Annotated in this window: 30 protein-coding genes and 1 pseudogene (1 of these 31 running past the window's edge); 5 read left to right on the top strand and 26 right to left on the bottom strand. The window is 27.5% G+C overall.

The annotated features are described in order from the left end of the window. From MBCUT_RS10360 to MBCUT_RS10330, 7 genes are all read right to left on the bottom strand, one after another. Nucleotides 1-1,061 carry the start of a helix-hairpin-helix domain-containing protein gene (locus tag MBCUT_RS10360; protein ID WP_067260809.1) on the bottom strand. It extends 1,093 nt beyond the left edge of the window, so only the first 1,061 of its 2,154 coding nucleotides appear in the window; the start codon lies at nt 1,059-1,061; its stop codon lies beyond the left edge, outside the window. A 543-nt stretch (nt 1,062-1,604) separates the two neighbouring features. Continuing rightward, on the bottom strand, nt 1,605-2,375 hold the full coding sequence (locus tag MBCUT_RS10355) for a molybdenum cofactor guanylyltransferase (protein WP_067260806.1): 771 nt from the start codon (nt 2,373-2,375) through the stop codon (nt 1,605-1,607). Between the two features lie 257 nt (nt 2,376-2,632). After that, complete coding sequence (guaB, locus tag MBCUT_RS10350) at nt 2,633-4,114, bottom strand: IMP dehydrogenase (RefSeq protein WP_067260802.1); 1,482 nt, start codon at nt 4,112-4,114, stop codon at nt 2,633-2,635. A 283-nt stretch (nt 4,115-4,397) separates the two neighbouring features. Then, nucleotides 4,398-5,111 carry a (5-formylfuran-3-yl)methyl phosphate synthase gene (locus tag MBCUT_RS10345; RefSeq protein WP_067260800.1) on the bottom strand — a complete coding sequence of 238 codons (714 nt, stop codon included), beginning with the start codon at nt 5,109-5,111 and terminating at the stop codon, nt 4,398-4,400. A gap of 400 nt (nt 5,112-5,511) precedes the next feature. Next, nucleotides 5,512-6,339, bottom strand: coding sequence for a methanogenesis marker 8 protein (locus tag MBCUT_RS10340; protein WP_067260797.1), 828 nt, complete (start codon nt 6,337-6,339; stop codon nt 5,512-5,514). A 147-nt stretch (nt 6,340-6,486) separates the two neighbouring features. Then, nucleotides 6,487-6,729: a hypothetical protein gene (locus tag MBCUT_RS10335; protein WP_067260795.1), complete on the bottom strand. Its 243-nt coding sequence runs from the start codon at nt 6,727-6,729 to the stop codon at nt 6,487-6,489. Nucleotides 6,730-7,134: 405 nt separating this feature from the next. Further along, nucleotides 7,135-10,239, bottom strand: a complete 3,105-nt coding sequence (locus MBCUT_RS10330) for a beta strand repeat-containing protein (RefSeq protein WP_084270826.1) — start codon at nt 10,237-10,239, stop codon at nt 7,135-7,137. Nucleotides 10,240-10,945: 706 nt separating this feature from the next. On the opposite strand from MBCUT_RS10330, the gene MBCUT_RS10325 reads away from it, so the two are divergent. Beyond that, entirely contained in the window at nt 10,946-12,673 is a 1,728-nt protein-coding gene (locus tag MBCUT_RS10325) for a DUF11 domain-containing protein (RefSeq protein WP_067260789.1), read from the top strand. Between the two features lie 555 nt (nt 12,674-13,228). On the opposite strand, the gene MBCUT_RS10320 is transcribed toward MBCUT_RS10325, so the two are convergent. The 9 genes from MBCUT_RS10320 to MBCUT_RS10280 form a co-directional block, all read right to left on the bottom strand. Beyond that, nucleotides 13,229-14,440 (bottom strand): LUD domain-containing protein, encoded by a 1,212-nt coding sequence (locus tag MBCUT_RS10320; protein ID WP_067260787.1) that lies wholly within the window; start codon nt 14,438-14,440, stop codon nt 13,229-13,231. A 2-nt stretch (nt 14,441-14,442) separates the two neighbouring features. Beyond that, nucleotides 14,443-15,231, bottom strand: coding sequence for a (Fe-S)-binding protein (locus MBCUT_RS10315; RefSeq protein WP_084270825.1), 789 nt, complete (start codon nt 15,229-15,231; stop codon nt 14,443-14,445). Between the two features lie 282 nt (nt 15,232-15,513). Beyond that, complete coding sequence (locus MBCUT_RS10310) at nt 15,514-16,656, bottom strand: glycosyltransferase family 4 protein (RefSeq protein ID WP_067260781.1); 1,143 nt, start codon at nt 16,654-16,656, stop codon at nt 15,514-15,516. Between the two features lie 530 nt (nt 16,657-17,186). Next, nucleotides 17,187-17,546, bottom strand: a complete 360-nt coding sequence (locus tag MBCUT_RS10305; RefSeq protein ID WP_084270824.1) for a DUF2304 domain-containing protein — start codon at nt 17,544-17,546, stop codon at nt 17,187-17,189. 128 nt (nt 17,547-17,674) lie between these two features. After that, on the bottom strand, nt 17,675-18,406 hold the full coding sequence (locus tag MBCUT_RS10300) for a glycosyltransferase family 2 protein (RefSeq protein ID WP_067260778.1): 732 nt from the start codon (nt 18,404-18,406) through the stop codon (nt 17,675-17,677). A gap of 243 nt (nt 18,407-18,649) precedes the next feature. Continuing rightward, nucleotides 18,650-19,111 (bottom strand): riboflavin synthase, encoded by a 462-nt coding sequence (gene ribC, locus MBCUT_RS10295; protein ID WP_067260775.1) that lies wholly within the window; start codon nt 19,109-19,111, stop codon nt 18,650-18,652. Between the two features lie 1,447 nt (nt 19,112-20,558). Beyond that, nucleotides 20,559-25,472, bottom strand: a complete 4,914-nt coding sequence (locus tag MBCUT_RS10290; protein WP_067260772.1) for a hypothetical protein — start codon at nt 25,470-25,472, stop codon at nt 20,559-20,561. Between the two features lie 87 nt (nt 25,473-25,559). Beyond that, nucleotides 25,560-31,013, bottom strand: coding sequence for a right-handed parallel beta-helix repeat-containing protein (locus MBCUT_RS10285; RefSeq protein ID WP_067260769.1), 5,454 nt, complete (start codon nt 31,011-31,013; stop codon nt 25,560-25,562). A gap of 812 nt (nt 31,014-31,825) precedes the next feature. Continuing rightward, entirely contained in the window at nt 31,826-36,940 is a 5,115-nt protein-coding gene (locus tag MBCUT_RS10280; protein WP_067260767.1) for a beta strand repeat-containing protein, read from the bottom strand. 1,111 nt (nt 36,941-38,051) lie between these two features. Here MBCUT_RS10280 and MBCUT_RS10275 point away from each other — a divergent pair. Beyond that, nucleotides 38,052-40,427, top strand: coding sequence for a beta strand repeat-containing protein (locus MBCUT_RS10275; RefSeq protein ID WP_067260764.1), 2,376 nt, complete (start codon nt 38,052-38,054; stop codon nt 40,425-40,427). Between the two features lie 51 nt (nt 40,428-40,478). Here the strand turns inward: MBCUT_RS10275 and MBCUT_RS11430 are convergent, their stop codons facing one another. The 10 genes from MBCUT_RS11430 to cbiM form a co-directional block, all read right to left on the bottom strand. Continuing rightward, nucleotides 40,479-40,664 carry a hypothetical protein gene (locus MBCUT_RS11430; RefSeq protein ID WP_169805445.1) on the bottom strand — a complete coding sequence of 62 codons (186 nt, stop codon included), beginning with the start codon at nt 40,662-40,664 and terminating at the stop codon, nt 40,479-40,481. 283 nt (nt 40,665-40,947) lie between these two features. Then, a complete protein-coding gene (locus MBCUT_RS11630; protein ID WP_245634995.1) occupies nt 40,948-41,199 on the bottom strand; it encodes a transposase in 252 nt (83 codons plus the stop codon). A 42-nt stretch (nt 41,200-41,241) separates the two neighbouring features. Continuing rightward, on the bottom strand, nt 41,242-41,364 hold the full coding sequence (locus MBCUT_RS11800; RefSeq protein ID WP_281177989.1) for a hypothetical protein: 123 nt from the start codon (nt 41,362-41,364) through the stop codon (nt 41,242-41,244). A 293-nt stretch (nt 41,365-41,657) separates the two neighbouring features. After that, a complete protein-coding gene (locus tag MBCUT_RS10260) occupies nt 41,658-44,525 on the bottom strand; it encodes a beta strand repeat-containing protein (protein ID WP_084270823.1) in 2,868 nt (955 codons plus the stop codon). Nucleotides 44,526-45,380: 855 nt separating this feature from the next. Beyond that, nucleotides 45,381-46,712 carry a transposase gene (locus MBCUT_RS10255; protein WP_067260755.1) on the bottom strand — a complete coding sequence of 444 codons (1,332 nt, stop codon included), beginning with the start codon at nt 46,710-46,712 and terminating at the stop codon, nt 45,381-45,383. A 249-nt stretch (nt 46,713-46,961) separates the two neighbouring features. Beyond that, entirely contained in the window at nt 46,962-47,795 is an 834-nt protein-coding gene (locus tag MBCUT_RS10250; RefSeq protein WP_211263810.1) for an ATP-binding cassette domain-containing protein, read from the bottom strand. A gap of 402 nt (nt 47,796-48,197) precedes the next feature. After that, nucleotides 48,198-49,724, bottom strand: coding sequence for a DMT family transporter (locus MBCUT_RS10245; RefSeq protein ID WP_157082594.1), 1,527 nt, complete (start codon nt 49,722-49,724; stop codon nt 48,198-48,200). 12 nt (nt 49,725-49,736) lie between these two features. Further along, nucleotides 49,737-50,417, bottom strand: coding sequence for a cobalt ECF transporter T component CbiQ (gene cbiQ / locus MBCUT_RS10240; RefSeq protein ID WP_067260746.1), 681 nt, complete (start codon nt 50,415-50,417; stop codon nt 49,737-49,739). 107 nt (nt 50,418-50,524) lie between these two features. After that, the gene (locus MBCUT_RS10235) at nt 50,525-50,824 is read right to left on the bottom strand and encodes an energy-coupling factor ABC transporter substrate-binding protein (protein ID WP_067260743.1); all 300 of its coding nucleotides are present in this window, start codon (nt 50,822-50,824) and stop codon (nt 50,525-50,527) included. 35 nt (nt 50,825-50,859) lie between these two features. Then, entirely contained in the window at nt 50,860-51,561 is a 702-nt protein-coding gene (cbiM, locus tag MBCUT_RS10230) for a cobalt ECF transporter S component CbiM (protein ID WP_067260741.1), read from the bottom strand. Nucleotides 51,562-52,008: 447 nt separating this feature from the next. Here cbiM and pyrF point away from each other — a divergent pair, with 447 nt between their 5' ends. The 3 genes and pseudogenes from pyrF (at nt 52,009) to MBCUT_RS10215 (ending at nt 57,129) form a co-directional block, all read left to right on the top strand. Then, entirely contained in the window at nt 52,009-52,656 is a 648-nt protein-coding gene (gene pyrF, locus MBCUT_RS10225; protein WP_067260738.1) for an orotidine-5'-phosphate decarboxylase, read from the top strand. A gap of 94 nt (nt 52,657-52,750) precedes the next feature. Beyond that, nucleotides 52,751-53,230 (top strand): annotated as a pseudogene (gene argS / locus MBCUT_RS10220) (arginine--tRNA ligase domain-containing protein); the annotation flags it as partial. A gap of 458 nt (nt 53,231-53,688) precedes the next feature. Beyond that, nucleotides 53,689-57,129, top strand: coding sequence for a right-handed parallel beta-helix repeat-containing protein (locus MBCUT_RS10215; RefSeq protein WP_157082592.1), 3,441 nt, complete (start codon nt 53,689-53,691; stop codon nt 57,127-57,129). The last annotated feature ends 542 nt before the right edge of the window (nt 57,130-57,671 follow it).

The raw sequence follows: 57,671 nt of genomic DNA, 5'->3' as shown, positions 1-57,671 counted from the left end.
ATTGTGAAAACATTGTCAGTAGCTAATACTTCCCCAGTTCCATCAACAATAGCTAATTTAGAAGTAGAATAAGGAGAAGGATTCCACCCTAAAACTATTTTATCCCTAATAGGGCCTTGCATTAATAGACTCTCTAAATTTTTTGAAAAAACCTTTATAGCTCCATTTATTGCTTTTTTGCTTAGATGATCTCTAATGTCTTTTTCAATTGAAGGAGCTATTAAATCTCTATATGCTCTTAAAACAGTTTCTTCTAATAATTCTTTTGTAAATTTATTATAATTTTCACTATGATCCTTAGAATTATCGATTAAAATATGTCTATTTAAATAGCTTGTTATTTCACTTTCAGGAACTTGGATTTTAACTTTTAAAAAGCCCTCCTCTTCTCCCCTATTAATAGCCAATATCCTATGGTTAGCCATACTAACAAGTTTCTCCTTATGCTCATAGTACATTTCATAAGAAGATTCTTCATTTTTATTAGATACCTTAACTATAATTTCCCCATCTTCATAGGAAATTTTCCTAATTAGTGGCCTAAATTGAGGATTATCTGAAATAATTTCAGCTATTATATCTTTAGATCCTGAGATAGCTTCTTCTACAGTATTCACCCCATTTTCATCAGACAAATATTCTTTAGCCACATCAGAAATAGGACTATTTATTTTTTGTTCTAAAATAATCTTTGCTAAGCCTTCAAGACCTTTTTCTTTGGCTATGACCCCCATTGTTCTATTTTTAGGAGAAAATGGTCTGTAAATGTCTTCTACTGTTTCTAGATTTTTAGCATTATTAATTATTTTATTCAATTCATCAGAAAATTTATCCTGTTCTTTTAAACTTTTAATAACCTCTTTTTTTCTTTTTTCAAGAGTTTTAAGATTTTTAAAGTCTCCAATAACTTTCCTCACTGTTTCATCATTTAAGGATCCAGTTTCTTTCTTTTTATATCTAACAATATAAGGTATAGAATATCCTTGGCTAATGAGACTTATAACTTCCTTAACTTGCCAATCAAAAAGATTTAACTTTTCAGACAAGGCATTTACAATCATAACAGAGCCTCCTATTTTCAGTTCAATAAATATTACACCTTCTTAATACTTCCAATCTTCTTAATAGTTCCAATCTTATTAATGCTTCCAATCTTCTTAATACTTCCAATAGTAAGAGTAATAAGTTAATATCTTCTAGCTATTAATCAAATTATTGTAGTAATCAGTAGCCTAATAATCATAGTTTCATTTATTATATGGCATTACAACATATAATTATTTAATAATTATATAGTAATTTAGTAATTATATACTTTAGTATATTGTCATTAGTATTAAAATTATTATAATTAGTTAATAATTATATAGTGGTTTAGTAATTATATACTTTAGTATATTGTTATTAGTATTAAAATTATTATAATTATTTTAAATTTAAATTATAGATTTTCTAAATATTATTTTTAAGAAATAAAAAAATATAGGTATTTATATAATATTTAAAGATTTTAAATGAGGAATATTTTTATTAAATTTTTTAAAAATCTTAATTATGAGACACTCTCAAAATAGTATTTTAAAAAGATATTTAAAAGAAATTAATCAATTATCTAAATCTTCTTTTGAATTTATATTTTTAAAATTATTTTCAATATTATTAATTCCGTGGGTGCTGTAGTTATTCTTTTTATTATCTTCATTACTAATATTGTCATAAATTGGAATAAAATAGCTATTTATATTCTTAATTAAAGATTTAACATCATTTTTATTGGAATGTAAAAGTTCTTCAATGTCTGGGTAAATACTACTTTTATAAATACTATGTAATGGCTCAGAATTATTTATTAAAGAGTTTTTAAAACCTATGTCTTCAGGAAGTTCTTTTTCTTTAGTTAATTTCTCAAGTAAATCCATATTTTTATTATGGTATGGAACAATTCCTTCAATAAAGATTTCCTCTTCTAAATTTTCATTTAAAATATTAAACATGTTTTTAATAAAATTAGAAGTAATAAAAGGAGAATCACAAGGTAAAACAAGTCCATATTTTCCTTTAATAGTTTTAAGTCCTGTCATTATTCCAGATAATGGTCCTTGATTTTTGATTTCATCTTCTAGAAAAATCATTTCATAATCAAAGTCAGTTTTAAGTTTATTTTTAATATGATTTTGAATTAATGATTTGTATTTAGCTATTCTTTTTTCATCATTTAAAACGATGATTACCTCATCGATTTGATAGTTTAATTTTTCAAGTATATGAATTATCATGGGCTTTTCATTAATTAACATAGTTCCTTTATCTTGACCCATTCTTCTACTCATTCCCCCACATAATAGGATACATGATCTGATATTTTCATGCTTCATATAAACCCCAACTAAAAATTATTTTCACATTATATATAACCAACTAAAAATTATTTTATAGATATCTTTAAAAAGAAAAAAATTAATAAAATTTTAATTAAATGAATAAAAACCTAATTAAATTAATAAAACTTCACTCAAAAGAATAAAAACCTAATTAAATTAATAAAACTTCACTCAAAAGAATAAAAACCTAATTAAATTAATAAAACTTCACTCAAAAGAATAAAAACCTAATTAAATTAATAAAAATTTACTTAATCCAATGTAGGATAATTAGGACTTTCATTTGTAATTAAAAGATCATGTGGATGGCTTTCTTTAATACCACTAGATGTAATTCTAACAAATTTAGCTACTTTCTTCATAGTTTCAATATCTTTTGCACCACAGTAGCCCATAGATGCTTTTAAACCACCAATCAATTGGAAAACAACATCATTAAGCATTCCTTTATAAGGTACAGCACCTTCTACCCCTTCTGGAACAAGTTTTGAGTGTTTCATATGACCTTTGATTTCTTGGAAGTATCTATCTGCACCGCCACCAAAACCACCAGTCATAGCTCCCATCGAACCCATTCCTCTGTATTGCTTATATTGTCTCCCATTCATAACTACAACATCACCAGGAGATTCGTAAGTTCCAGCAAGTAAATTACCAAGCATTACAAGATCAGCTCCAGCTGCAATAGCTTTAGCTATATCTCCAGAATATCTAAGTCCCCCATCTGCAATAACTGGAATTCCATGTTTTGAAGCTACATCTGCCACATCAGAAATAGCTGTAAGCTGAGGAACGCCAACACCAGCGATGATTCTTGTAGTACACATTGATCCTGGACCTATTCCAACTTTCAACCCATCGATACCCTGAGATATAAGAGCTTCAGCAGCTTCACCAGTAGCTATATTTCCAACAATTAAATCAGCGTCGATATTATCTTTTAGAGTAGAAGCAAAATTAACTACATTCATATTATGAGCATGTGCACAATCAACAGCTAAAATATCAGCACCAGCTTCATCTAATGCTATAGCTCTTTCTAAGTCAAAGGGACCTGTAGCTGCAGCCACCAGTAATTTACCTTCTTTATCTCTTGAAGCTTGAGGATATTTTTTATGATTCAAAATGTCTCTAATTGTAATGATTCCAACGAGTTTACCATCTCTAACAACAGGAAGTCTTTCTACCTTGTTTTCATAAGCAATGTCTAAAGCATCAAGTGGAGAAATTGAATCTTCAACAGTTACAACATCAGAAGTCATAATGTCTTTTACTTTTTTATCTGAAACAGAAGCTAAAATTGGTTTAATATCTCTTTTACTTATAATTCCAATTAAATTTTCATCTTCAATAACTGGAAGACCACTGACAGCTTCTTGTTCCATCAAATCTCGAACTGTATCTAGAGACGATTCAGGATTCGTTGTGACAACATCCCTAATAGTGAGATCTCCTGAACTTTTTACATTTTTAACTTGTTCGACTTCTTGTTCCAGCGTCATGTTCCTATGAATAACTCCTATTCCACCAACTTGTGCTAAAGCAATAGCTAATTCAGTTTCAGTCACAGTATCCATAGCTGAACTAATTATTGGAATGTTCAGTTCAAAATTTTTAGAGACTTTAGCTGTTGTATTTACGTCTTTAGCTTCAATCCATGACTCATTTGGAGATAATAAAAAATCATCATATGTATATCCAAGCTCAGCTTCCTTTATTTTTTTTGAAAACATATTCTCACCTAATTTTAAACTAAAAGTTAATTTTGTATACAACTAATAATTGATAACAATAAGCATATTTTAATAACAATTATAATCAAAATATTATATTAAATAATTATAATCAAATATAATAATAAATCTTGTAATAACAATTAATAATTAATATATTATATTACTTGTAATTAAAATCTTGTAGTAAATAATTATAATTAAATTAATAATAAATTTTAATAATAAATTTTGTAATTGACCATTATAATTAAAATCTTATATTAAGGAATTGTGATTGATATTAAAAGGAATTAATTAAATCTTTTAATTGAGATACTGCAGATCTATCTATTTTGCCAGTGTTTCTATCGCCACCAATACATGCTGCGCCTCTTACACCAACAACATCACATCCAATATCGTGAAGAGGTTTTAACTGCTCTTTTTTAATAGAACCTGCCAATGCAGATTTTAATCCATAACCATGAATTTCATCTACGAACTTTTTAAGATCATCTATGTCAAGATAGTCAAAAAGAGTCTTGCCATCTTTAACAGCTGTATCCAACATAGCTAAATCACTTCCAGAGTCTTTAGCTATTTTTGGGATTTCCCAAGGACTAACTGCTCCAACTCTATGAGCATCAGCATAACCAGAAGCTACTACGATTGCATCAGGATTTTGATCTTTTACAGTTTTTACAACATTTTTCATAACTTCTAATGACTCTTCATAGTTTTTTGTCCCATATAAACCAACTTTAATATAGTCAGCTCCAGATACTAACGCCCCCATAGCTGCAAGTGACACAGTACCTGGTTTATAAGGTATATCTCCAAGAGTAGCACTAACCAACATGGCATCAGGAGTTATCTCCCGAATATCTTTAATTACCCATGGAAAATTAGCACCTAAAGATCCTTCCTTAGGATTTTTAACATCAATAATGTCTGCATTGCCTTTAATAGCTTCAAGAGCTTCTTCACTGTTTATTGGACTAATTAATAGAAGCAACAGATTTCCTCCATATAAAGTTTACTAGATATGTTAATTTACTTTAATTATGTAATTATCATATAAGAATGTTGTTGTTATCATGAGTTATTAATTCTAATTTTATTCTTTTATTTAAAATAATATTTTTGATAAGTTAGTAATTCTAATTTTATTCTTTTATTTAAAATAATATTTTTGATAAGTTAGTAATTCTAATTTTATTCTTTTATTTAAAATAATATTTTTGATAAAATTATTAAATGTAATAAATCATTTAAAATAATATTTTTGATAAAATTATTAAATGTAATAAATCCATTTTTAGAATAAATTTTTCTATAATACTAACTATATATTCTATCTTTATAATCCTTTTAAAAAATGAAGTATTTAAAAGAGAGTTTAAAAATTAAAAGTATTATAACAATGGTTTAGGAGGATTAGGATCTTTTTTAGGTCTTTCCCCTATTTTTTCTATTCTTCTTTCAAGAAACTCTTTTCCAGCTTGACTACAAGCAAAAATTGGAATAGATTCTCCTATTTTTAGAACACTTTCTTTCTCACCAATATTTCGCATGGCTTTTGAAGCACAGCCTGTTGAAACATCACAATGTTTAGATAGCTGTTTTGCTTCATCATCACTTATTCCAGAAGAATGTACTGAAAAAATATAGATATTGACATCATCATATTCTTTTTCAAGTTCTCTTAGCTTTTTGGCATCAGTACCTTTAGTTATTGTAGTAACTATGTTTTTAAATCCCTTTTTTATAGCTAATTTCGTTCCAGCTATTTGGTCAATAATTGCAGTTTCTGGATCTAAAACATTATCCTCTCCAACTTTTTCAATGATTTCCTTAATAGGGCTTGTTTTAATATAACCTGAAACGCGACCACCTATCCCTTGGGCATTTTTACCATTTTTTACAAGTACTGTTCCACAACCATCACAAACCATTACTGCACAGTCTAATATTTTATCATCCAAAAGAGTTGAAACAGTTTCAGAAACACCAAATGATAATAAATCTTTCATTTCAATTTCTCTATTTGGAGTGCACATTCCAAAATCTCTTATACGAAACTCCATATTTTCTTTTATAGTATCTTTATCTATCTTTTCTATGCCCCTATGTTTATGAAATAATGGACAATAATCTATTTTAGGATCTCCAACTTCTACAACTTTTCCATCCATTATTACAACTCTGGCTTTTCCCATAGCCTCTATTATGTGTTCATCCATTTTTTCCCTCTTTTAACCATGACTTTTTATTTAACCATGACTTTTTAAATCATCTCTACTAATATATACAAAAAATAATCTTAATAAATTGAAAATCTTAATAATTTGAAAAATATATTATTTTTCTTTATTTCATACCTTGACAACTTATTTGTCTGATTTTTCTATGTTAAAAGATAAAAACTGGATATCACTTAAAGAATACCATATGAAAGCATCCTCATCACCTTTAATTTCAATAAATCCTGTTTTTGTATTAATATTAATATAATTTATAGCTAAATCTTCATTTAAAAAATCAAATTCTTTAGATGAAAGAGTTTCCCCTACTTTAAAATTTAAAGAATCTTCTAAATTCTTTTGTTGAATCATCAATCTATCTACTTTCATTTTAAATCTCCATTTCTTAGGAATGATACTAATTATAATTAATATAATTATTATTTCTTATATTATTTAATATTATAGATATTTAAAATTTATTATATTATTATCATTTATTAATCAATTCTGTCAAGTTTGTTATAATTCTATTAATCAATTCTGTCAAGTTAAGAAATTTCTTCTACTTTTTATTTATTTTGATTATTTCTTTATTAAATTCTTTTTTTTTAATATTTGAGGCCATATTCTCATTTTCATAAATTATAAAAGTTTTAATCAAAAAATAGCTCATTTTTAAAAATTAGGCAAACTTAAAATTAGTATTATATAATGTATAAAAACTTAAAAAAATAAAATTAAGGAGAAAAATAATTATTTCTCCTAAAAAAATAAAAATTTTAAATGATTTAATCATGTTTTTCTTCTTAAAATGATTCCAAACATACTTATCAATACTAATATAATAGCTATTATCGGCATTCCTGTATTTTTCATAGTAGCACTAGCCACTGGATTGTTATTTGTTTTATTGGTATTATTAGTATCATTGTTGTCATTATCCTTGTTTTGGGTTTCAAATTCAACTGAAACTGGGTCACTATAATAGTTCAAATTATCAGATAAAACTGTAATCACATGTTTACCGTCACTGAGTTCATTACTTGGGATATGGATTCCTCCAACACCAAGAAAATTAGTAACAATATTTCCAATGTTTTTACCATCCAAATCGACAGTAACTTTATAGTCACATATTGGATCGCCGTCTTCATCGGTTACTGTGACAATCACATCAACAGATCCATCAGAATTTTTAACTACATCCATATCAACAATAGCTTCACCTTTTATAACGTTAAAAGTTGTAGTATTGGTATAGATAAAGTATTTATCGTTTCCTGCATAATCCACCATAATATTAACATTTCCTGTGTGTGTTGGTTTATAAGTAAGACTCCATCGACCATTAGAATCAGTAGTCAAAGAATAAACTTTACCATCAACAGTAACATTAATTGGAGCATTAGCTATTGGATTACCATTTTCATCAACAAGCACTCCATCAATTGTTATGGTTTTACCTGTTTTAACAGTTCTAGGAATATTTACAGTTGAATTAGCACCTAATTTAGTAACATTAAAGTTAGTAGTATTAGTAAAGCTTGTGTAATTTTCATTACCAGCAAAGCTAACGATAACCTCTAAATCAGTTCCAGTACGATTAGTAGTGTAATTTAACTCCCAATAACCAGAAACATCAACAGTTACATTAGCAAAGAGTGTACCATCAACAGTAACATTAACAAAACCAATACCAGTATGATTAGCTAAAACACCACTAACAGTGACATTTTCACCAATCTGAGCAGGATTAGGATTAACAACAATAGTTGAATTAGTAGAAGCTTTTGTAGCAATGAAACTTGTAATATTATATGCAGCATCTAAACTAGCATTTAAAGTATTATTACCTACTTTTGGAACTGCAAACTTGTAAATAAAACCATCATCGCGACTAACAACATAATCCACATTATTTAAAGTACCATTAATAACAAAATCAGGTAAATTTTCAACACCAGAGTTATTAAGAGTAGTATTCAAGACCAACAGATAAAATCTAACAATATCACCAAAATGAACATCATCCAAACTACTAGAGTTAGTAATATTCAAAATATAATGATTATTAGTATCAATACCAAAAATCTTATTAGATATATCGTTAACTCCCCACCAATTATGATCAAAACTACTGTTATCATTATAACCAGTGATATTAACACCAACCAGTGATATAATACGATTATACTCAACAGTCACATTAACACGAGAACCAGCAAATAATCTAGTGAAATTCAAACCAGCACCATTCACAGCATAAATAGTATTACCACGAATAACAGAATCACTAATATTAGTAGGTGCAGAACCAATAGTATAGAAATAGAATCCATTACCACTTGTAGCATTAACAGTATTATTTAAAAAACTAACACCACTAACATTACCATTAAGAGGAACATACACACCATAATCAACACCAGTAATACTGTTCCCATTAAAGGTTATATTAGTGTTGTTGCTACTGGATGCATACAGAGAAACACCATCGTCTTTTCCTGTGATATTATTGTTAGTGAAGGTAAACTGTGAGTTATTACTACTTAATGCATACAGATAAACACCCTCGTATGTTCCTGTGACGTTGTTGTTGGTGAAGGTTATGTTGACGTTGTTGACAAGGTTTACAAACAGAGAAACACCATAAACGAATGATCCTGTTACTGCGATATTATTGTTAGTGAAGGTAAACTGTGAGTTATTACTACTGGGTGCAGACAGAGAAACACCAGTACCGTATGATCCTGTTACTGCGATACTATTGTTAGTGAAGGCAAATTGTAAGTTGTTACTACTGGATGCAGACAGAGAAACACCATAAATGGATGTTCCAGTGATATTATTGTTAGTGAAGGTAAACTGTGAGTTATTACTACTGGATGCAGACAGATAAACACTATAAGTGGATGATCCTGTTCCTGTGATATTATTGTTAGTGAAGGTAAATTGTAAGTTGTTACTCCTGTCTGCAACCAGATAAACAACATAGGTGGATGTTGCTGTGATGTTGGTGAAGGTTATATTGGTGTTGTTGGTATCGGATGCACCCAGATAAACACCATAGCCGTATGCATCTGTTCCTGTGATGTTGTTGTTGGTGAAGGTTATATTGGTGTTGTTGCTACTGCGTGCACGCAGATAAACACCATATGTTGCTCCTGTGATGTTGTTGTTGTTGAAGGTAAATTGTGAGTTGTTACTGCTGTCCGTAATCAGATAAACACTAGAGTATGTTCCTGTGATGTTGTTATTTTCAAAAATCAAATCAAAAGAACAACCAATAGTATAAAAACGAACACCATTAGAATTACTCGTACCATTACTAGTTATATTATTATTAATGAAAGAAACATCAATAACAGCTCCACTATAATCTGGAGCATGAACAAAAACAGCACCATGATCAGAATTAGCTATTGAAGAAACAATAATATTGTCCTTAATACTTATACCAGTTAAATCCTCACCAGAACTAGTTAAATTAATACTAATACCAGAAGTTGTAATATTATTACCCATAATAGTTAAATCGCTAGAATTTGAACTTATAGCTGTATCATAACCAATGATAGTTAGATTAATAATTCTAACGTTCGGTGTAGTGATATTAAACAGAATACCAGACCCAGGACCTGTTATTACTGGATTATTCTTACCTTGAATAGTAGCATTACGAGTTATATTAATCTGACCTAAATTAGTGTATGAACCACTAGTAAGATTAATTTCTAACTCATCATCAATATCATTATCAATAAGATTCTGAAAATCCTGAGTATTACTAGAATTAGTAAAATCATAAGAACCAGCACTAACACTAGATAGAGTAAAACAAACCAAAATAGCTAAAACTATTAAACTAAATGACATAAACCGTTTATTTTTAAACATTATTTTTCACCTCCTGTTCTAATCAATTATATACAAATATAAAATCTATAAAATTATTTAATAATATTTATAATATTTATAGAAAGTTAGAAAATATAGAGAGTAATCACTATCATCTAACAAGGATAATTATATCCCATACCATATATAAATTTTACTGAAAAATAATTGATATATATATATATATATATATATATATCATAAACAAGTAAATAAAAAATAATGATAATGAATTTTTTGAATTATTGAAAAAATATAATAATTCCTTTTAAAATGTTATAAAATGAATATAAATTGTTAAAAACTTTTATATAATACACTATAATTAAAAATACATGACCTAAATAAGTTTTATAAAATGATAAAGCCATATATGAGCAGAATATTTTCATTTATAATTTTAAAGTTATATAGTGTTTCATTATAAAAGTATCTTTTTTAGCATATTTTTCATGGTTTCTTAGTATAACTGTTTTTTTTTCATTTACTTTTCTGTGTTTTAGGAAATTATTTTTATAACATACTAATTTACATAGTTGTAATTAAGATAATTATAAATAATAGTTATTACCATAATTATTAGTTAGCATACAAACTATGTAGAAAATATTTATTTTGTATGTTAATATTAAAATAAACATAAAACAAGTTCACTAGAGGTGAAAAAATTAAATACGATATAAAAAACAATAAGAGATCAAAACAATTGATTTTTATTGTAGCAGTGCTATTTCTATTCTCTACTAGCCTATCTGCTGTTAATGCAATAGATATAACACTTGATCCAAATGATGCTAGTGGTATTAATGGAGCAATAGCTAATATTACTGCAAACGGTACAGCTTCAAATACTATAACACTCAACCAAGGTATTTACAATAAAACTACTGACAGAGGCAACACCATGAGCTTCAACGATACAAATCTAACAATAATAGGAAACGGACCATCAGGATCAGTAGTAATCGATGCACAAAATCTGGGGAGAATGTTTTATATCCCTATTGGAAAAAATAGTAACATAACATTCATAAATATAACATTCATGAATGGAAATGCCATTATTGGTGGAGCAATCCTTAATCAAGGATCTGGAACATTGGGTTTACTAAACTGCACATTCACAAATAACACAGCAAGTTCTAGTGGTGGAGCCATCACCAGTAGTTATAATTCTAATAGTACTATTGATAATTGCCAATTCATAAATAACGCAGCAAATGATTCTTATGGCGGAGCTATTGTCAATATTGTGGGTAATATGAACATTAACAACTCTTTATTCCTTAATAATACTGCCAATTATATTGGTGGAGCTATCTACAATGAAGATACTAACATGAACATTACTAACTCTAATTTCATAAACAACACAGCCTATGCTTCTGGTGGAGCTATTTTTAATAATATAGGCAATATGAATGTTACCATCTCTAATTTCACAAATAACATAGCAACTAATGACGGTGGAGCTATTTTTAATAATATGGGCAATATGAATGTTACTATCTCTAATTTCAGAAATAACATAGCAACTAATGAGGGTGGAGCTATATTTAATGATGGTAGTATGTTGCTTTCTGGTAATCTTATGTCTGGAAATGTTGCTGCTTTAGGTCAGATGATTTACAACAATGCTGAGATAGGTGTTCTTAATCTAACTTATCTCAATAATGAAACTGTTATCATAGGGAATAATACCCAAACCATTTTGTTTGCGACATTGACTGATGATATGGGCAACACTGTTACAGGTCAAAACATATCATTCTATGTTAACGGAACATTCATAGGCAACGAAACATCTATTGAAGGACGAGCAGAAATACCATATTTAGTCAATCATGGTATAGGAGCTGTCACTGTTAATGGTAATTATACAGGTCATAACGGCTTTGGAATTGTTATCAATGATGGTCAACTTTTAATCGTGACTGATACCAATGTAATTGGAACTATTACTTTAGACAAGGATGAATACGATGTTAATGAAACAGTTAATGGAAATATTAATGTTGTCAATGAAGGTTCTAATACAGCCTATGATGTTGTAGTGGATGTCAATTTCCCATCTGAATTTGTCTTAAATCCAGCTAGTGTTGTTGTATCTCAAGGATATTATGATCCAATAGCTAATGTATGGTATATTGGCGATTTAACTCCAGGTCAAGAAGTAACAATGAGCTTTACAGGAAAATTCACAAAGGCAGGTACCTACACAATAAGCATAACCGCAAGTGGTTCAAACTTTAACACCACAACAGACTCTGCAACTGCTTTAGTCACAGAAGAACCAATTCCTCCAACACCTACACCTAATAATAACACTAACAGTTCAGCAAAAGCAACAATGAAAACAACAGGGATCCCAATAAATCTAATACTTTTAGTATTATTATCTGTAGTTGGTTTTGGTTATTACCGTAAAGAATAAAATTTACTTCTTTTTCTTTTTTCTTTTTTACTAATTTCTTTTTTATAATTAAATTTACTTTTCATCAGCTCTTTCTAAGATTTATTATTTTAAAAAATAAATATTCAAATTATCCAATAATCAGACATAGCCTTCTCTTAATGTCTCTTGATTTTTAAATATTAATAATAGCTTTACAACATGAATCCCTCTTAATATATTCCATGAAAAAATAGCTATTACAATTATGTTAAGGGTAAATTAAGTAATATAGTCCTAGACATTTGATTTAAAAATAATATTAAATTTTTAATCGTTAAAATTCTTTTATTTATAAAAATAATGATTAATGTGAATATTTAAAAATATTATAATTTTGAGAAGTTTTATCCAATACTAACTAAAAATAATAATTATAATGAAAAACAACTATAATTATAAAAATAATCCATAAAAAGAAAAACAACCATAATTACAAAAATAATCCATAAAAAGAAAAATAACCACAATTATAAAAATAATTCATAAAAAGAAAAATTTAAAAACAAGATAATATTAGAAAAATTCGTAAAATGGTTAATAAGGAGAATTTCTATTTTTAATGTTGTCCCTGAATTTTCCATGTTTTTTTGGATAAAATCCTTCCTTTTGAGAAGATGAACGAATTTTTTCAATTATTTCATTAGTAGGAATAGCTACTGGACAATTGATTGTACAAAGCCCACATAATGTACACATATAGAGACCAGAATTGTAGCTAGTTTCATTATCTTCAATGAATTTACTCATAGCTACTCCTCTTCCACCAAGATAATTATTAAAACCAAATTCATTACCTATAACATTATAAACTGGACAGGTCACAATACAGCTACCACAACCTATACACAATAAGCAGTCATCAATATCAGCAATAGCTTCACTTCTTCCATTATCAAGGATTATTACAATGACTTTTTCTGCACCATACATGTTTTTAATTAGTTTCTTTTCGATATCTGCTGTTTTCGAAGGTCCTGAAACAATATTTATATAGGAAGTTACCTTACTTCCAGTTGCATAGATGGTTTCTAATTTAACTAAAGAAATTGCATCTTCAATTGTTCTAAGTAATTTATCAATCCCAACCACGACAATATGGGTTTTCATCAATGAAATTAAAGATATATTCCCTTCATTATGAATAAAAACAAGAGATCCATCCTCACTTGCAATGGCATTTGCACCACTTATTCCAAGAGTTGATGTGTTTATTCTATTTAGAACATCTTCCCTAACTACTTTCATGATGGCTTTTGGATCAGCTTCAACATTGACATCCATACTATCATTTACAATGGAAGCTATTTGAGCCACATTTAAATGAGAAGCAGGGCCAGTTGGATGAGTTGGTTTATTATCAGTTCCTTTTAATTGTAAAATACGATCTCCAAGATCAGTTTCAACCACATCAATATTTTTTGATTTTAAATATTTAGAAATAGCTATTTCTCCAAGTGTATTAGATTTAGATTTGGCTACTGTATCCACATCTTCACTCTTTATGATATCATAAATAACGTCTCTAGCTTCGATGTCGTCTTTTGCAAAAATACAATCGATATCATTAGCTTTAAATGAATCTTTAGCTATTTCAAGAAGTTCTCTATAATGTTCAATAGCTTCTTTTTTAATAGCTAAAACGTTTTCTTGAAGCTTTTTAGTTTGAGGACTATTTAATATCTGTTTTCTTTTCTCATACACAGTTTTGAAAGACTTTCTCATTGATTCCAGTTCATTTTCTTTCATTTTTAGCCCTCCTCTTTTTTTAAGTTTTTACTTTTTTTATTTTCTAACTGGTCAATATCTTCTTTTTCTAATTTTTCAAGCTTTTTCTTTTCTAAGTGGTTAGTCTCTTCTTTTTTTAAGTGTTTTAATACAAATTCAGATAAATCCATAATCTTCAAAGATGAATTTTCCTCTAAATTTAATTCACAGAAAGGGCAAGAAGTAACCAATATTTCTGCTCCAGTAGCTTCAGCTTCTTTTCCACGATTAATAGCTATTGAATTAGCTAAATCTGGAAATGCAGATTTAACTCCTCCTCCAGAACCGCAACATTTAGCATCTTCTTTAACATTTTCCATTTCTATAAGGTCACTAAAGTTAGTAATTACTTCCCTTGGAGCGTCAAATTCATCACTATGACGTCCTAAATGACAAGGATCATGATATGTAACCTTTAAACTGCCTTTATTAGGACTTATTTTTCCCTCATTGATCAATTGTTTTAAAAGTTGAGAAATATGAATAACATCTAATTCAACACCCAATATGTTTTTATAATCTTTTTTAAGTGTTTTATAACAACCTGCACAAGAAACAACTATTTTTTCATTTTCTAAATTAAGATTAGTAATATTTTTCTCCATTTGCTTCTTAGCTTCTTCTGGAAATCCTGTTCTAAGAAGAACTGAACCACAGCATCCTTCATCCCCTACCATATTATAATTGATATTAGCCAGATCCAATAGCTTTCCAGTAGCATTAGCTACATTAGTTAACCTTTCACGTGCAGTACATCCTCTAAAATACAACATTAAATTCTCACCATAGTCTACTACATAATTTAATCCATCATAATCCATAATATGAATTAAAAATTAATATTTAAAAATAGAATTATAAATAAAATTATATTTTTAGTAATTTAATAAATAATGTTATGTTAATACATAATGTTATGTTTTTATAACTAATAATGATTTTCATTACTAAGATAAAAACACCCTTCTTTAAAATTTTTATTTTTAATATAAAAAATCACTATTATTTAAAAATTGTTCTTAATAATACATACGAATAATATTTAAAACTAGAATTTATTTATTTATATTATATCTATCAATAGTCTTTTTATACAGATTTTCAAGTTTTTTAGCTATATATTTTCCATGATATTTATTATATTGTTCTTTTCCTTCATTTTTAAGCTTTTCATATAAATCTTTATTATCTAGAATCAACTTTATTTTTTTAGCTAAGTCATTAGAATCCCTTACCTGAAAAAACAATCCTCCTTTTTCTCCACTTGCTTCCATCACAGGAGGTATATTAGAAGCTACAAAAGGAACTTCACAACCTAATGCCTCAACAATAACTATTCCAAATCCTTCAACTTCACTTGGTAAACAGAAGATAGATGAAGAATTGATAACTTTTAAAACATCAATATGTTTTTCAACAAAGCCACATAATTCAATGTTATCATTTAATGACCTATCATGAATCATTAACCTAATTTTTTCTTCCATAGGGCCAGTACCAATGATTTTACATTTAAGATCTGGATATTCTTTCACTAATATATCCATAGCTAAAATTAAATCTTCAATTCTTTTATATTCAACCAATCTTGAAACACAAGAAATTGTAGTATCATTATATTTTTCACTTGTAACATTATTAAATTCTACAATATTGTGAACAGTAGCTATTTTTTCTTTAGGAAAATAGTTTTCCAGATTTTTAGCTGTAAAATTAGAAACTGCTACAATAAGAGCTAAATTTCGAGACAGAAGATATCTTTCAATTATCTCTCCAAATATACCAAATATACCCACATTTTTAATCCAGCTATTAATCCAAACATCATGATATCTAGCTACACAAGGAATATTCAATTTTTTAGAAATTTTCCATGCACTCACATATGTAATGAAGTTATAGCCAACGATAATATCTAAGTTAAGCTTTTTTCCAACATCATAAGCAGATTTCATGAAAGAAAGTCTATTTTTAAATGATCCTTTTTGAGTGTAAGATCTTTTTTTCCCACATGCCAATACTTTAATGTTACCTATTTGAGAATCTCTTTCCATTCCTTCTTCATAAGAAGTTAAAACAGTTATTTCATTATCAGTAGATAAGTAAAATGCTTCATTAAAAGCAGCTACTTCAGCACCCCCTTTTATATCCATTTCCTTACTTTTTGGAAAATATTCTGTAACAAAACCTATTTTCATATCAATGACCTTAAAACTATAATATTAATTGTAATTTTTTAAAATTCTATTTATTTAAATAGCTTTTTACTTCTTATATTTATTATAGTAATCGCAATGAAGAAATTATAATTTTTATGTTTATTATAATTAATTTGAATGCTGACATTATAATTCTCATATTCCTACATATCCTCAATAAAAAAAAATTATAATTCTCATATTCCTACATATCCTTAATAAAAAAAATTATAATTCTCATATTCTTATGGCTTTGTAGAAACCCTCATTTTCACACTTTAAATTTTTACTTTGTGAAACTAACTTGTGAATTTAGTTCTTTAATTTCAAAATAAAGCATTTTTAATGATATTTTTTATAAATATATTTCCTATCAAAATGGTTTCTACAAGCCAATCCTTATAATCGAGTCTTGGCCAAAAATAATTTTTCAAGAAACATTTTCTTCAATTCCTAAACAAATGATTTTAAGATAGTTTTGGATAAATAATTCAGATTTTTGACCATAACCCATATCCTAATAAAAAAGATTATTTTTCATTTTCATCTTTTTCTTCATTTTCAATTGCAATTAATCTTATCAGCTTAGAAACATCTTGATCAAGCTTTTCAATTCTTAAATAGACTCTAAAAATTAAATAAAAGGCACCAATGAGTCCGAATATAATTATTAAATCTAAACCTCTTCCTATTCCTAAAAAATTAGCTAATGCAGAACTTGATTCTGGAACTAATGTAAATATTCCTAAAACAATCCATAAAACAGCCCATAAAAGAAAGGTTTGTAAAGAAGTTTTTTTATTCTGATATCTACCAAATAACAATAAAACTGCTAAAATAGCTATGATTACTACTAATATTTGATACAACATTATATCAATACCCAACATAAAACCACCTGCATAATATTCTATAAATTATTACTAAAAATTATAAATGTATATACCATTTTTAAACTCAAATGAATATAAACCATCTTCTTAATTATATCAAATAATACTGTAAAATATGAGAACTTTTATTTAAAAATATTTATAATCATCTTAAATAAAATTTTAATGCCAACAATAGCATTTGTTCCTTTAGCTTGGGTTTCAGGAGTATAAATAGTAGTAATTGTGACTTCTTTCAATTTAAAATTATTTTTTCTAATTTCTCTAATGAATTCAGAAGAAACATCATAACCTTGAGACATTATTTCTATTTTCGGAATTGTAGCTGCTTTAAAAGCTCTCAATCCTGATTGAGAATCTTTAACCTTGGTCTTATAAAATACTCTAGTTAAGAAGTTCATGACACTGTTAGCAAAATTCTTACTTCTAGGCATATCTTCAAATGGTCTAGCTCCAATTACAACATCAACATCAACATCGTCTTTTAAAGGCTTACAAACTTTTTCTATATCATTAATATCATGCTGACCATCTGCATCAAAAGTAACAACATATTTAGCCTTTTTTCTAAGTGCTGCAGTCATTCCAGTGATTAAAGCAGCCCCAAGCCCCCTATTAATAACATGCCTATAAACAAAAATTCTATCTGGAAATTTCTCTTTAGAAGATTTAGCTATTTTATTTGTATCATCTGAAGATCCATCATCAACAAGAATAACTTTGTATCCTCGTTGAGCTATTTCTTCAATAATTTCTCCAACAGTTTTTTCTTCATTATATGCGGGAACAACAATGAAAACTCCTTCAGTACTCTCTCCATTGTTTAAAAAATCAGATTGATTAACTTTATTTACCATACTATCCTAATTTCCAAAAACACAATAAAAACCCATACACTATTACAATACTATCCTAATTTCCAAAAACACAATAAAAACCCATACACTATTACAATACTATCCTAATTTCCAAAAACACAATAAAAACCCATACACTATTACAATACTATCCTAATTTCCAAAAACACAATAAAAACTCATAATATAAAAGAAAACTTATTAATCTAAAATTTAAGACAAAATGTGAGAATATTTAAAAAATCATAATGGACCTATATCTTCTTTACCTTGCCTCTTACCCATTCCTGCTTCTTTTTCCAGTATTTTTGGTTTGAATACCATCTTAATTAGATTTTGAGCATGTTGTCTTGCCCTATTTTCCATTAATGTTTTCAATTCTTCTTCTTTCTCTTCTTCATCTTCATGAACAAAAACTTCTAGTATATGTGTGTTGGTCATTAATTGAGCCCGAATCAGACCTGTAGAAGCCTCATGAGCACACACTTTATCTTTTTCCATAGCCCCCGGCATTCCAAGAGCCATGACAATTTCACAATCTTCTTCTTCAATCAATTTTTTAGAAGCTACAGGAAGATCCTTGATTCCAGGAACGGTTTTTCTAATAATTTTTAAATCTGTGACATTAGATTTCAACTCATCAATAGCTGCCCCTCCCATGTCAAAACGGGCAAATGTAGTATCACAAATTCCGATTTTCTTCATAAAATCACCATAATAATCACAATAGAAAAATAAATACGGTTGTCTTTTTTAATTATTCACTAACTTGCATAATTATAATAACATTATAAAATATTTCAATATTCTCTAAATATTATAAATAAAATATCATGAAAAATTTCAATATGCTATATCTTAGCTATGTAATATTTATATGAATTATATTTAATATAAGTATTTTATATTTAATATAATTATTCTATATTTAATATAAGTATTTATTTGTAACTTCAAATTTTTAACATTATAAATCTTCCCAACTTTATCAATAATATCACATATTAGATTTAAGTAAATTGGAAATACAACTTAAGAATTTTCTAAAATAGAAATATATCTATTGAATACAATGAAAACTATGGAAAATGATTTTATTAATTATCTTAATCTATAACTATCACTTTTTTAATATATTAAATATTCTGTAAATAATTTTAACATTCATGCATCTAATATGATTCATTATTCAAAATTGTTTGAAGTGTTATATATCGTCTATACATAATATATTAATAATTATAACTATATATAAACTTTTGCACTATTTTAAGTTCATAAGCAGAGAAATAACATACTTAACGAGTACGAATAATAGTGCCCAAAGAAGATGATATCTTTGAAGATGAACAAACAATTTTAATTCTTCATTATCAATCTATAACTGAGATTAAAACCTTGAATTATCTACTAAATGGTTTACAATCTACTAATAAATTATTAAAGAATTTAACTACAATCTCAATACTAGAATAGAAAAGATAATTCTGCAATATCTAATTACGATCCAATAGATAAACTAAGAGATAAACTTGCTACATTTGAAAAAACTTTAAGAAAAAATAGATGAAGAAAAACCCTCTCATCATGAGAAAGCTAATAAAAAAATCTAATCAAACCATCTATTAAGGACGCTAATACTTATCCCCCTCATCATGACAAAACTAATAAAAAAATCTAATCAAACCATCTATTAAGGACGCTAATACTTATCCCCCTCATCATGACAAAACTAATAAAAAAATCGAAAGAATTTGAAATGAATTACCTGAAAATAACGATCTAACAATTAAGATTAAAAATTTAAACCAATAATTGGAAAAAATCATATTAATCAATATTTTAAATCTTCTTTTTTTAATTTAAATCTTTCTTTAATCATTCAAATCCAACTAATAAATTTTTAGAATCAAATATTTATTATCAAATATCTTATTTTTTATATAGTCCTGAAAATAAAGTTTATAAGTAATGATATTTTTTAAAAACTTTTATATTCATTTATTTCTCAATCTAAATAATCATAATATATATTTTTTTAATAATAAAATTATATAAAGATTATTTTAGAAATTAAAGATAATAACAACTTATATTTATGAAATAAATTAATATTCCAATAAACCATCGATTAGAATCTTTTCTTTCAAGACTATATTTTAAATTTTTTTAAATTGTTTTTGTAAGAAAATTCTTTAACAACCCTATTGTAATTAATTCTTGCAGTTTTAATATATTTCTTATGTAAAGAATATTTAAAAAAATTGACTGCAACAATTGTGAATTTACCTGCTTGTAACCCTTTAACAGTTACAATCTTTTGTTTGATATTTTTACCAACAATAAAACTAATTTTAAGTTTAGTTTTTTTAGAAGCAGTAGACCCTTGATTTTTAATAGCTATTTTATATTTATTACCATGTCTTTTAATTTTTGAAATTATTAAATCAGGAAAATGTTTTACACTTTGAGTCTTGGAGATTGTTGAAGTTTTATAAAAACCATTCCCAACATAGGTCAATTTTATTAAATGTTTTCCTGTTTTAAGGCCAAATATTTTAAAAATAGCTATTCCTTTTGAATTAGTAGTTGCTGTGTGTGTTTTCTTATTTATTAATAATTTTATTTTTTGTTTAGATAATAACTTACCATTTAAATCTTTAAGAATAACAGTTATGAGAGTTTTTTTTCCTTTAAGTATTGTAGACACTTTAACAGTTAAATAAGTCCCTATTTTCTTGTTTTTAGAATTTAAAGAAGTGAAATTAAAGGCAAAATCAAATAATCCTTCTATTGAACCATAATAATCGTTTCCTTCAAAGTTATAATATAAATTATATTTACCTGAACCCATATTTAGTTTTAATTCGCCTTTGCCTTGATTATTTGTTTTAATAATAAAAGTTTTATTGTATCCAGTTCCCACTAACATTACAACAATGTTTTTATTCATTAAAGGAGTTCCATCAATATCAGTTAAATAAAATATTACAGTGTTATTTTTCAAAGTAGCCGTAAGATTAGTTACTATTTTATTAGTAGGTTTTGACTCAACAATTAGAGTACTAGCAGTAGTAGTATTATAATACCATTCATTTCCATTAAAATAAACCAAAATCATGTAATTTCCTTCATCTAACTCAAGAGGAAGAATAATAAAACCTTCTTCATCAGTTATTAAATCATAAACTTTAAAAAGTCCATCTTTTTGAACTTTAATACTAATTGATTCTCCATATAGTGGTCTTCCATACATATCAGTTACTAGGACATAATATTTATTATGAGTACCATTAAATACAACCAAAGGATCAACAGTCAATATTACAGCAACTTTTTCAACAACTAGATTGCCAGTAAGATCAGTGCCAATATAAAGATCATCCCCTTTATAGTTAACATAAACCTTATATGTACCAGGAAGTAAGTTTATGACTAATTTTGCAGTACCATTGCTGTCAGTTTGAACTATAAAAGTTTGATTGTTGTTTCCTTGAATTAAAGTTAAATATATAGTTTCATTTTTAACCACATTACCATTATTATCTAATAATTTCACAAAATAAATGTCCCCTCGTCCATAAAGGATAGAAATATTTAATATTAAATTAGTTCCAATAGGCAGAATAGTGAAAGTACCTTGATTTTCACTAGAATTATACCATTCATCACCATCAAAAAAAACTTTAATGTTATAACTTCCTTTAGGTAAACTAAGTGTAAGGCCTGCAACACCATAACCATCAGTGATACTATAATAAGTATAGGTTTTATTACCATATGCTATTCTAAAAGTTATTTTTTGACCAGTCACTGCCTGACCATATATATCTTCCAAAGAAACTTGTAACAAATTATTTTTACCATAAAATATCTGATCTTTTAAAATAAAAATATTAGTAGAAGAAGAGATAATAGTCAACAATGCAGTGGCATTAGAAGGATAAAAATAACCATCACCTTTGTAATAAGCAATAAGTTCATAGCTACCTATACTTTTATTGAGAATAATACTAGCTCGGCCATTATCATCAGTTATTAAGTAATAAACTTCTATACTACCATTTTTATTCTTAATTTCTAAAATAATAGTTTGATTATATATATCATAACCATTAATATTTCTCAAAGTTATTGTATAAATATTATTTTTTCCATAAAAAACACCATTGTTCATTTCAAGGATAGTATTCATGTTATGAATAGTTAAATCAACAGTTTGACTATCAACGGTAACATTAACAACATAATCATCATCATAACTAGAGGTTATTGTAGCATAAGCATGATTATCAGTTAAATTACTAGTTTTGGGAGAAATAGATACAATATTGGAATCAAAAAATGCGAAACGATTAGGAATACTTCCATTTAAATTATAAATATTTCCAAATTTATCAGTAACCTTATCTAAACTAGCTGTTAATTTAGAACCATTTACACTTAAAGTAAGTATACTCCAAAAATCAAGATGAATATCACCTAAAAATCTATATACTCTGCCATCAGTAGAACCACCATTCCAACCCCACCAATTATTATCTAAATAAGCATTACCATTAAAATTAAAAATGTCTGCACCTAAAATTGTAGCACTATTATTTAAAAAAATACTGTTAGAAATATTTAAAGTTCCAGAATTAAAAATTGCTCCACCATAACCAGCATTGTTTCCAATAAAAGTACAAAAAACGATTGATAAATTTCCTACATTATTTATTATTCCATTTCTATTAGAATCTTCATGAAGAGAATTATGAGAATTACTATTATTAATAAAAGAACAATTATAAATAAATCTACCACTTGCAGAAGTAGCATTATTATTTAAAAAAATGGAATTAGTGATATTAGATGCACCTACAATAGGACCACTCCAGTAAGGAGCAGTATTATTTACAACAAAACCATTATCAAAGATAGTTGCGCCATTAATAGCCCCATGGTTGTTAATGAAAATAGAATTATTAACAATAGAGTAATTAGAAATAATGTAAGCCCCAGTAGCACTATTATTTACAAAAGTACAATTCTCAATGAAAATATTGTCCCCAACTAAATAAAGAATCCTAGCAGTATTCTGATCATTAGTTACAGTTCCTGAAATTCCACTAAAGTAAGAATTAAAAATAGAAATATTACATGGCACATAATCATAAGAAGATCTATCATATGATTTTGATCTTATTACATTATGTTTTAGCCCATAAAAATTAGAGTTATTAATATATAAATAAGCACCTGAAAATAGAATATTACCCCAATATGAATTTCCTGATGCATCTCTAAAAGTACAATTATTAATAGTCAGATTACCAGAACAATTAATAAACAATACAGAATATGTTAAATTGTAGGTTGAAAAACTAATATTATTAAGATTCAAAGTACCATAATCAGCAACAACAAATATATTATTATTAGTATGACGATAAATAGTAACAGGACCATTATAAGAAGTAAAAGTCAAATTTTTCCAAATGAACAAGTTTGAATTAAAAGCATTATAATACTCACCAGTGTCAATATAGATCGTATCACCATTTAAAGCAATACTAACCGCCTTAGCAAGAGTCTTAAAAGGATTTTCTTTTGATCCAGTGTTAGAATCATCCCCATTATTTGAAACATACCAAGTATAGTTGGTATAACCTTTACCAACAAGCAACTTCAAACGCTGATCATCAACAACAGCATAAACTATAGTATCATCAGTATTGTTCAAATAACCTGTAACAAATGAATTATTGAAAATTAAACCACTATTATTAATGAAATAACCATTATCAGTTTGTAAATAAACAGACCTAGCAGGAATATTAATCCCTTCAGGCAAATCCCAAATATTAACACCATCAGTATATTTAAAAACAACCTTCAAATTAAGATTAGACTTACTGGGAATAAAATCACCATAATCTGTGACAAAAGCTACTACAATCCAATACTTCATTGAAGTAAAATATACATCAGAATAACGATTAGGGCCCTTATTAGACAACCACCAATTGTATTCAGCACTAATATTGTTATTATTATTCAAATTATATATAGAACCACCAATAATAACCGAATAAATGACATTTAATGTAGAATTAGTAGCACTAATAGATATACTAGAGCCAACAACAGTTAAATTAGTAAATGTAACACCAACATTTGAACAATTAGTGTTTAAAATATTTATAGAAGATTTATCAGTACTGATATCAGAATTACTAAAATCAGAATCCTTAATCAAAATAGTATTGAACCTATTCTCCCAATTAACACCTACTATAGTATTAGAACTAAAATTAGAAGATATAACTGTTAAATTACCATCAGTAAAAATACCAGATCCTCTAGAAGCAATATTATTAATGAAAAGACAATCGACGATTTTAGCTATATTAAAATTTGTCACACCTCCACCATAATTAGTACCATTATTATTTTTGAAAGTAGATCCTATTATTTCCAATTTCCCATTGTTGAGTATTGCACCTCCTCTTAAACCAACATTAGACTCGAAAATACAATATTTGATAGTTAAGTCACCATTATTAAAAATAGCTCCTGCAATATAACTTTCATCAATATTTCTACCTTGAATGAAAGTGATATTAATCAATGTCAAGTTACCTGTAGACGTTATCTCAAAAAAATCATATTTTTTCTCTCCATTAAAAATAACAATCCCATTGATAGTTGAGATGGTAATCTTCTTATCAATGATTATTTTGGTATTATTTTCTCCAAAATACTCACCAGACATTATATAAATATTAGAATTACTAGATGCTGCCTTAATAGCTTTTTGTAAGCTTTTATAAGGACTAAATTCACTTCCATCACTATCACTATCACTACCCAAATTTGCATCAACATAAATATTGCTACTATTTGAACCATTATTAGCTAGCTTATATCCCAAATTAGTTATCTCATATTCACCATCATTATAATCATTAGTAGAATTATTATAATTATTATAATTACCATTAAAATCATCAGAGGCACTAACTAAATTTATAGAAAACAATGCAGCAATGAATATTGACAACAAGAAAATTTTTCTTAGCATGATCAAATTTCTCCCATTAAATGAACTTAAAAATAAGGAAATAAAAGTAAAATTTGACAAACTTAATATATACATAATATAAGTTTGTTAAAATCTACTTCTCCTATTATTATAAATATATCCCAATATAATCAAAACAACAAAACTTAATATAGCCAATAAAATGTAAATAGAGTTGCTTTGATTAACATCTTTAATAACATCTTCTAATACTTCATAGGCATTTTTAGAAGTAGTTGTACCAGCACTCCCTTGTCCACCATCTGAACCCCCACCAGATTTACCACCTGAACTGGAACTAGAATATTCGGATGGATTTAAAATATCCCCTATACCTGAGAGAAAATTTTGATTTGTGGAGTTAGCTCCTTCACTATTTCCATGATTAGAATCAACACCCATGCCAGAACCAGTTCCATTTCCATTGCCTATTCCATTACCCGAACCATTTCCTAGTCCAGTTCCTGAACCAGATCCTAAACCAGATCCAGTACCATCACCATATCCTGAACCTGATCCAGAACCAGAACCACTGCCAGTTCCAGGTCTTAAGCTTGAACCAGTACCAGGACCTATATAACCTCCAGAATTACCTCCGGTATCAGAACCTGATTCTACACCACCAGTAATAATATCCCATAGAGATCTTTCAACGAGCCAATTCCTAAAATAGGTAGCTTTATTCCAAACATCATCACTTGGACCATAATTAGAACCCCACCAATTATTATCAAGATCAATTACACCATTAGGAGCATTATTATAAAGAATAGGACTATTTGGAGCAAAATTATTGAGAATATTAGAATTTGTAATATTCACATTAGCATAATAAAAATGAAATGCTCCACCTGACTGTAGCCCCAAATTACCTTCAATAGTAGAATTCAAGATTTCTAACTGGTTTAAAACATGTCCATAACTAGAATCTCCAGAGTATGAAATTCCTCCACCATAACTAGCACTATTATTAACAATATTAGAACTAGATATTGAAATATTTCCACTAATAGCTAAAGCACCACCAGTACTTCTAGCAGTATTACCAATAAAACTAGAATTATCAATTAAACCATGATTAGCAGAAAAATTTAATGCACCACCATCATTTTGAGCTTCGTTTTTAGAAAATATTGAATTAAGAATCATTAGAACATAAGCTTGTCCATAAATGGCTCCACCATGACTAGAAGCATTATTGAATTGGAATATTGAATTTAAAATATATAAATAGCTATCATTAAAGCTTCTCCAAATATATGCAGAATTAGCAATAACTCCACCACTAATAGCTTTATTATATGCATAAGTTGTGTTTATAGAATATAAGGTTCCAAAATTGTAAATGACTCCTCCATAACCAGGTGCTAGTCTAGTTTCATTATCATTATAAAGATATTGAGAATCATCTGAAAATGCTTTATTCAACATGAAATAAGAACTTTCAATGATGACTGTGGAATTATGATAACTATAAATTGCACCACCACTACAAGCAGAATTGTTAGTAAAACTAGAATTACTTATACTTACATTACCAAAGTTACTAATTACTCCCCCTAAGTAAGCAGTATTATTGTTAAAATTAGAATTATCAATTAAAAGATTACCGTTGTTGAAAATCACCCCTCCTTGGTCTATGGCCATATTATTATAAAAATTAGAATCTAGTATGTGCAACAAACCATTATTATATATAACAGAGCCATTTATTCCAGAAGCATCAACAAAATTAATTCCAACTATGGTTAAATCACCCGTATTAGCTATGATGAATATCTGCCCTCTTTTACCATTTAAAATAACAGTCCCCCCATAATTTTTAATGGTTATGGCTTTATTTATAAAAATATTGTTTTCATAGTAAGTTCCATTTATAATGTATATAATTGCTCTATTGTATGCTTGTGAAATAGCATGTGAAATTGTTTTAAATGGATTATCTATACTACCATTACCAAATTCATCACTACCCTCTGTTGAAACATAAATATAGTACGGGGTGTTATTTTCACTTAACACATTGCCATAAACTGCATCGTTAGCAATGAAAAGCCCATTATTACTTACAAGATAATTACCAGAAACTACAATATCATGTGCACCATCAGCAATATATATTGCATAATCAGCACCTTTTGGATAATAATTTGAAGTTATATTATTCTCACAAATTAAATTGTCAGAGGAACCATTTGAGTAATAGATTCCAGCTTGAGCTACATTAATCCAATTTTCAGAACCAACATTAGATCCAGAACCATTACCACTTCCAGAACCATTTATAACAATATTGTTATATTCAATTTTATCTCCATGAGTTTTATATCCTATATAAGCAAAAGAGCTATTACCTTCTGAAAAAAGATCATTGCCTAGAAGATGAGTATTATTTGACTGATATGATTTAATCAAATAAACAAGATTTCCAAAGCCATAAACTGTATTGTTAATTATTTTTATATTGTTAGACCATAAAGTAGTTGGATATGGAGCAAAAGAATCATTAGATAAAATTTCAATAGCAAATACAGTATTTTTACCATGGATAGCAAGGCTATTGTTAATAATCTTTATATCATCAGCCATAGAAACATATATTCCTTTTGCAATATTATCTGAACTAACAACAATAGTATTGTCTTCAATTAAATTCGATTTAGGACTTCTACCATAACGATTTTCATAAAAATTAGAAACAGTAACACCAGTCAATGAATTTTTACCATTAATTGAGATATTATTAGCAATAATTTGATTGTCATAGCTATTGTGAGCAATTATGATGCCTGTGAGGTTGTTTTTAAGAATATTGTTAATAACAATCTTGTTTTTAGAAATAGTTATATTGTAAACATCAGCCAATATAAATGCTGAATAATCTGTTAGATTAAAGTATAATCCAGTTATATTAGAACCTGCAGAATTAGTTTTAAAAATAAATGTTGCATTGATTCTGTTAATCTTATAAAAACTAATATTAAGAGGAATATCGAAGATCAAATTGTAGTGTTTAGAAGTTAAATTATTAAATAACAATGTATCATTAGCTTGAATAGAAACTCCTTTTAAAAATTCACCATTACTAGTAAAATAATTAATTATATTATTATCATCTACAATAAAATAGTTTCTAGTTAAAGTATTATTTAGGGCATTTTGGGTGGTGTTAATAATAATTTGATATCGAGCATTTGTATAAATCAGATTATTTTTAATAAGTGTATTATTAGAATTAGAAGTTATGTAGATAGCACTATTTCCACTACCTAAAACATCATAATTATGATCTATCTCACTTAAGTCCCCACCACTTGTTTTAATCTCATTATTTATCACATAAATATTTTTAACATTATATAAAGCTATCCCATACACTCCACTAGCAACACCTTCAAGAATATTGTTTTCAATAGTGATATTTGAACTTATATGTAGTTCAATTAAATAAGCCATTTTTTTAACATTAACCAAAATTATATTATTCTTAATATTTATATTAGTTGCTTCTCCTTTAATATAAGCAGTAGCTATACCATAACCTAAACCATTTCCCCATAAATTGATTAAATTGTTAGAAATTTCACTATCTCTCATCGAATCTGTATAAATTCCTTCAATCAAATTGTTACCTACTAGAATAATACTATTGTGAGTTATATTAATATACTTTGAAAAACTGTAAGTGCTATCAGTAACTGAAATCCCATAAACAAAAGCATTTTTACCTGAAAGATAAATAGTATTTCTTTCAATAAGAATATTTTCTGAATTTCCAACCAAAATTCCATTAATAGTTCCTGTAAAATTATCAGCAGATATTATAGTAATATTATTGTTTTTTATTACAACAGAATTTACATCATTTTCTAGAATTATTGCATTGATATTAGTATTATAAAAGTTTAATTCTTTAATAATCGATCCACTACCATCAGAAGTTATTATAATTGTAACATTTGTTAAAAGATTAGCTAAACCATTACTCAAAAGAGTCATCTTATAGTCAACATAAATCTTCTTATTTGTTAAATGAGTTAAAATTATAACTATTGATTCATCAAGTATACCTAATTTAAAATATCCATTTTTATCAAAATAGTTATAGAAATTATTGTCATTGATTACAATACCTGTTGAATCTTCAATTAAATCATTAACCTCATTATCAGATATATTATCCCCAAAAGGATCCGTTATATCTTTAAAAATACCCAAAGATGCATTAGTGCCAATTTTATTACCTACAATAGTGGTATTGTAAATAGTTCCTTGTAAAAAAATACCATAATCATTACTAACAATAGAATTGTAAATAATGTTATTAAAATAAAAACTTTGTCTACTAGAAGTCTTAATATATATACCATAAGACCCTGATCTAATATTATTATTATTTATAATCGCATAAGATGTAGCTAAATTGATTCCTGGATCTATTTGGGTTTTTATGTTATTATTTAAAATTTCAGTATTATTTCCAGCTATATACATTCCAGTTCCAAAATTATATAATTCAATAACATTATTTTTAACAATTATATTGTCTCCAGCAATATAAATTCCATAATAACATCCATTTGTTATAGATATCCTATTATTAATTACAGTAATATTACTGCTATATCCTTCAGAACCTACTCTTATACCTCCACCATAATAACTATCTACGGCAATAATTGTGTTATTTTCTAAAATTAAATTAGGAGAATTGATAGATATTGCATAAGCAGTCATATTAATTAATGTGTTACCACTAACAGTCGAATTTATTCCCCATAGACTTATTCCATAAAATTGATTAATTAAAGTGTTGTTAATTATTGTGGTGTTTATATGCTGACTATATACAAATTGCATACCTATAGTAGTATCACTTGCATAAATTGCATAGAGATAATTATTTGATATATAGTTATTGTAACAATCAGCAGGTCCACCATAGTCTGCATGACCATAAGGATTATAATATATTATATTTGCAGCTGTGGTTTGCATATAATTGTAAGAAATATTATTATTATGAGATTGCCCCATAGGCATACAACTACTCCATGTACTGATCAATCTATTATGAATAATTGTATTATTGCTTGACCATCCCATAGGCATGGCAAAAACTTTAAAAGCATCAGCAACTTGAACAGAATTATTAAAAATAAAATTATTGTTAGTATGAGTCAACCAAATACCATGTAATTCAGTAACAAAAACACCCTGATAAACAACTGAAGTTTCATTATTAACTATTTTAAGATTAATAATAAATGAACCATCACTACCTTCAATCAAATGAATTACACCATTAATAATTTGATCATTTGGACCCATACTGGTTAAAACCAAAGGAATATCTATGATAAAAGCTTTGTTAGAAACATTACCAATTTTTATAGTATCTCCTGGATTAATACCAGATGTAGATAATAATTTTCCAGTGAATGGGTTGAAATATTGATGATAATTCTCATTAGTTATAATTATTTCCTTAGCTGAAAAAAGAACAACGTTTGATCCATTTGATGGTTTAAAAGATTTCAAATCATTCCCAGAATCATATTTTGATTCTTTAATAGAATCATTATTTAAATCCGAACTAAGATCAACAGTATCTTTTAAATTATTATCAACATCATTATTAATGTTTTCTCCATAAATAGGACTAATTAAGAATAAAATTAATAATATTAAAAAGAAAAAAATTTTTTTATTAGATAAAATACTAATAGCCTCCCAATTTTAATAATTCATGTAGCCCAACTTTAATGCTTCAGTTATCTACTGTTACTATTCATTTATCCCAATTTTAACAATCAATTTATCTAAAACTTCAATAATTCATTTATCCCAATTTTAACAATCAATTTATCTAAAACTTCAATAATTCATTTATCCCAATTTTAACAATCAATTTATCTAAAACTTCAATAATTCATTTATCCCAATTTTAACAATCAATTTATCTAAAACTTCAATAATTCATTTATCCCAATTTTAACAATCAATTTATCTAAAGCTTTTATAAATCTCTAATGATATTCATATGTTATAAAGTTTATTTGATTATTTATAAAATTTACTTTAATAAATTATATGACATATATAAATATATAAACTTTTCTAAAAAAAATTAGAAGAGTTTACATTATTACTAAAAAGTTTGTCTACTAAAACAAAGTTAGAAATGTTTATATCATTACTAAAACATCTTTCTATTCATATAGAACCCCATATAATTTATTATAGTAAAATTTCACTAGTAAAATTCAAAAAAATGAATTAAAAAAGTGAAAAATAAGAAATTAACTTATTCTCACTTTTAATGAAACAAAACTTGCATTTGTCACTTTTTCTTATTTAACTTTAATATTTTTCAGAACATTATTGCCAGAGAAAAGAATATAGCTGGTTTTTTTAACCACTGGTTTGATTGAATATTTGCCTTTTTTAACAGAAAAAGTAACTGTTAAAATAGCAGATTTAGAGTTATTAAGTTTTAAATTTTTAACAATCCAAGTCAAAACACCACTTTTCTTATTATACTTAGCAACACCATTGTTAACTTTAGGTTTAACAATTTTAACACCTTTAGGGATCTTATAGTAAATACTGAAGCTAGTTTTATCGGGTCCAAGATTAGCTAAAACACTTCTGAAAGTAATTTTTTTCCTTTTAGTGGTAGCCTTATTTATAATTTTAACATTACTCATTTTAGGGACTGACAATTTACTAGATTTACTAATGCCAAAATAATTACTATCAGTGTCACTCAAAGCTTTAACAGTGCAAGAGCCTGTTTTTTTAACTTTATAACTTAAGGAAGCAACTCCTTTGGAATTAGTTAGAGCTTGGCCAACAAAATTATTATTAACATAAAACTTAACCAATTTATTCACAATAGCTTTACCACTACCATCTTTCAAAGTTGCTTGTAATACAATGTATTTATTATAAGTTCCTTTAAAAGCATTCATACTTATAGAAGTTTGTAGTTTATTAATTTCAAAATTAGTTTCTACTTGATTATTAACATAAGTTAAATCATCCATGTATTTAGCTATAATAAGATATTTACCAGGGTTACCTGATGCAGTCCAATTACTAGTTGCTTTACCATTTTCAATATTAAAAGTCCCTAAATATTTACCATTTACATAGAATTCAATTAAACCACTATTAACCAAGTTTCCATATTCATCAGTAACAGTCGCAATAATAGTCACTTTATCATTGGAATTACCACTAACTTTAGACAATGTAATGGTAACATTAGTTAGTAAGGTTAAAACTTCAAAGTCAGTTTCAGAATCAGAACCAACATAGGTTTCAGTATCTTCAAAAAGTGCATATAATTTATAATTTCCATTTGTTTCGTTTATCACCCATTCAAATACTGCACAGCCATTAGAAACATCAGCAACACCAATTAATTTACCATTGATGTAAAATTTCACATTACCCTCATTAATATCAGTATTATTAACACCTAACTTATTAACAAAAGCAGTTATAATAATTTTAGTCCCGTTTTTACCTTTACTACTGGAAACACTAATATCAGTAGTAGTATTTAAAGGAACTAAAGTAAAATCTTTAGTTAGAACATAACCATCAACAATAGCACTAATTGAATAATTTCCATATTTATCTGCTTTAAATAGGCCTTTAACAATGTTTGCATTAGTTTCAACATTGTTTATATTAGCATTAGTTGCATTAGTAGTTAAAACAAAATCACGAACAGGTAAATAACCATTAAACTGGAAAATATCAACGCCATCTGTAAATTTATCTAAACTAGCAGTGATTAAATTACTATAACCAGAAACATCACTCAAAACCACATCCAAAACGACCCAATAATCTAAAGTATAATTTAGAGAACCTAAAATAGATGGTTTGTCATTAGTGCCCCACCAATTATAATTAGCAATTAAATTACCATATTGTGTTACTTCAATAGGACTTAAAATTATGGAATTTGATACTGTGGCATTTTGTTGGGATACATATATAGCTCTTGTATTATTTTCAAAAATACAGCCGAAAATATCTACTGCTCCACGAACATAAACTCCAGTCTGATTAATATTTTTAAATAGCGAATTAGTAACATTACCTATTATATACACACCATTATAAGTATCAATAAATGTACAATTATTCACAATAGTATTATTACCATATGCTTGTACCCCATATCCAGTTTTATGTCCTGAAAATATACAGTTTTCAACAATTAGTATAGCTGCTTCAAAGCTTGTAATTGCATTACCATCTCCAGTTAAACCAGCAATTCTTTGCCCATCAGCTATAATAGAATTCTTAATTGTTATTTTTCCTTGATTATATATTGCAGTAGCATATTTAGCAGTGTTATTTCTTAAAATACAGTTATCCATATAAATTATACCAGTAGCATAGTTATATATTGCACCTCCTTGATTAGACCCTGAATTCATACCCATATCTCCACAATTAGAGATGTTTACATTTATGAGTGTAAGGTTTCCTGCATTTCTTATTCCACCACCTTCATAACCATTACCATCAATAATATTCACATCATGAATAATAACAGAAACGCCTTGTGAAATCATGATAGGAGATGTATAAATTGAATTTGTTGCATTATATTTCATATTAGCATCATGAATAGTAAGGTTTTTAATTTCAAATACCCCACTACCAGTTAGTATTTCAAATATCCAACTTTGGTTCTCACCATGGATAAAAGTTTTATCTTTTCCTGCACCAATTATTGTAATGTTAAAATCGCCAGGTAATGTTATATTTACATTACCAATTCCAGCATAATTACCCCCTAAAATGTATATAAATATCTTTTTGGAGTTTTCATAAGCTTTTTTCAGTGCATGGTCGATTGTTTTAAATGGATTATCTTTAGAACCATTACCGCTAGAGTCACTTCCATTTGGAGAAATATAAAAAGTTGTGTTGTCCTTAAGGTTAGCATTTACTTCTAAATTAGCTGTATTAATTGATACTTCTTCACCAGATGGACAATCTCCAGTAATAGTATAATTTCCATTAGAAAATCCAATATAAGTTAATGTAGCTGTACCATTAATTATTGGTGCTATCCCTAAATATTTATCGTCTGCATAGAATCTTAAATATCCCCCATGTATTATATTACCTTCAGCATCAGTAACATATGCTGTTAAAGTAAAAGCATATTTGTTTGTATAAACAGAGTGATAAGTTACATTAACTCTTTTAATTTTGCCTGTAGTTAAAGTACCAACACTATTTAAGCTACTGTAAATGAATATTGGGTTACCAGTACCATTAGCATAATTACCATCAAAACTACAATTTATAAAATCAACTATACCATTTTGATACACATATACTACAGAACCATTACCTGAAGCAGAATTATTAATAAACTTAGCATTAGTAAAAGTACCAGAACCACTAGTAATTGCACCATTTATTGCATTGTTGTTAATGAATGTATCATTAGTACTGTTAAAACCTCCATTTATAACTGCACCATTAGTAGGAGCAGAATTATTAATAAAATTGTTATTTATACTATTAAATGTACCATATAATATACCATTTGCACCACTCTCATTGAGAGTATTATTTATAAAAAAACAATTTTTAACTGTGAAATTTGTTCCAGATACTAGTTGTAATATTCCTCTAGTTCCCTTATTATTTATAAAAGAACAATTCTCAATTAGTCCAGCAGAATAAATATATAAGATACTATTTGAATAACCTGAAAAACAAGAAATAAATGTGGAATTGATGACATTACCACCATTAATGAGATATACACCAGCCAAATAAGTGTTAGCAGAACCATTTATAAAATTACAGTTAGTAATGTTTGAAGCAGCATTTGCATAAATAAAACTATAATCATTATAATTAGCACTGTGGCAATTGATAAAACTCATATTAATTATATTACTTTGAGTATATGTTCCAAACTTTAATCCCCAATTAAGCAATTCTCCATCTATTATTGTTTTATTATAAACGCCTATTATAGTTAAAATGCCCATATCTGTAAATGATAAGTTTGTATTACCTACACCTTTATATGTTCCTTCTAAAATCTTGATTGTAGGATACAATGAAAGAGCAAATCCTTCCTCTATTGCTTTTTTAATTGTTTTATAAGGATTAGCTAATGATCCATCCCCATAATCATCATTACCATCATTAGAAACATAATAAGTTATAGGAGTTCTATCAACAGTGACATTTAGAGTACCATTAACGATTGAAATATTTTGGAAACTGTAATATCCAGATCCAGAAACAACATATAAACCATTGTCTAATAAACGTGTGAATGTATATCTAGCAATTCCCGAATTATTAGTTGAACTAGACTGATTCAGGATACCTTGAATAATAAAGTAGATATAAGCTCCACTAACAATATTACCATTATCATCAGTTACATAAGCAGTTAAAATGATATTATTCAGGTTATTAATATTCATAGTAGAATTGTTAATAAAAGTCAAATTAAGATTAACATCTGCATTATCAGATCTTATGAAACTTTGACCATTCCTATTAAAACAGTTTATTATTGTGTTATTTTTAAGATAAACGGCTCCACTGATAAATATACTTGGTGTTGAAACACTATTAGGACTTGTACAATTAGTAAAAGTATTATTAATTATAGAACCACTTGAAACATACAAAACACCATAACTCTCTGATCCATTTACAGTATTATTGATAAAATAACAATTACTAATACTTGAATTCACATTATTTAAAGTGATAATGTTGTTAGAAGCTAAATTATTTGTAAAGTTACAATTATCAATTTTAGAATATGGAGCATAAATAGCACCACCAAAACCACCATAAGATGCCGGTGAAGCAGTATTATTATTAAATGTAGAATTAAAAACATTTAACTGAACATTATTCTCGTAACTATAACTATAGATAGCACCACCATACGATGTTGCTTGATTGTTTTCAAAATTAGAATTAGTAATTGATAGATTACCACTATTTACAATTGATCCACCTTGTGTATTTTTACAATTACGAATAGTAAGATTATATAAACTTACAATAGAATCTGCTTTTATATCAAAAATGTATGATGCAAAATCTCCATCAATGAATGTTTTATCTTTACCTTGTCCAATTATTGTTATACTTCCTCCTTGGCTTTTATGAGCCTTATTTATTCCAATTTTCGTATTTCCCACACCTCTGAAAATTCCCTCCCCTAAATAGATTTTAACATTATCAGAATCACCAGATCCATTAATAGCTTTTTCTACTGTAGAATAAGGACTAGTTAAATTGCCTGAATTAGACGAATCATCTCCAGAAGACGATACATAAATGTCTTTATTAGCTGCAGAAACCGTTTCAGCAACAACAACTCCCCAAGACAAACAAATGATAAGTAAAACACTTACCAAAAAAAACTTGTTCAAATTAAACATACTTCACCTCAAAGTTTAAATTAATGAAAAAATCAACATACCGATTAATAACTAATAAATATCCCATTGAATAACCAATAAATATCCCATTGAATAACTAATAAATATTAGATATTGATTTTACATATTGATTTAATCTTTTTTAGTCAATCAAATAGAATTAATAATAAGAAATAAAGAATCACAAGTCCCAATTAATAAAATAAAACAATTGTTCCATGAAGCATATTTCTTTTTACTACAATAGGTAAATAAAAATTAAAATTTACTTGAAAAAATATAAAATATACTTGATTAACTGTTTGATATATATAATTATAAAAAGTATATAAAGTTTACTAATAGTAGGAATGTCCGACCATCAGATAATTTTGGAAGTCCCAAATTTCAATAATATTCTCAAAACACCAAATTTTCCTTCTAAAACTTATCCATGAGTATATTTACTCTACGATCCATCTTAATAAACGAATAATAATAATCTGAGTCTTACTTCAAAAACAAAATTGTTAGGAAACTATTTAGATATCGTCATTATTAAAATAAAAAAGAAATTACTCTAAATACCACATTTCTTAAAATGAGTCGTGGCCAAAAATCATTTCAACTCTGAAAAATAGTTTTTTTATTCATATTATTTTATCTTTTTTTATTAATTTTATTTTATCTTATTCTATTTTAATTTAAAGTTTATATATCTTAATGAATATAATATGATTATGATACATTATTAACCATATCCTATTATTGCAATAGTTAATTTATTGTCTTTAGTTATATGATTTAATGTATTAAATTTATTTGATATTCATTTATTTTTATAATAAAATATAATGGAGGTGAGAAACTGAAAAAATTCAAAAAAGATTTAATCCACACAGGTTTTACACTGATAGTCCTATCTTTAATTATTCTTAGTTTACAAGGGCTTAGTGCAGCTGATCAAAGTATTAATGATACTTCTACTGGTGGTATAAATGGTGCTATAAATAGTGCTGGCGATAATGAGGTTGTTAGCCTTGCTCCTGGAACTTATAACAAGATAAATCAGGATTATAATATAACCATAAGTAAAAATATCACTTTAAAAGGAAATGGTTCTAAAGGTTCTGTGGTTATTGATGCACAAGGAAAAAGTGGGATATTCACTATCAATCCTAATCTATTTGTAACGTTTATTAATATTGGCTTTATCAATGCTAATACAACAAGTGATGGTGGAGCCATATACAATAATAGATCTACCTTAAATATCTTAGGTTGTAGCTTTTCAAATAATAATGCAAGTAATGGTGGGGCTATTATGAACAATGGAGGAAATAATACATTTATCAATGATTCTTCATTTAATCGTAACAATGCAACTAACTCTGATTCTCAGGGAGGAGCTATCTACAACTTTGGAGGAAGTAACTTCACAATAGAGAACTCTGTATTTACTTACAATTTTGCTAGGCATGGTGGAGCTATTACAAGTACAAATAACCTATATTTCACGGTTAATAACTCAAGCTTCATAGCTAATGATGCATGGGAAGGCGGGATACATATTACTCACACAGGAAATAATACCACGATAGCTAACTCTACCTTTACCAATAATACTGGTACATATGGAGTAGCTATTGCAAATAGTGGACATTATCTTACAGTATTCAACTCAACGTTTACAAACAATGATTGTGATGCTGGAGCTATAAATACTGGAGGCAGTGGTGGTTCTTATCTTCTTGTTGATTACTGCACATTCATTGGAAATGATGCAAGAGGTGGTGGAGCTATTATAAATAGTGGAGTTACCGCAATTAACTGTCTTGTAAATAATTCAGTATTTATTAATAATACTGCATGGACTGGTGGTGCAATAGCTAATGGTGCTCCAGCTCCATTAAGCAATCCTCCAGGAGATAATTTCACAGTTATTAATTCATTGTTTATAGGTAATAGGGCCACATTTTTTTTATTGGATGGTCATGCAATCTTTAATTTAGGTAATGGATTTAAAGTTAACTACTGTATCTTTTTAAATAATACTCCTACAAGTACGCCTAATACTAACTTTGGGGCAATACAGCTATTTATTGGTAGTGGTGGATCAATCGATGCTGATTATAATTGGTGGGGTAGTAATAATATCACTAACATGGTCTCTGGATTCAACACTACCAATCATTATATTTTGAATATAACTAACATTAGTAGCTTAGATAATCTTAAACCTGGTGATGTTGTTAGTTTTTTACTCTTAGTATTAAATACTTCCTTAACAAATGATGGTGTTGGAAACTTGCCTTATACAGTTGTTAATGGTACCTTTGATGGTGTTGATTTTAACAGTAGTCGTGATGATCTTTTTGTTTACAACTTTACCATACCAGATGAAGGTCTACAAACTATTGGAGCTACTTTAAATAATCAACATGTTATGTTGCAATTCTCTGCATTTAAAGGGAATTTAACTATTGTAGCTAATATTCCTAATGGTGGTGTTGGTGATACAGTTAATGTTACTGTCTATCTTAATGAAAGTATCAATACAACTTCTAATGTTACTATTGGAAATAGAACCTATAATAATGTTGAATTTATCAATGGTGTAGCTATTATACCTTATCTTATCGAAGAACCTTATGAAGGTAGTTTGAATATTACTTTCATTGGTAACAATGTATATAATGGTAATAGCACTCTTGTTAATGTTAACTTTACTAAAGGTAATCCTTCTTTAAGTATCAATAATATTTCTAATGGTGGTGTTGGTGATACAGTTAATGTTACTGTTTATCTTAGTGGTGGTATCAATACAACTTCTAATGTTACTATTGGAAATAGAACATATAATAATGTTGAATTTATCAATGGTGTAGCTATTATACCTTATCTTATCGAAGAACCTTATGAAGGTAGTTTGAATGTTACTTTCATTGGTAACAATGTATATAATGGTAATAGCACTCTTGTTAATGTTAACTTTACTAAAGGTAATCCTTCTTTAAGTATCAATAACATAACCGGAGAAAAAGGAGAAACTATTACTATATCTGCCACATTATTAGATAGTAATGGTAATCCATTAGCTAATAGAACTGTCATGTTTTATCTCAATGGTGAATACATTGGTCAGGGTGTAACTAATAGTGAAGGAAAAGCTTCTATTAATTATAAGGTCTTAAGTTCAGGTGAATTCATCCTTGGAGCTACCTTTGAAGGTGATAATCTCTTTGTTTTAGCTACTGTTTTAAATGCTTTAATAGTCAATGACAATCCAAATAATAACGATACTAACAATAATGGCACTGATAATGGCACTGATACTGGTTCTGGTGGTAATTCTGGAGGTAGTTCTAGTGGTTCTGGTGCAAGTACTGATGATGACACTGAATTTGTGGATTCAGCTAATGCTAGTATGAAACCTACTGGTGTTCCATTGAATATACTTTTTGCAATAGCTATTTTAGGAATTATTGCTTATAGAAGAAAACTGTAATTAATTTTTTTATTTTTTATTTTTTTTATTTTTTATTTTTGTTGTGTATGTTTAGTTATTTTTGTTTATTTCTTTGTATATTCTTTTTAAATTGTGTGAAATTCCTATTAATTTGGCTTCGGTTTGTGTTCTTTTTATTCCAGTTGTATTAAATTCATTAAGTTTTAAGTTCTTTTTATATTGCCAAATGGCCATTCTACTGTTTTTGATCTTTTTTTGTATATTTTTTGAGCCCATTTTTCTTCCATTTTTCGTTGAATTCTAATTTTAGAAGGATTTCCATAGTCAATTATCGTTCGATATCGGTATTTTCCTACGAATTTTTCTTTTTTAAGCAATATTTGCAGTTATTTGTCCAATAAACAGTTTTTTTATCATTTTCGTATTTTCCTTTTTTATCTAGAATTTGTCCTTCGGGACAAATATATGTGTTTTCTTCAATATTGAAAATGAAATTATCTTTTGAATATAGTTTTTCGAGTTTATTAAGGTTTTTTAATTTTCTTGAAAGTTTTCTACTTTATATATAGCTATCAAGGCGATGTTCTTCTAAATATTCCATGTTTTCATCTGTTGAATATCCATTATCTGCTGAAATTTGAGTATTTTCTGTTAAATCACCAATATTTTCTTCAATTTGAATTATTTGAGGTATTAATTCGTTAAAATCTGTAGGATTATTTGATACTCCTATAGATAGAACTATTCCTTTATAATCATCTACACCAATCTGTAAATTATAATCAAATTCCAATTGATTCTTTTTATTCAACACCAGCGTGTTTCAGGATCATTCAAACTAATTGTTTTTTGATTAGATTTTCCCAATTCTTTTAATATTTTGAATCAAATAACAAGGGTGATCATCAGGAATTAAATTTTTCAAATCAATAGGAACTAAAAGCTGTTGATTAATCGAATCATCTTTTAAAACCATAAAAAACACAACCTAACAAAAAATATTTCTTAAATATAGGTTGTAATTCCTACTATATAAATTTAAAGGAAAAATAGAAGAAAAAAGAAAAAAAGATATAGATGATATGGATAATGAGATAATTGAAAAATTAGTAAAAAAAAGATTAATAAAATAATATTATAATTGTTATTTATAAGTTTTTGTTCATAATAATAAAAAATAAAAAAGAGAAGATAAAGAAAAAAATCAATTTTATCCTCGAAAAAAATTTGTTTTTGTTTAATTATTGTCAATTATTCTTATACTAACTTTTATCTTCTTGTTGGTTTGTAGAATGTTAGTTTGACTTTTACGATTTTTCCGGCTTTTAGGTTTTTAACAAATATTTTTAACAATTTAGCTTTTTTGTTGTAGTTTAAGTAGACTAGACCTTTTTTAGCAGTGCTTTTTAGTTGTAATTTGAAGTATTTTTTGAAATTTCGTGATCCAGTTAAATCACCATAATTCTTAATTGTGTAAACTTTATAGTAGAGTTTATAGGATCTTTTCTTGACGCTATTTCCTTGAATTTTAGCTATTTTTATTTTACTAGCTTTTACTTCAACGGTACTAGATTTTTTAGTTGATTTATTGTATATGATATTTGTTGTTCTTAAACCATTGTATGTCGCAGTTGCTTGATACTTACCAGCTTTAGCTGCAGTGAATGTGTATTGTACAACACCCGCACCATTAGTTTTAAGACTTACAGTTTTACCTGCAATAGCTAAAGTAACTGTTTGATTAGCTAAAATATTTCCTTCACTATCTTTGAGTGTGATTTTGTAAGTAATCTTATTACCGTTTTTTGTTGAGGTTATTGTGATTGTAGTTCCAAGATTCTTTGGATTAACAGCATAGTTAGTAGCTATTGTTGCATTATTGTAGTTACTGTTTCCAGAGAAAAATATATTCACATTAGCTATTCCTGCATTTCTATTAGGTATTGTTAAACTCCATAAACCATCAACAACAGTTACATTGTAATCCATACCATTGATAGTTACTGTAATGTTATATGTTCCATTTATTAGACTACCATTAACATCAGTGATATTACCATTGATAGTAGAATTTTCTCCATAAGTAGCATTATTTGGTAAGCTAATGTTTATAGTTGCATTAGCCTTTGTAACATTAAAGTTAGCAACATTACTAAAGCTTGTATAATTATCATTACCAACAAAACTAACAATAACCTCTAAATCAGTTCCAATACGGTTGGTAGTGTAGTTTAACTCCCAATAACCAGAACCATCAACAGCTACATTAGTAAAGAAATTACCATCAACAGTAACATTAACACTAGTTATCCCAGTGAAATTAGCTAAAACACCACTAACAGTAATATTCTCGCCAATACTCACAGGATTAGGACTAACAACAATAGTAGAATTAGTGGAATTTTTTATCGCATAAAAAGTTATATTCATATATTCTTCATCTAAAGAAGCATCTAAAGTCTGAATTCCTAAAGATAAAACAGTAAACATATAAGTAAAATTATCACCACGACTAGAATTATAAGCTACACCATTAAAAGTACCATCAATAACAAAATCAGGTAAATTCTCAACACCAGTATTAGACAAAGTAGTATTCAAGACTAACAGAGAAAATCTAACCTTATCACCAATATGAACATTATTTAAACTACTAGAGTTAGTAATATTCAAAATATAATGATTACTAGTATTAATACCCCTAATTTTACCAGTTATATCGTTAACTCCCCACCAATTAAGGTTCGCATCTATACCACTAGTCATAGTTGGAATATTCAAACCAATAACAGCTAAAACACGATTATAATTGATAGTAACATTATTTACAGAATTAAGACCATCAGCAAAATTAATACCATAAGCTGTTCCAGCAAAAATATTATTACCAGAAACAAAAATATCACTCAAATCAACAGAATTAAGACTAGCAAACCCAATACCACTACCATAAGCACTAGTAGCATTAATAGTATTATTCACTACAGACAAACCACTAAAACCTCGATTATAACAGTTAACATACATACCAGATGGACTTCTAATATTGTTATCAGTGAAGGTGATATTATTGTTGCTAGTGTATGCACGAAGCTCAACACCGTATGATGTTCCTGTGATGTTGTTGTTGGCGATGCTTATGTTGTTGTTACTGGTGTATGCATCCAGAGCAACACCGTGTCCGGATGTTCCTGTGATGTTGTTGTTGGCGATGGTTATGTTGTTGTTACTGGTGTATGCACTAAGACGAACACCGTTTGCGGATGGTCCTCCTGTGATGTTGTTATTGGCGATGCTTATGTTGTTATTACTGTTGGTGTATGCACGAAGATAAACACCGTATCCGCCTGTTCCTGTGATGTTGTTGTTGATGATGGTTATGTTATTTTTGCTGGTTTCTGCAATAAGCCAAACACCAGATGATGTTCCTGTGATGTTGTTGTTTTCGAACATTAGAGCATTATTACAATTAACAACGTTGAAACGCACGCCATCCGAGCTAGATGTCCCGTTACATCGGATATTATTACCTTTAACCGCAATGTTAACAACTGAGCCAGTTGTAGCGTTTACATATACAGCACCATAATTGTAGTTGCTTACAGAAGAAATTATAGTATTATTTTCCAGTAATACACCAGTTAAAGAAGCACCAGACAAATTGACACTAATATCGATTGTACTCATATTACAACCAATAACTGATAAATTACCCCTATTTGAATTAATAGCTGTGTTATATCCACTCATATTCAAGTTAACTATCTTTACATTTGGAGCTGTGATATTAAAGAGTCTACCAGTACCTACCATATTCACTTGACCGGCGGATGAGATGTTAACACTTCTTGAAACATTTAAACTAGTGATCTGGTTATAGGTCCCTCCCTCAAAAACAAGCTCATTGTCACCTGCAGAGGTATTACTGAGGAAAGCCTGGATATCCTGATTATTAGAAGAGCTATTAAAGTTAGCAGCACTAGCACCAGACAATAGTGCAAAAAAGCACAAAAATAAGAAGGTTATCAGTACCGCATTCCTTAAACGAACTCTGTTAAACAGAGGAATATTCGCTTCCATACTTAAAAAGTCATTTTCAATTAAATTGTTTATTTTCGAAATCATTATTTTTTTCATCTCCTGATCTAATCAATCAGATACATATTTAATATAATAAAGAAAGTTAAAAAATATAGAGAGTAATCACTATATCCTAACAAGGATAACTATATCCTACATCTTATATAAATCTTATTAAAAAATAATTGATATATATCATAAATCAAGTAAACAAAAAAACAATGAAAAAGCTAAAAAAGGACACTATAGACTCAAAAGCCCAATAATATCAGACAAAAAATATATTCAAAAAGAAACAACATAGAAAATGTAAGTAGCATACTAAAAAGAAAACTAGTGGAACAAATAAAATCAAAACCTAACAAACATCAAACAAAAAGAAACAAACCCCAAAAAACACAATTATACAACATAAACAAATAAACACAAAACTAACAAAAAAAGACTTCTAAAAAGCCGTATTATAATAGAATATTTTAGACTTATTTATACAAAATATTTTAAAATTATTAAAAAATATTTTAAGTTATTTAAAAAAAAATAGTCAGTTAAATTTATCTATTTTTGTTTTTAGGCGTAATAATAAATTATAACCACCAAACTATAATAACTTTTTTTCCAAAACACACCATTAAAACAAAAACATCTTTTTAACTAACATTTACAGATTTTCAAAAAAATCAGCAGAATTTTAGACAATGCCGAATTATTTCCCATTCAATTAAAATAAGAAAAGTAAATTACCTAAATATCATATTTCTTAAAATAAATTACCTAAATATCATATTTCTTAAAATAAATTACATAAATATCATATTTCTTAAAATAAATTACATAAATATCATATTTCTTAAAATAAATTACATAAATGGCTCTGTCAAAAATTATTGTGATGGTTTCTGATTTTAATTTTTAATTTGGTTTTCTATTTCTTTCCATCCATCTTTTTTTACCTAATTTTATGGCTCTTTCTAATCCTCTGTCTGTTCTATAGGTTTTTTTCTGGTTATCGGGTAATGATACACCATTGTAACATTCTAATTGATTATTGGTTGATGGTAAATATTCATAAACCATGTGATTTACAGCTTTATCAAAAGTTTTATTTAATCGCTGAATAAAAGTCGCGACAACTGGAGGTAAGTTCTTTAAATTGTTGTATAGAGTTTTAAATCGTCTTTTAGCTTTTTTAACATTTTTTTGTTTAAATATATTAGATATTCTTTCTTTATAGTTTTCAAGTTCTTTTAATTCGGCTTTATATTTTCTTATTTCTGATTTTAGTTTTTTAATTTTCTTTTCATTCTTTTTTTGGACTTTTTTAGATCTGAAAGAAGGTAATTTTTCTTTGATATCATTTATTTTCTTGGTATTGGATTTTATTTTTCTGTTTAATTTGTTAATAGGTTTTATTAATTCATTCATTAAATTTTGCATTAAATGAAAGTTACAAAGTTGATGTGGGACTTTAATTTTGTCAATAATGGTTGCATATGATTTGTCACCATCAGAAACTATTCCTTTTATGGTTTTTCCATTTAATGTGGTTTTTAAGAAATTTTCTTTAAAATCAACATCCAGTTCTTCAATAGGTAATATTGTATCATTGAGGATTATATTTGTGTGTACATCCATTATTACTGGTCTTGCTCTGTATTCTCCATTAACTGATGGAAATTGTTCGTCTATAGCAAAAACACCACTTAATTCATTATTATCATATTCAAATAAATCATTACATTCATCATCGAGGTATTTTTCCCCTTCATTGTCTAAAAAATTAAGGATTGATTGTCTTGAAGGTTTAGATTGATATTTAAGATCTATATTTTCGGATATTTTTTCTAATGACATGTATGAGATTTCATTTTGTTTTATAGGTTCATGTCTCACATCAATTTCATAATTACATCCTTTAGGGACAATATTATCGATATTTGTTCTTTTTTCAAATTCACAGTCTTTTTTCGAGCATTTGTATTTTTGTAAATGGATTAAATCAGATTTATTTAACAAACGATTATGAAATCCATTTTTACTTAATTTTTCTCCGCACAATGGACATTTTAAATTTTCTCCTTCCGAATAAATGATCATTATAGATTTATTAACTATTTTTTCCAACTCCCGAATGAAAGATGGAGAAACAGAGGGATCAATAATCAATACATCATTTTCCAATTTTACATTAGATTTAAATACATCTTCAGCACAAATAAACTTGTGCGGTGGTTTTTTACTCATACATAATAATTACCGCACAAATTGTATTAACTTTTTCTCAAATTAACACAAATTTACAACACTCTTTCACAATAATTTTTGACAGAGCCCATAAATATCATATTTCTTAAAATAAATTACATAAATATCATATTTCTTAAAATAAATTACATAAATATCATATTTCTTAAAATAAATTACATAAATATCATCTTTATTAAAATAAAATAATGTAAAAAAAAATGTATCCATTATATTTAATATATGAGATTATTTGTCAATATGCTCTAATATGCTTTTTCTAGCTTCTCCTATTGTTAAAGGATAATGATCAGCTAGTTTAAATTGATCTTCTTTTTCTAATATTTCAACTAGATGAGCTATTCTAGGTAAACGTAAATTTGCTTTTCTTATGATATCAACATCATCAAAAACTTCATGGGGAGTCCCTTCTTTAATGATTTTTCCTTTGTTTATTACATTTATCTTCTTTGCATAGATAGGAACCAGATCAACATCATGAGTTGATATTATTATAGTCATTCCTTCATCATTGAGTTTATACAATAACTTCAATATTTTAGAGGCTCCTTTAGGATCAAGTCCAGAAGTGGGTTCATCTAAAATCATGACTTCAGGACCCATAGCTAAAATTCCTGCAATAGCTATTCTCTTCTTTTGACCACCACTTAAATGATGAGGTGGTTTTTTCTCAAAACCTTCCATCCCAACTTTTTTAAGAGAATCCTCTACGCGCTTTTTAGCTTCTTCTTGAGATAGACCTATATTCAAAGGACCAAAAGCTACATCTTCTTCAACAGTAGGGGCAAATAGCTGATCATCAGGATTCTGGAAGACTATTCCAATCTTTTGACGAACCTTCAACAAACTTTTTCTATCATACTTCAATCTTTTATTATCTATTAAAATTTCACCACTGGCAGGTTCTAAAATTCCATTGAAATGTAGAAACAAAGTAGATTTCCCAGCACCATTAGGTCCAAGTAAAGCTACAATATCTCCTTTCTCTACTTTAAAATCAATGTGCTTTAAAGCTTCTGTGCCATCTGGATATTCATAAACTATGTTCTTTGCTTCAATTATATTCATATAATTCCTCTGATTGAGTATCATTAGTTAAAAATTTCTTAGATTAATTTTTTAAATCATGACTTAATTATTTTATTAAATTTAATAAATCATTAATGCATATTATTATTAATAATAATAATAATTATAAGACTATATGATAAATTTAATAGATTATCATTAAATATTCTTTATCATGATTATGAAACCATATAATTAGATTTAACAGATAATCATTACAATATTCATTATTAAGAATCATGAAAAGTATCAATGGTTTAAATAATAAACACGGTATTTAATTAATGTATTGTATATAATAGTAAATAAGCTTTTAAGGAATTCTTCCTTATTTTTAAATAACAATTAAAATATGTATTTTTTATAGTTATTGTATTAATAATTATTTTTTAAGTTTCAATGGTCATGTTTATGATGTAAATCAGGAAAATGACTATGGCTATGATTAGATTTTTTATGTTTGTGATGATGAGTATGTTTTTTTTGATCTAATGAATTATCATCTGCAGATTCATGATTATTCTCATCTATAGACAATTTTTCAAAATCAAACTCATGACTCTTATTATAATTACTATAATTTAAAGTATTATGGAAATGATTGTGGTGATCATCATCATGAGAATGTAAATGAATATGTTCAATTACTTCATGGCCATGCTCATGCTCATGAACCAAGATATTCATTAAAATAATTCCAACTATTAAAAGAATCATTGAAAATACCAATTGTAAAGTAAATGGTTCATTTAAAATTATTATTGAAAATAGTATTCCCCAAAATGGAGCAGTTGAAAATAACATTTGACTTCTGGTTGCTCCCAAATTTTGAGCACTGATTACAAACAATACTATACTTACTCCATAAGATATAATACCTAGAATTATAGCGTAAATAATGGAGTCAATAGATATGGCATAACTTAGAGTACCAAAAATAAAAGACCCATTGATGAACATTCCAATTCCAAAGTTTATTCCTCCACCAATCATTCCCTTTAAGAAAGTAATAAATTCAGGAGAGTAATTATCAACAATTGAAGTTAGTTGGTTATCCACCCCCCAACAGAAACAAGCTATAACTACAAATATTACTGAAATTATATTACTAAGTCCCCCATTCCAAGAAACTATTATTCCTGCGATGAATGTTAAAACTAATCCAGATAAAGTATATTTATCCAAATGATCTTTGAAAATTAGAACTCCTAAAATAGCAGTAGCTACAAGTTCCATATTTAACCAAATAGAAGTTGAACTTGCACTACCATATGAAAGACCTAACATCAAAAATAAAGGCCCTAAAATCCCCCCAAATAACAAAATAAAAATAATTTTCAGATTATTTAAGTTAAAGCTATTTTTTAGAATATGCTTATAATTTAAAGTATATTCAGAGTCTAAAGTATGCTTAGAATTAAATGTATGCTTAGAATTTAAAGTATGCTTAGAATTTAAAGTATGCTTAGAATTTAAAGTATGCTTAGAATTTAAAGTATGCTTAGAATTTAAAGTATGCTTAGAATTTAGAGAATGCTTAGAATTTAAAGTATGTTTAGAATTTAATGTATGCTTAGAATTTAGAGAATGCTTAGAATTAAATGTATGCTTAGAATTTAAAGTATGCTTAGAATTGAAGGTATGTTCAGATTTATAATCTTTATCTTTAGGTTCAAAATTTTTATAAGTGTTTGTATCTTTAAAGACATTATCATTTTCTTTTCTTTCTTTAGATTTTTTTTGTTGATTATAATAATTTCTAATCAATAAAGGAATTGTAAAAAAACCTGAGCCTAAATAAAGTAAACCTGCTAACTGAAATGAATTCAAATTAGAAAGAAGAATTTTACTGAAAGGTGTTGCAATACCAAACAGAAGTCCAGATAATATTCCAATGAACATTATAAATGATTTATTATCCATATATTTGACCATTTATTTTTTATAAACAGGAAATTCACCACTGTAACATCGAGAATCTAAAGAATTTTGTAGTTTTTCTCCTTTATCTAAAGATTTAAAGAAAAGATTACTCATCAATAGCCCCAATGATCTATAAGTATTTTTCAATCCATTGTATCCTAATCTTGTTTTTTGAGCATTACTCATAGCTTCAAATTGATCTAAAAATATGAAAATTGTGGTATACATTAGCATAGCTATTTCCAAAAATACTTTAGGTATTTTCAACTTAGCTGAAAAATGAAGAATCTCATTTACTGGAGTTGTCATAGATAATATTCCTAAAGCTGAAAAACAAGCCATTACTCGAAGAAAAGTTGTAATTCCTAAATTAAGAGCATCTTCTCGAACAACCACTCCCCAAATTCCAGTATCCCATAGTATAGTTCCAGTTCCAAAAAAGAAAATCATGAAAACTGTAGTAATAACTGCAAAACTAAGTGGAATTGAGATAAATTTTAAATAAAATCTAACTGGTATTTTAGCAATAGCTAAAAGAAATATAGCTGCAATAAAAAATATTAAAATAGAAACAATTGGTATATTGGCTATTAAAGCTACAAGTAACAGTAGTCCAGATATTGCAATCTTTATTTTGGATTCAACATCTTTTAGATTGTTATTATGTGCTATATAATCAATTTCTAAAGCCAACGATACCACATCTTTAATTTTTATATATTAAGTTCAACTTTAACTCTAGTTAAAGTGAACTTTATCTTAATTTTTTAATTTAAATTTTTAATTTAAGTTTGATTATATTATTTATCCTTTCTATACTTAGATTCAGCCTTCCAATAACCAAAGAAATAACCAATGATTATTGCCCCAATAGCTGCTTGAAGTGCAAATAATAAACTTTCTATTTCACCACTTGGAGGTTCCCAAATGGATTCATACCATGGAACATAGCCAGATTCTTCAACTACTGCTCCTGCTTCATTGTCAGATCCTCCAAAGTATCCTTCATCTTCACCTAAGCCAGAATACATGACTAAGGGCAAAATAGCTATTACAATCACAAGAATAATTAAAATCACATTTACATTTCTAGTTTTCATTAAATCAACTCATATATTTGTCATTATTTAGTTATTTAATTTGGTTTTGGAATGTTTTCTGTTTCTGCAAGATTTTCATATTTTGGATTGATTACTTTCAATTTTTCTAAAAGTCTTGGTTTTAGTGATTTTAAACCATTCCAAATAACAACTGTTAACAATCCTTCAGCTATAGCTAATGGTAGTTGAGTGTATGCAAATATTACTAAAAACTTAAATAATGCATCTCCAAAAGTTGGAATAGGGAATGCTAAAGATAGTTGTATTGCAGTAGTAACATAAGTTAATAAATCTCCTAAAAATGCTGCAAAGAATATAGCTATTACAGAACCTAATCCTGCCTTAGTAATAGATTTATAAGCAATCCAAGCAACTAATGGTCCTATGATACCCATAGAAAATATATTAGCCCCTAAAGTAGTTAGTCCACCATGAGCAAGAAGTATCGCTTGAAATAGTAAAACAATAGTTGCAAGAACAGCTGCTACTGCTGGACCAAATATTACCGCTCCAAGACCATTACCTGTAGGGTGTGAACAGCTTCCTGTGACAGATGGAATCTTCAATGAAGAAAGTATGAACATAAATGCACCACTAACAGCCAATAATGATTTAGATTCAGGTACTTCTTCAGTAATTTTTTTAATTCTCAATATTCCATATAATACCACCGGTATTGAAAGTGCAAACCATACTATACACCATTCCAGTGGTAAAAATCCTTCCATAATATGCATTTTTATCATTTCCTAATTTTTATTAATTAAACTTTCTTTTAAATGTGTATTTAATATCAATTAATTATTAATAAGAATAACCAGCTTATTAATTAATAAGAATAACCACCTTATTAATTAAAATAATTATATCAGTAATTTAAAAATAATATTAATTATTAATTTAATATTAAAATTAACATTATATTTTTTAAAGTATATTTGATATACTAAAAATTATGAATCCATTCTATATAAAGATTACTATTTTTTTCTAGTAAACTTTAATTAATTTAAATTAACTTGATTTAATTATTTATAAAGAAAAATTTGAAAACATAAGAAAAATTTGAAATCATTTAAATTAGAATAAATAATTATTATAGATTAACCATCAATTAATTAACTATCAAAATAAAAATAAAGTAAAAGAAGAATTAATATAGTTACCAAAACAAGATGATAATTATGGAAGTTGAAAACAATATTATATTAGCTATGGATCAAATGAATGTTATTGAGGCATATGACCTATGTGAAACCTTATCAAAATATATAAATACCATAAAAATAGGATATCCATTAACTCTATCTGAAGGATTAGAAAGTATAAATGTCTTTAAGGAAAATTTTGATTTTAAAATTATTTGTGATTACAAAGTTGCAGATATCCCAGAAACAAACAGTAAAATAGCTAAATTAACATTCGAAGCTGGAGCAGACTCTTTAATTGTTCATGGATTTGTAGGTAGCGATAGTGTAGAAGCTTGTATTAATCAAGCAAAGGTATATGATAAAGAAATATTCCTATTAACTGAAATGTCACATCCTGGAGCTAAAATGTTCCTTCAGAATGTGGCTGATGAAATAGCTAAAATGGGAGTAGATTTAGGAATTAAAAATTATGTGGCCCCCTCTACAAGAATAGCTAGATTATCTACAATTAGAAACATTGTTGGAGATGATTCATTTATTATATCACCTGGAGTTGGAACTCAAGGTGGAGATCCAAAAGAAACATTAAAATATGCAGACGCTTTAATAATTGGACGTTCTATCTATGAATCAAAGGATCCAGAATTAGCTATTAAAGAAATAATTGAGTCAATAAAATAAATAAAGCATTAACACAGCATTATGAGTCTTTGTATATTTAATTATATTATTAAACGAATGCCATTAACTTAAAAAAATTTTATTTAAAAGTTTAATATTGGGCTCTGATCATAAATTGGCTATTGAACAAATCAGTATTGCTTTAGATTTACTAGATGAAAATACTCCAGAAGTTATATTTTATGAGTTCATCACACTACCTGAAGGTTCAATGTCAACTCGAAGAGGAGTGTTCATTTCAGTAGATGAATTAATCCAAGAAGCTATTATTCGAGCTAAAAAAGAAGTTCAAACACGGAGAACAGACTTAAATTCTGATGAAATAGCTAAAATATCTGAAGAAATTGGTATTGGAGCTATTAGGTACTATATATCTAAACTTTCACCTGAAAAGCATATCACTTTCAAATGGGATGAGGCCCTTAGTTTTGAAAGAGGTTGTGCATCTATTCAATATGCTCATGCAAGAGCTTGTAAACTTCTTGAGAAATGTGGTAAATTTAGTAATGGTAAATTAGCTATAACAGCTGATAATATTGAAAACGATTGGATTCCTAATGATAATGAAACAGAATTCTATTTTAGATGATTTACTGATAACAATACTAATAATTATATTTTTAACTTTATTTAATAAAAATAATGAATCGTGGTCAAAAGTCTAAATCACTAAACTAAAATTCCCTTAAATTTATTTATTTAGTAAATGAGAGAATTATTTTTCATGAAAAATAATTTATTCTCAAAGACTCACATTGCCCTATTTTTTACATTTATACTTTTTTTCCTATGTTTTTGGCATTTTTAAGTTCTTTCATTGTTTTTGTTTACTTGTTTATGATATATATATATATATATATATATATATATATTACTTTTCAATAAGGTTTATATATGGCATAGGATATAATTATTCTTGTTAGATATAGTGATTATTCTCTATATTTTCTAACTTTCTATATAATATTATTTTATTAAATATTTTATAGATTTTTTGCATCTGATTGATTAGATCAGGAGGTGAAAATAAAAATGTTTATAAAAAATAAACGATTTATGTCATTTAGTTTAATAGTTTTAGCTATTTTGGTTTGTTTTACTCTATCTGGTGTTAGTGCTGGTTCTTATGATTTTACTAATACTAATAACACTCAGGATTTTCAGAATATTATTGATACTGATACTGATGATGAGTTAGAAATTAATCTTACTAGTGGTTCATACACTAATTTAGGTCAGATAAATATAACTCGTAATGCTACTATTCAAGGTAAAAATAATCCAGTAATAACAGGTTCTGGGTCTGGTATTCTGTTTAATATTACTGCACCGAATGTTCGCATTATTAATTTAACTATTATTGGTTATGATACAGCTATAAGTTCAAATTCTAGTGATTTAGCTATTATGGGCAATAATATTACAACTAACGATATTAGTATTAATTTAAATAGCTCTGGTGAGAATTTAACTGGAATAAGTATTAAGGACAATGTTATTGTTTCTTCAATAGATAATTATAATTATGGTGCTGTTTATGCTTATGCTCCAGATTATAGTGGGGCTATTATTGGTGTTTCTTTGATTAATAATAATATAACTGCTAATGGTGTGGCGGATTCTCATGGTGTTCGTTTTGATGCTGTTGGCTGTTCTCTTGATTTGATTTTTGAAAACAACAACATCACAGGAACAGGCAGTGGTGTTCATCTGTATGCAGACAGCAGTAGCAACTCACAATTTACCTTCACTAACAATAATATCACAGGAACATCTGAATATGGTGTTTCTCTGTATGCACCCAGCAGTAACAACTTACAACTTACCTTCAGTAGCAATAATATAATAGGAGAAGCATCTTTCCATAGTGTTTATCTGTCTGCATACAACAATAATGACTTACAAGTTACCTTCACTAACAATAATATGACAGGAGTATCTGAACGTGAGGTTTATCTGGAGGCATACAACAATAATGACTTACAAGTTACCTTCACCAGTAATAATGTAGTAGGAAGAGACTATGGTGTTGATCTAGTTGCATACAGCAGTAGCAACTCACAAGTTACCTTCACTAGCAATAATATAACAGGAACATCTGAATATGGTGTTTATCTGTATGCATACAACAATAATGACTTACAAGTTACCTTCAGTAGCAATAATATAGCAGGAGGGGACTATGGTGTTGATCTAGTTGCATACAGCAATAATGACTTACAAGCTACCTTCACTAACAATAATATAACAAGAGGATCTTACTATGCTGTTTCTCTGTATGCATCTAGCAGTAACAACTCACAAGTTACCTTCACTAACAATAATATAGTAGGAGGAGACTATGGTGTTGAGCTGTATGCATTCAGCAGCAATAACTCACAAGTTATCTTCAGTAATAACAATATCACAGGATCTGAACATGGTGTTGAGCTGTATGCATACAGTAGCAATAACACACAATTTATCTTCAGTAATAACAATATCACAGGAGTATCTGAATATGGTGTTTGGCTGTCTGCATACAGCACTAACAACACCAATATAACTTTTAATGAGAATAATATTACTGGTGGTAATTATGCTGTGTATGTTTACTCTTATAATGGTAATACTAGTGGTATTAGGTTTTTGAATAATACTGTTAATGCTACAATTGGTGATGGATTCGTTTTCGAGACCTATCTAGCTAGGAACATTAGTGATTTTGTTATTAGGGGTAATAATATTTATGCTGAGAATGGTGCTGGTTTGAATTTTACTAAATTGTTTACTGGTTCTTTGGTTAATGTTACTGTTGAGTATAATCGTATTATATCACAGGTTGGTGTTAATATCACTGGTTATGATACTACTGATAGTAGTTTTGATTATAATTGGTGGGGAGTTAATGATATAGCTAATAAGATTTTTGGTATTGATACTAATAATCATTATATTTTGAATATTACTAACTCCAGTAGTTTGGATGATGTTCATTTTGGTGATATTGTTAGCTTTTATCTGTTGATCTTGAACACTACTCTTAATAACTCTGGTGTTGAAAATTTACCTGATTTTGTAATTAATGGCACTTTAAATAATGTGGATTATGTTGTTAGTCGCGATGATGGTTTTATTTATGAGTTTGCAGTTCCAAAAGTAGGTAATAATACTTTAAATGCTAGTTTAGATGCTGCATATAATATTACAAGTTTCATTGCTACAAAAGCTTCTACTAATTCAACTATTGTTCTTAACCCTAATCCTGCTCAAATTGGTGAGGATGTCACTGTTAGTGGTGTTTTAGCTAATCATACAGGTGTTAGTTTTGTTAATGTTACTGTTGATGGTACACTATTTAATGATGTAGCTGTTGATGGTTTTGGTTATTGGGAGTTAAATTATACTACCAATCGAACTGGCACTGATTTAGAGGTTATCGTTAGTTTTGCTGCTGATGGTAATTACGATGCTTTTAGTAATTCTACTACTTTCACAGTGAATAAGAATAGTACTAATTCAACTATTGTTGTGAACCATGATTCTGTGAATATTGGTGAAAATGTCACTGTTAGTGGTGTTTTAGCTAATCATACAGGTATTGGTTTTGTTAATGTTACTGTTGATGATACGCTCTTTGCTAATGTAGCTGTTGATGCTTCTGGTTATTGGGAGTTAAATTACACTACCAACCGAACTGGAACTGATTTAGAGGTTATCGTTAGCTTTGCTGGTAATGAAAATTACACAAGCTTTACTAATAATACTAGCTTCAATGTTACTAAAATAGCTGTTAATTCAACTATAAACATTCCATCTAATGTTAAAGTGGGTAAAACCATAACAATCGATGGAATACTTGTTGATGAGAATGGTAATCCAGTAGCTAATGCTCCAATTACTGTTACTGTTGATGGTAAGATTTATCCTTTAACTACTGATTCTAATGGTCAATGGACTCTTAGTTATAAACCAACACACACAGGAAGCATCGATACTAAAGTAAATTATAATGGAAACGATGAATACTCCAGCTATACCAATACTACAACTTTTAATGTTGTAAAAGGTGAAGCTATTGTTGATATTGATGTAGTTAAAAATCCTGATGGATCTGTAGATGTTATTGTCATAGTAACGGATGTTGATGGCGATCCAATACCAGACTATAAAGTTAGTGTTGATTTGGATGGTAAACACATCGGATATATCGTTACTGATGTTTTTGGTGTTGGAAGAATCCATATACCAAGCAGTAAACTCAGTGATGGTCTTCATGTGATTACAGCTACATCTGACAATTTGAACTATTATAGTAACCCAGTTTCAGTTGAATTTGAACTACAAAACAAAAATGATACTAATAATACTAATAAAACAAGTAACAATCCAGTAGCTATTGCTACTATGAAAAATACAGGAATGCCGATAATAGCTATCATATTAGTGTTGTTAACTCTACTTGGAATGGTTGTTTCTAAAAAAGAAGATTAAACATTTTTTGGGAGGATATTTATTTATTTTTTCTCCTCTATTTTTATTTTTTTATTGTTTGAATCGTAACTAAAAGTCATGATTTTTTTGATTTACAAAGTTGATTTCAAGATTGTTCTTTGGAATTCTCGTTTGGAAATATAAATAGCACCAGTAAAAATTATTAATAATCTAAATGGTTATTATTGGGTGTTATATATAAAATTAGCGGAAAATAATAATTATAATCACGACTCATAATGTAAATAAAATAAAAAAAGATTATGGGAGTGTCTCATAAGTCACTTTTTTTAGAAATTTTCATGAAATTAGTTTCCATGAAAATCATTTAAATAGTAAATAGTTGATAAAATATGTATTAATAGCTATAATAAATTAATTATTTTATTTAATTCAATTTTTAAAGAATTTATATTTTTTAAGTTTAATAAATTAATTATTTTATTTAATTCAATTTTTAAAGAATTTATATTATTTTAAGTTTAATTTATAGATTTTTTAAATATTATTTTTAATAAATAAAATAATATAGGTAGTTATAT

It is taken from the genome of Methanobrevibacter cuticularis (assembly GCF_001639285.1).
Classification (GTDB): domain Archaea; phylum Methanobacteriota; class Methanobacteria; order Methanobacteriales; family Methanobacteriaceae; genus Methanobaculum; species Methanobaculum cuticulare.
This window is presented reverse-complemented; position numbering and strand designations above follow the sequence as displayed.

Excerpts from the sequence above, each read along its gene's own strand:
- MBCUT_RS10355 (WP_067260806.1), bottom strand. The coding sequence starts at position 2,375 with ATGAAGCATGAAAATATCAGATCATGTATCCTATTATGTGGGGGAATG.
- guaB (WP_067260802.1), bottom strand. The coding sequence starts at position 4,114 with ATGTTTTCAAAAAAAATAAAGGAAGCTGAGCTTGGATATACATATGAT.
- MBCUT_RS10340 (WP_067260797.1), bottom strand. The coding sequence starts at position 6,339 with ATGGATGAACACATAATAGAGGCTATGGGAAAAGCCAGAGTTGTAATA.
- MBCUT_RS10335 (WP_067260795.1), bottom strand. The coding sequence starts at position 6,729 with ATGAAAGTAGATAGATTGATGATTCAACAAAAGAATTTAGAAGATTCT.
- MBCUT_RS10330 (WP_084270826.1), bottom strand. The coding sequence starts at position 10,239 with ATGTTTAAAAATAAACGGTTTATGTCATTTAGTTTAATAGTTTTAGCT.
- MBCUT_RS10320 (WP_067260787.1), bottom strand. The coding sequence starts at position 14,440 with ATGAAAGAAAATGAACTGGAATCAATGAGAAAGTCTTTCAAAACTGTG.
- MBCUT_RS10315 (WP_084270825.1), bottom strand. The coding sequence starts at position 15,231 with ATGTTGTATTTTAGAGGATGTACTGCACGTGAAAGGTTAACTAATGTA.
- MBCUT_RS10310 (WP_067260781.1), bottom strand. The coding sequence starts at position 16,656 with ATGAAAATAGGTTTTGTTACAGAATATTTTCCAAAAAGTAAGGAAATG.
- MBCUT_RS10305 (WP_084270824.1), bottom strand. The coding sequence starts at position 17,546 with ATGTTGGGTATTGATATAATGTTGTATCAAATATTAGTAGTAATCATA.
- MBCUT_RS10300 (WP_067260778.1), bottom strand. The coding sequence starts at position 18,406 with ATGGTAAATAAAGTTAATCAATCTGATTTTTTAAACAATGGAGAGAGT.
- ribC (WP_067260775.1), bottom strand. The coding sequence starts at position 19,111 with ATGAAGAAAATCGGAATTTGTGATACTACATTTGCCCGTTTTGACATG.
- MBCUT_RS10290 (WP_067260772.1), bottom strand. The coding sequence starts at position 25,472 with ATGCTAAGAAAAATTTTCTTGTTGTCAATATTCATTGCTGCATTGTTT.
- MBCUT_RS10280 (WP_067260767.1), bottom strand. The coding sequence starts at position 36,940 with ATGTTTAATTTGAACAAGTTTTTTTTGGTAAGTGTTTTACTTATCATT.
- MBCUT_RS11430 (WP_169805445.1), bottom strand. The coding sequence starts at position 40,664 with ATGGGCTCAAAAAATATACAAAAAAAGATCAAAAACAGTAGAATGGCC.
- MBCUT_RS11800 (WP_281177989.1), bottom strand. The coding sequence starts at position 41,364 with ATGGTTTTAAAAGATGATTCGATTAATCAACAGCTTTTAGTTCCTATT.
- MBCUT_RS10260 (WP_084270823.1), bottom strand. The coding sequence starts at position 44,525 with ATGAAAAAAATAATGATTTCGAAAATAAACAATTTAATTGAAAATGAC.
- MBCUT_RS10255 (WP_067260755.1), bottom strand. The coding sequence starts at position 46,712 with ATGAGTAAAAAACCACCGCACAAGTTTATTTGTGCTGAAGATGTATTT.
- MBCUT_RS10245 (WP_157082594.1), bottom strand. The coding sequence starts at position 49,724 with ATGGATAATAAATCATTTATAATGTTCATTGGAATATTATCTGGACTT.
- MBCUT_RS10235 (WP_067260743.1), bottom strand. The coding sequence starts at position 50,824 with ATGAAAACTAGAAATGTAAATGTGATTTTAATTATTCTTGTGATTGTA.
- cbiM (WP_067260741.1), bottom strand. The coding sequence starts at position 51,561 with ATGCATATTATGGAAGGATTTTTACCACTGGAATGGTGTATAGTATGG.
- pyrF (WP_067260738.1), top strand. The coding sequence starts at position 52,009 with ATGGAAGTTGAAAACAATATTATATTAGCTATGGATCAAATGAATGTT.
- MBCUT_RS10215 (WP_157082592.1), top strand. The coding sequence starts at position 53,689 with ATGTTTATAAAAAATAAACGATTTATGTCATTTAGTTTAATAGTTTTA.